The following is a 56,245-nucleotide window of genomic DNA, read 5'->3' on the forward strand; positions in this document are numbered from 1 at the left end:
ATGCCCCAGATCAAGGCGCTGGCCGACCTCGTCAGCACCGGCGACTGCGACCACGACGGCGTCGCCGAGCTGTTTGAGCGGCTTGGTCTGTGATGCTTCGGCATTTTTGTGCAATGTATACAAGCTCCTATGCAAAACATTGTGCTTGTTGAGCATTACCAAATGTCGTTTCGTCGTTTATACTAATAGTACGAACGTATGGTGGGGCGGGGTGTGCCCAAATGGCGGCAAGCCCCACTCCCATGAGTTAAAATAAAAGGAGAATGCGTTATGAATCCCATTGTCGAAAAGGTCTATCAGATCGGCATTATCCCTGTTATCGCTTTCAACAGCGTTGATGAAGCCCTGCCCCTGTGCAAGGCACTGGCAGACGGTGGTCTGCCCGCAGCTGAGGTCACCTTCCGCACCGCATGTGCTGAGGAGTGCATCCGCAAGATCCACGACGAGATGCCCGAAATGCTGCTGGGCGCCGGCACTGTCCTGACCACCGAGCAGGCTGACCGCGCAATGGCAGCCGGTGCTTCCTTCATCGTTGCTCCCGGCTTCGACCCCGAGGTCTGCAAGCACGTCATCGACAAGGGCGGCATCATGATGCCCGGCACTGCTTCCGCCGGTGAGATGCAGCAGGCCATGAACATGGGCTGCGAGGCTCTGAAGTTCTTCCCCGCTGAGGCAAACGGCGGTGTTGGTATGCTGAAGAACATCGGCGCTGCCCTGAAGGGTGCCCGCTGGATGTGCACCGGCGGCGTCAACGCCAAGAATGTCAACGATTATCTGGGCTATGACCAGATCTTTGCTGTCGGCGGCACTTGGATGTGCAAGAGCGACGTCATCAAGGCTGGCGACTGGGCAAAGATTACCGCTCAGAGCAAGGAAGCCGTTGACACCATGCTGGGTCTGCACCTGCACCATGTCGGCATCAACACCGGCAACGAGGAGGAGGCCATGAAGATCGCCAACTTCATCGGTGCAATGCTGAATATGAAGGTCGCTCCCGGCAACTCCAGCATTTTCGTCGGCAACAAGGAATTCGAGATCATGAAGAAGCCGGGCCGCGGCACCAATGGCCACATCGCCATCGGCTGCAACAATGTGGACCGCGCCATCTATCACCTGTCTCAGCGCGGCGTGAAGTTCGATCTGGACTCCAAGAACGTCAAGAACGGCAAGACTGTCGCCTGCTACTTCGCAGACGAGATCGGCGGCTTCGCCTTCCACCTCGTTCAGGCCTAAACCCTGACGCCATCCCACCTGCCATGCTCCGCCGCACCGGTCTTCCCTGCGGCGGGCTTATATAGGAAACAACAAAAAGGAGAATACCACAATGAAAGTCGTTACTTTTGGCGAACTGATGGTTCGTCTGCAGCCGTTCAACTATGAGCGCTTCGTTCAGGCAAACAATCTGGAGTTTAGCTTCGGCGGCGGCGAGGCGAATGTCGCAGTTTCTCTGGCCAACTACGGTCTGGACGCTGCTTTCGTCACCAAGCTCCCCGCACACGCCATCGGTCAGGCAGCCGTCAACAGCCTGCGCCGTTACGGTGTTGACACCAGCATGATCACCCGCGGCGGCGATCGCGTTGGCATCTACTACAACGAGAAGGGCGCTTCTCAGCGCGGTTCCGTCTGCATCTACGACCGTGCCAACAGCGCCATCCAGCTGGCTCAGCCCTCCGACTTCGATTGGGACAAGATCTTCGAGGGTGTCGATTGGTTCCACTTCACCGGCATCACCCCGGCTCTGGGCCAGAACGTCGTCGAGATCTGCCTCGAAGCCTGCAAGGCTGCTAAGGCACACGGCGTGAAGATCAGCTGCGACCTGAACTACCGCGGCAAGCTGTGGACCCGTGAGCAGGCTCGTGCCGCTATGACCGAGCTGTGCCAGTACGTTGACGTCTGCATCTCCAACGAGGAGGATGCAAAGGACGTCTTCGGCATCGAGGCTGAGGCTACCGACATCTACGGCGGCAAGCTGAACGCTGAGGGCTACAAGAGCGTTGCAAAGCAGCTGGCTGACAAGTTCCACTTCGAGAAGGTCGCCATCACCCTGCGCGAGTCCCACAACGCTTCCGAGAACGGCTGGAGCGCTATGCTGTACGATGTCGCTTCCGACGAGTACTGCTTCTCCAAGAAGTACGAGCTGAAGATCATCGACCGCGTTGGCGGCGGCGACTCCTTCGGCGGCGGCCTGATCTACGCCCTGCTGACCGGCAAGAGCACGCAGGAGGCTGTTGAGTTCGCTGTGGCTGCTTCCGCTCTGAAGCACTCCATCGAGGGCGACTACAACATGATGACCGTTGCTGAGGTCGAGAAGCTGGCTGGCGGCGACGGTTCCGGCCGTATCCAGCGCTAAGAGCAGGAGGGGATCCGAAATGGATATCCGTTACTCCTGCAACCAGAAGGACTTCAAGCGCTATACCACCGAGGAAATGCGCGACGAGATGCTGATCACCGGCCTGTACAAGGCCGATGAGGTCGTGGCCGTTTACAGCCATGTGGACCGTATGGTCACGCTGGGCTGTATGCCGGTGCACGAGACCGTCTCCATCGACAAGGGCATCGACGTCTGGGCCAATTTCGGCACCCACTATTTCCTCGAACGCCGCGAGATCGGCATGTTCAACATCGGCAAGGATTCCACCGGCATCGTGGTGGCCGACGGTGTGGAGTACAAGCTGGGCTATAAGGACTGCCTGTACATCACCAAGGGCACCAAGGAAGTGACCTTCGCTTCCGCCGATCCGGAGCACCCCGCCAAGTTCTACATGGTGTCCGCTCCGGCACACTGCTCGTACGAGACCCGCCTGATCAAGATGGCCGATGCAAACCATCGTCCTCTGGGCAGCGTCGAGACCTGCAACAAGCGCACCATCAATCAGTTCATCCACCCGGATGTCCTGAAGACCTGCCAGCTCAGCATGGGGATGACCGAACTGGAGCCGGGTTCCAACTGGAACACCATGCCCAGCCACACCCACGAGCGGCGGATGGAGATCTATACCTACTTTGAACTGCCGGAGGGGCAGGTGGTGTTCCATATGTGCGGCGAGCCTACTCAGACCCGCCACATCGTGATGCACAACGAGGATGCTGTCATCAGCCCCTCTTGGAGCATCCACAGCGGCGTAGGCACCTCGAACTATACGTTTATCTGGGCAATGGGCGGCGAGAACATGGAGTTTGACGACATGGACAACATCGCTACCACTGACCTGCGCTAAAAAGCACCCTGCACAAGCCCCGTACCGGCTGCCCGGTATGGGGCTTTTTGCTAAAAATTTAACTTGAGGAGGAAATTATGAATCTTTCTGCATTCGATCTGAAGGGCAAAGTCGCCCTCGTCACCGGCGGTGCCCACGGCATCGGTTTTTCCATCGCTGCGGGCATGGCCCAGTGCGGCGCGACGGTCTGCTTCAACTGCTCCAACGAGGGCAGCCTTGAAAAAGGCATCGCCGCCTACAAGGAAGCGGGCATCGACGCCCACGGCTACGTCGCTGACGTCACCGACGAAGCCGCCGTCAACGCTATGATCGCCAAGATCAAGGCAGAGGTGGGCCCCGTGGACATCCTCGTGAACAACGCAGGCCTGATGAAGCGGGTGCCCATGATTGAAATGAGCCACGCCGACTTCCTGCGGGTCATCGACGTCCACGTCGGCGGTGCGTTCAACTGCTCCAAGGCCGTCCTGCCCGATATGATCGCCAAGCGCGAGGGCAAGATCATCAACATCTGCTCCATGATGAGCGAGCTGGGCCGCGAGACCGTCTCCGCTTACGCTGCTGCCAAGGGCGGCCTGAAGATGCTGACCAAGAACATCGCCTCCGAGTACGGTGAGTACAACATCCAGTGCAACGGCATGGGCCCCGGCTACATCGCCACCGCCCAGACCGCGCCCCTGCGCGAGATCCAGCCGGACGGCAGCCGCCACCCCTTCGATCAGTTCATCACCGCCAAGACCCCTGCCGGCCGCTGGGGCGAGCCGGAGGACATGGTCGGCCCCTGCGTCTTCCTCGCCTCCCACGCTTCCGACTTCGTGAACGGCCAGATCCTCTACGCCGACGGCGGCATCCTCGCTTACATCGGCAAGCAGCCCAAGTAAGTTTTCCACTGAAAACGCTGATAACGTGAAAAACAGCCCGTACAGTCTTGCACTGTACGGGCTGTTTTTGTGGTTTAGGTTTTATCCATCAGATATTCAACTTTAGGTTTTGCGCCGGACTTCGCGGCTTCTGTGTACGAGATGTCCAGATACTTCAGCTCCTTGTTGCTGTCCAGAATGGCACCGCAGAGCGCCGAATCCACCCGTGCCTGATGGGTCAGGTTCAGCCACACCAGACTCTTCATCTGGGCCAGCGGGGTATAATCCAGCGTTTCATACGCCTTCTCGTCGCCCATGCTGGCACCCATATTCAGATAACGGATGTTCGTCTGTACCAGCGGTTCCAAGCCGGGATATGTCGTCCCACTCGTCAGCCCCAGATAAGACAGCTGTTCCATCTGCGCCAGCGGTTCCAGCGAAACAAGCGTATCCACTGACAGACTCACCGAAGTCAAGGCCGGAAGCTTTCCCAGCGGCGTGAGATCCAACGTACCGCAGTTGCTCAGGGTCAGCGTCTGCAATGCCTGTAACTCTTCCAGCGGCGCAAGCGTCTCCGGTCTTGCATTGCCAATCGACAACATCTTCAAACCCTTACAGGCGCTCAGACCGGAAAGGTCGGTCAGCTCATCATACGGCTGCGAAGCGCTGTACGAAAAATACTGTAAGCTGTCGAAATGCTTCAGGTCGTTCAGTACGGACAGGCTCTGAAAGGCGGTTCCATTGTACAAATGCCGTACTTCCGGGTCCGTCTCCACCATCTCAAAGGTGAATGTATCCCCGCTGGTAGGCTGTTCCAATGCTACATCAAAGCCATCTGCGTTGCTTGCCCGCAAGACAAGCACTTGAATGTTCCACACATCGCTGTGCAGGATATCACCTTCCGGTTTATCCAGAACAAAGCGGACGTGGGCTTCCATAGCAGGGTCTTCCCACTGGATGACATAATCTTCACCATGCTCGACGGTCTGTGAAGAGATTGCACTGTATCTTGCATCGACACCAGCTAAGGCCATTTCGTCCCGGCTGTCCGGCAGGGACGATGCCGAATTACTTGTTTTCGCTGCACAGGAGCAGAGGAGCAATAAACCCATGAACACAGCCAACAACGTTCCGAGTAGCTTTTTCATAGGATACCCCTCCAATTTTTGCTACTTTAGCTTAAGTATACAGAGGATTTGTATATTGTCAATATATTATTTCAACATTTCGCATTTTATTATAGTCTATTGTTGCATCAGAAACAAAAATTATTTTACTTTTCATACTTTTGTAAAGTATTACTTCTTGCTTTTCCGGTCGAACTGTGTATAATAGTTACTCGTGGGCAACTTTTCACACGAAGGTCTGCCCACGAAGGAATTTTTCACGAACAAGGAGAATACATCACTATGAAACTGAAACATGCTGCTGTCGTGGCTGCTGCTCTGGCACTGGCCATCGGCATGACCGCTTGCGGTTCTTCTTCCTCTACCGCTTCTTCTGCTGCCTCTTCTGTGGCTTCCTCTGTGGCTTCCTCTGCTGCCGCTTCTTCCGAGGCTGCAAGCTCTGAGGCTGCTGTGGAGCCCGCTGAGTACACCGTGTACAACACCACCGGCACCAACGTCGCCGAGCTGTACCTGTACGCTGTCGGTTCTGAGGACAAGGGCGAGAATCTGGCCGGTGAGGGTCTGGCAGACGGCGAGAGCGTCGTTCTGACCCTGCCGGAGGACGCAGACACCTCCGCTAAGTACGTTCTGGAGTTCACCACCGATGACGGCGCCACCCAGAGCTTCGAAACCCTGAGCTACGAGGTCACCCCCATCTCCCTGCTGAGCGTTGACGCTGCTGCAGGTGCTACCCCCATTGCTTTCGCTGCACCGGAGAAGTAATTTCTGCGGCAGAGCCGCAAATTAAAAATCCCCCGAAATCGGAAAAGCGTTTGTGCCGAATGGCACACCGCCCGATTTCGGGGGATTTTGTTCTACTTTGGGTTTATCAAGGGCGAGCAGCCCTTGATTCGTGCCCGCGCCTCGAAAAAGCGGCGCTTTTCTGGTTCTCTTTTGGCGCGCAAAAGAGAACCATCCATCAGATCTTCTCGATGGTAATGGTCCACTCGCTCGTGAGGGCCTCATCGGGCTCCAGCACCTCGTGCTTGCCTTCCTCATTGACGCTGTTGGCCCAGCCGTTCCAAGGCTCCATGCAGACGAAGCTCTCGGCGTCCTGCTGCCAGAGCACGCCGTTGGTGAAGCTCTCGTCGGCGTCCACGGTCACCTTGTGGCCGTTGCCCTTGTCGGTGAAGGTCATGGGGAACTCCACGCCGGTCATCAGGCGGATGGAGTTGTCCGCGCCCTCCTTGCGGGTCAGGGTGATCTTTTCCGGGGCGGCGGGCTGCTCGCCCTTGGCGTTCTCGGAGCAGGTGGCGCACTTGATGTCAAAATCCACATTCTCCAGCGCGGAAGCGGTGAAGTAGGGGTGGTAGCCGAAGCTGAAGGGCATCGGGACATCACCCTCGTTGATGACGGTCATACTGATGGAAGCGGTGGTGCCGTTCAGGTCGTAGTTCACCAGCAGGGTGAAGTCGAAGGGGTAGAGGAACTTGGTCAGCGGGGTGGACTCCAGAATAAGGGTCACGCCGTCGGGGCCGACACTCTCCACCTCCCATGCGCAGAGGTCCGCGAAGCCGTGGCACTCCATGGGGTAGGCCTTGCCGTCAAACAGGTGGACGCCGCCGTCCGGGTTGCCGCAGCTGGGGAAGAGCACCGGCACACCGAACCGGGGGCGGTTGCACTCGCTGAAGTTGGGGCGGCGGGTCCAGATGTACTCGTCGCCGTCGAGGGTGAAGCCGGTGATCATACCGCCGCGCTCCGGGGTGATGGTCAGGGCCGTCTTGGCAGCCGGGTCGGTGATGACGTACTGCTCGTAGCAGGCGCCGCCTTCGGTAACGTACTGGGTGGTGATCTGATTCATTTTAAGTCCTCCCTATTTTTCTGGCTTTCTGCCAGTTTTTTGAAATAGTAATCAACGCCATACCGGATGAAGTATTTTACAAGCCAAACTGCGCCATAGATGATCGCTGCATAAACCAGCAGTGTGATCAAGAGCATTCCTGTTGTATTTACTGCCATAATAAAACTTCCTTCCTGTATTTTACAAAAAGGCCGCCGTGCGCAAAACAAACGCACAGCAGCCTTTTTTATTTATAACACGACGCCGTCCTTGAAGATGGAGATCTCACGGAAGCCGTGCTTCTCGGCCTTGGTCTGCTCGCCGCTGGCCACGCGGATGACCAGTTCCAACAGACCCTGTGCGGTCTCGTCGATGGTCTTCTCGCCGTCGGCGATGACGCCGGTGTTGTAATCGATCCAGCCGGACTTCTTGGTGGCCAGCGGGGTGTTGGTGGCGATCTTCAGGGTGGGAGCCGGGGCCGAGAACGGGGTGCCGCGGCCGGTGGAGAAGAGGATCATGTGGGCACCGGCAGCGGTCATGGCCGTAGCGGACACAAGGTCATTGCCGGGGCCGTAGAGCATGTTCAGGCCCTTGGTCACCACCGGGTCGCCGTAGCCGATGACGTCCATGATGGGGGCGGTGCCGCCCTTCTGGACGCAGCCGCAGCTCTTGTCCTCCAGCGTGGTGATGCCGCCCTGCTTGTTGCCCGGAGAGGGATTGTCGTAGACGACCTCATTGTGGCTGATGAAGTACTCCTTGAAGCCGTTGATCATCTTCTCCGCCTTCACAAAGACGTCGTGGTTGATGCAGCGGTCCATCAGGAAGCCCTCGGCACCGAACATCTCCGGCACCTCGGTCAGGACGGTGGAGCCGCCGCGCTGGCCCAGCATATCGGAGAAGCGACCGATGGTGGGATTGGCGGTGATGCCGGACAGGCCGTCCGAGCCGCCGCACTTCATGCCGACCACCAGCTCGCTCACGGGGATAGGCTCACGCTTGAACTGGCCCGCGTAGGCGGCCAGCTCCTTCAGGATGTCGCGGGCGGCGGCGAACTCGTCGTCCACGTCCTGACAGGTCAGGAACTTCACGCGGTCGTGGTCGTACTCGCCCAGCTCTTCCACGAACTGATCGTGCTGCAGGTTCTCGCAGCCCAGATGGAGCACGAGGACGGCAGCGGCGTTGGGGTGGCGGACCAGTGCGGCCAGCAGCTTGCGGGTCTGGGCGTGGTCATGGCCGGTCTGGCTGCAGCCGAAGGGGTGGGTGAAGGTGTACAGACCCTCGATGCTGCCGGTGACGAGGTCCTGATTGTCCGCCACGATCTTCTTGGCGATGTCGTTGACACAGCCGACGGTGGGGATGATCCAGATCTCGTTGCGGATGGCGGCGCGGCCGTCCTTGCGGCGGAAGCCCATAAAGGTCTCCGGGGCCGCCTTGGGCAGCGGAGCCAGATCGGGGGCGGGGTTGTAGCTGTACTCCACCTCACCGGAAAGGTTGGTGTGGACGTTGTGGGTGTGCATCCAAGTGCCCGGCTGGGCGTCGGCGGTGGCGTGGCCGATGGGGAAGCCGTACTTGATGACGTTCTCGCCCTGCTTGATGGGGGCGACTGCCATCTTATGACCCTGCGGGATGTCTTCCAGTGCGGTGACGGACAGACCGTCCACCTCCACGAGGGTGCCCTTGGCGATGGGGTGCAGCGCGACCACAACGTTGTCGATGGGGCTGATATGAATTGCCTGCGGCATAGTGTATCTCCTCAAAAACTCTCTTTGCAAAAAAGGGGGCTGCTGCCCTCAGCAGCAGCCCCTCGGTTCCCATGGAACAGTGTTCGGCTTACAGGCAGCTCTTATAAGCAGCCTCGGCACCCTCGGTGCGGATCTTTTCGAGGTCGGCCAGAACGGCAGCCTCCAGACCCTCGATCTTGGTCAGGTCCTGATCCCACATCTGGGTGTTGCTCAGCACGGCGTGCACCAGCTCAGCGGCGGTGTCGTCCTTGTGGGCATAGTAGAAGTCCAGTGCCCATGCGTCGTCCTGAATCTTATAGGTGTTGCCGGCCGGGCGCTTGCAGATCAGGCCGTCGGCGGTGCGCTCCTGAATGTCGTTGGAGTAGAAGGCGATGTAAGCGGCCAGAGACATGGTCAGGCACTGGGGCAGCTTCTTCTGCTCCTCGATGTAAGCGAGGAAGGAAGGCATGTTGCGGGCCTTCCACTTGGAGGTGGAGTTCAGGGAGATGCTCATCAGCTCGTGGTTGACGAAGGGGTTGTTGAAGCGATCCTCCACAGCGGATGCGAAGTCCTCCAGATCCTTCTTGTCCAGCGGCAGGGTGGGGATGATCTCCTCGTGCAGCATCTTGTTCATGAAGCCGCGGACGGTGTCGTTGTGCATGCAGTCACGCACGATGTCAAAACCGGCCAGATATGCGCCCAGAACGAAGCCGGTGTGGGCACCGTTCAGGATGCGGACCTTGCGCTTCTTGTAGGGGGTAACGTCCGGCACGACCATGACGTTGACGCCAGCCTTCTTGAACGGGAGCTTGTCCTCCAGACCGGCAGGGCCCTCGATGACCCAGACGCCGAAGACTTCGCCGACGTCCAGAACAGCATCATGGTAGCCGTTGGCCTCTTCCAGAGCAGCCAGCTCCTTCGGGTCACGGATGCGGCCCGGAACGATGCGGTCCACCAGAGTGGAGCAGAAGGTGTTGGCGTTGTTCATCCAATCGATGAAGGTAGCGTCGAGGTTCCAGTCCTTTGCGTAGTTGTTGCAGCACTTCTTCAGCTCTTTGCCGTTGTTGTCGATCAGTTCGCAGGACAGGATGACCAGACCCTTATCGGCAGCGCCGTTGAAGGCCTTGTAGCGCTCATACAGCACACGGGTCAGCTTTGCGGGGAAGCTGTTGGGGGGCACCTGATCGAACTCGCTGTCGCCCTTGTTGTAAGCGATGCCAGCCTCGGTGGTGTTGGATACAACGGTCTCCAGCTCCTCAGAGCGGGCCAGCGCCAGCACGTCGTCCCACTTGTTGTCCACGTAGGGGCAGACGCAGTCGGACACGCAGGAGATCACCCGCTTTGCATCGACCTTCTGGCCCTTCTCGCTGCCGCGCAGATACAGGGTGTACAGGCCCTCCTGCTCGTTGATCCAGTCGGCCATCTGGGGGAAGTTGCCGATGGGCTGCACCAGCTTGACTTTGCCGTTGTAGCCAGCTTTTTCGTTGGCGATATCATAGAAGTAGTCCACGAAAGCGCGCAGGAAGTTGCCCTCGCCGAACTGCATGACCTTGATGGGAGCATCCTTCAGGATGTAGCCGTTGTAGCCAGTCTGTTCCAGAACCTTGTAGTTCAAAGTTTCCATTTTGGTGTTCTCCTTTTAAGTTTGCTTTGCTTCGCTTGGGAGAGCTCGTGTACTCTCCCCTCTTGCTCCTATTGTATGCTGTTGTATACAAATAAGTCAAGTGTTTTTTGCTAGATTTTTAGGCCAAAACAGGCCATTTTTATAAATTCCAGCGGTTTTCACAAGGAAATGCCTGAAAATTTGTCAGTTTTTCAGTTGTATACATCGGCTTTTTTCGGTATACTATGGTTAGGTACAGCCCGCCCGCGCGGACGGGCAGCCCCGACTTTTTACCACTCGATGAATGAATCAGAAAAGGAGTTCGACCCATGAAAGCATTTATGGATAAGGAATTCATGCTCCAGTCTGCTACGGCTCAGCATCTGTATCACGATTATGCAGAGGATATGCCCATCTGCGACTATCATTGCCACATTCCTCCCCGCGAGATCTACGAGAACCGCCGCTTTGAAAACATTGCTCAGGTCTGGCTGGGCGGCCGCAACCCGGACGGCAGCTACTTCGGCGACCACTACAAGTGGCGCGTGATGCGCTCCAACGGCGTGCCCGAAGAGTACATCACCGGCGACAAGCCCGATCGCGAGCGCTTCCAGAAGTTCGCTGAGGCTCTGCCCATGGCCATCGGCAACCCGATGTACCACTGGACCAATCTGGAGCTGCACCACTTCTTCGGCTACGAGGGCGTCCTGAACGGCGACACCGCAGAGGAAGTCTGGAACCTGTGCAACGACAAGCTGCAGCACGATCCCAAGCTGACCGTCCGCGGCCTGATCGAGCAGTCCAACGTTGCTTTCATCGGCACCACCGATGACCCCATCGACGATCTGGAGTGGCACAAGAAGATCAAGGAAGACCCCACCATCAAGTTCACCGTGGCCCCCTCCTTCCGCCCCGATAAGGCCATCAACATCCAGAAGCCCGGCTTCGCAGAGTACATGGGCAAGCTGGCCAAGGTCGTCGGCAAGGAGAAGCTGGCTTGCATCAACTGCGTCTGCGATGCACTGACCAAGCGGATCGAGTTCTTCGTCGAGATGGGCTGCCGCGCTTCCGATCACGGTCTGGACTATGTGCCCTACCGCGAGGCCACCAAGGAAGAGGTCAACGCCATCTACCAGAAGGCCATGGCTGGCGAGGCTGTCACCGCGGAAGAGGCTGAGAAGTATCAGACCTACATCCTCATCCATCTGGGCAAACAGTATCACCGCCTGAACGTCGCTATGCAGATCCACTACAACTGCCTGCGCGGCGTCAACCGCAAGATGAACACCCTGCTGGGACCCGATACCGGCTTCGACATGATCAACACCGCCACCTGCGGCGGCGAGATCGCAAGCCTCCTGAGCGCTCTGAACGACACCGACGAGTGCCCCAAGACCATCATCTACAGCCTGAACCCCGGCGACGACGCACAGATCGGCACCATTCTGGGCTGCTTCCAGAACAACGAGGTCCCCGGCAAGATCCAGCACGGTTCCGCATGGTGGTTCAATGACCACAAGATCGGCATGGAAGAGCAGATGACTCGTCTGGCAAGCCTCGGTCTGCTGGGCAACTTTGTCGGTATGCTGACCGACAGCCGCAGCTTCCTGAGCTACACCCGCCACGACTACTTCCGCCGCATCCTGTGCAACATCATCGGCCAGTGGGTCGAGGACGGCGAGTATCCCAACGACGAGAAGGCTCTGGAGAAGATCGTCAAGGGCATCTGCTTCGACAACGCAAAGCGTTACTTCGCCCTGTAATCATCTCCCCTTCTGATTGATCCCAGCGCATCTGCCCGGCTCGGAGCCGCTGTCCCGTACAGCGCCCCGGCCGGGCTTTTTGTTGGATTTTTGCCCGTTCAGCATTGACGAACGCCCCGAAACGCGATATACTAGTGTGGTATCTTTCCGGGGTGTTGCGCAGTTGGTAGCGCGCCTGCTTTGGGAGCAGGAGGCCGCGAGTTCGAGTCTCGCCACTCCGACCAGAATGGCAACATGGCGATCCTATCAAGGGTCGCCATGTCTTTTTATAGAGAAAACATCTCAGTTGATCCAATATCCTTATTGGTTCCATTTTTACCAGCTAAAAAAGCCCGCCTGTGGAAAGCATAAATGCTATACCACAGGCGGGCTTCTCTTTTTATTTATTCTTTTACTGCTTCTTCCAGCGCCGCATAATGCCCATTCCCAGCGCATAGGGGCCGGTGTGGACGGCGATGGTGCAGCCGATCTGCAGCAAGCCGACCTCGCACTGGCTGGCGGGGTACTTGGCGCGGAGGGCGGCACGGGTCTGCATCCAAAGGCGCCTGCCCTCTTCCTCGTCGTAGCCGTAGCCCACGGTAATGCAGTAATCGTCGGGGGTCCCGTTCCGCTCGGACAGGTACGCCATCAGCTGTTCCAGCGCTTTCTCGAAGCTCTTCTGGCGGCCGCGGGCCACGCCGGCGGAGAAGATCTCCCCCTCCTTGAAGAGGATCATCGGCTTGATGCCCAGAATGTTGGCCGCGCGGCCGGTCACCTTGCCGATACGGCCGCCCTTGATGAGGTAATCGAGGTTGCCGACCGTGAAGAAGATCTGGTTGGTGGCGCGCTCAGCGCTCAGCCAATCCACGGCTTCGTCCAGTGAGCAGCCCGCGTCGCGCATGGCGACGGCGTTTTCCACCACGATGGACTCGGTGACAGTGGCCGCCGTCGAATCCATCACCTCGATCTTAGCGTCCGGGTAGTCCTCCAGCACCAGCTCGCGGGCGTTGCGGGCACTGCCCACACAGCCGCTCATCTTGCTGGTGAAGCAGAGGCAGAGCACCGGGCGGCCGGCCTCAGCATGGGCACGGAAGGCCGTCTCAAAGTCCTCCAGCGAGGGCAGACTGGTCTTGGGGTAGGCCGAGGGGTTATCTACCATGAACTGATAGAAGTCCCGCACCGCGATTTCCTTGCCCTCTTTGCGGTAGTGCTCGCCGTCCAGCGAGACATAGAACGGAACGATCTCGATGTTCAGCTTCGCCGCCGTTTCCGGGGTCAGATCACAGGCACTGTCGGTAATGATATCAAACATATGTGACGCTTCCTTTTCGATTGCGGTCCGGGAAAGCAGAGCGGATCAGACGCGATGGATATAAGCCTCGCGCTCTGCGCCGACCGAGATATAGGTGATCTTGCAGCCGACCGCCTTTTCGAGGTGCTCAACGTAAGCCTGAGCCTCCTTGGGCAGATCCTCCCACTTGCGGGCAGCGGTGATGTCGCAGTGCCAGCCGGGCAGGTACTCGACCACAGGCTGCGCGGTATCCAGCGCCTCGCCCATGGGGAAGCGGGTGGTGGTGGTGCCGTCTTCCAGCTTGTAAGCGGTGACCATGGGGATCTTCTCCATGTAGTCCAGCACGTCCAGCAGGGTCAGGGCGACCTCATCGCAGCCTTGGCAGAAGACGCCGTAGCGGCTTGCCACCAAGTCGATGGGGCCGACGCGGCGAGGACGGCCGGTGGCTGCGCCGTACTCGTGGCCAGCCTCACGCAGTGCGTGCTTCTCTTCCTCGGTCATAGCCAGCTCGGTGACAAAGGGGCCGTCGCCGACGCAAGAGGAGTAAGCCTTCATGACGCCGATGGAGTTGTGCAGCTTGTGGCCCGGAATGCCCGCGCCGATGGGGGCATAAGCGCCGATGACGTTGGAAGAGGTGGTGTAGGGATAGATGCCGAAGTCGATGTCGCGCAGAGCGCCCAGCTGGGCCTCGAACAGGATCTTCTTGCCGGCGGCATCTGCGTCGGCCAGATACTGACCCGCGTCGCAGATGTAATCCTTGAAGATGGCGGCATACTTCTCCAGCCAAGCCCACATCTCATCCACGCTGATGGGGGCGGCGTTGTAGCTGCCCTCCATGACCAGATTCTTGGAATCGACCATGGTGACGAGGCGCTTCTTCACGGAGTTGTCCAGATGGAGCAGGTCGCCCATGCGCAGGGTCTTCTTCATGTACTTATCGCCGTAAGTGTAAGCGATGCCGCGCTTGGTGGAACCGAACTGTGCACCGGTCTTGGAGAGGCGGGCCTCTTCCAGACCATCCTGCTCCACATGGTAGGGCATGGTGATGGTTGCACGGTCGGAGATCTTCAGGTTATCGGGAGTGATGACGATGCCCTGCTCGCGCAGCTTGTTGATCTCGCCATCCAGATGGTGCGGGTCGATGACCATACCATTGCCCATCACGCAGACAACATTCGGGCGCAGGATGCCGGAGGGCAGCAGGTTCAGCACGAACTTGCCGCGCTCGTTCTTCACGGTGTGGCCCGCGTTGTTGCCGCCCTGATAGCGCGCAACGATGTCGTATTCCTGACTGATAAGGTCGACCATGCGGCCCTTGCCCTCATCGCCCCAGTTGATACCCGTAATTGCAGTAAGCATAATAAATGACCTCTTTATCATTTTCAAAAGACAGCCTTTTCCGCGCACCTTGCGCGGGATACGCCACCTTGGGAATCTTGTGCCGCCCTGCCAAGCAGCCACAACAGCACAAGTATAGTATAGCACGCTTCGGCGCACAAAAAAAGAGGGGTTTTGCAAATTCTTGCGTGTCCCTCCCCGATTTGACCTTATTTTAATCCTTTTTGGTCAGCTTATGCACCGTGCCGTCCGGCTCCTTGATGGAGGTGTTGGCCAGCTGGGCGCGGAGGCTGGCCTTGACATCGGCCACATACTCCTGCCGCAGAGCTTGCTGCTCCGCCTTTTCGGCCTCGGTCAGGCCGGTGGTCTTGCTTTTGCGCGCCAGCTCGTTGATGCGGGCGATCTTTTCGTTCGTCATGGGAAGCTCTCCTCTTTTATGCGAAAGTGTGTTATAATAAAGTTGGTTTTGGTGATTTCTCCGCGCGGACGCGCGGAGAAATCACAATGTATTTAGTATACCAAAGGATGATATCCATGTCAAAACAGTTGAATTTTGCACAGCAGATGGACGAAGTGTTGAAAACTCTGGGGGATGCCCGGCCAAAGCTGTTGCTCCATGCGTGCTGCGGGCCCTGTTCCAGCGCGGTGCTGGAGCAGCTCTGCGCCCATTTTGAGATCACCGTCCTCTACTACAACCCGAACACATGGCCCGCGGAGGAGTACCACCGCCGCGGCGAGGAGCTGGAGCGCTTCGTAGCGGCAGCACACCCGCTGGGGGTGACCGTCATTGAGGACCGCTACGACCCGCAGGAGTTCTACTCCGCCGTCGCCGGGCTGGAAAACGAGCCGGAGCGGGGCAGCCGCTGCACCGTCTGCTACCGGCTGCGGATGCGCCGGGCGGCCCAGTACGCCGCCGAGCACGGCTTCCAGTGGTTCACCACCACCCTGTCCATCAGCCCCCACAAGGACGCCAAGCGGATCAACGAGATCGGGCAGGAGCTCGAAGCCGAGTTCGGCGTGAAGCACCTGCCCTCGGATTTCAAAAAGCACAACGGCTATCTGCGCAGCTTGCAGCTGTCGGAGGAGTATGGCCTGTACCGGCAGGACTATTGCGGCTGCGAGTTCAGCGCTCGCGCGCGACAAGCACCGCAAACACACACAGGCCCACACAGGGGATGATGTTGGTCGCCATACCGGCGGCAAGGCCCGCACCCTCGGCCACGCGGCCGATGACCCACGGCATCAGGATGGCGCCGCTGGACGCCACAGGCAGCATGATGCCCATGCTGGTCACGCTGGTCATCTTGCCCGCGCTGGCCACGGCGGTGGGGTTCATGCCCGCCATCGCAAAGGCAAAGGCGAAGAGCAGCAGGATGGCCGAAAGCTGGCTGTCGGCCCGCATCAGGAAGACATAGAAGATGGTGCAGGTCACCGCCATGACCACCATCGCCTTGCGCGGGGCCTTGAAGGGGAAGACAAAGGCGATGAGGAGCCGGGCCACCAGCGTGGCCCCCCACATCACGGTGACGGTGTAGGCCGCCAACGTGCCCGCAATGATGCCGCTGCCCTTGAAGTAGGTCACCATCCAGCCGGTGACGCTCTGCTCGGCGGCGTTCTGGCAGAACAGCAGACCCGTCAGCAGCCAGAACTGATAGGAGCGCAAAAAGCTCCAGTCGATCGCGGCCTTTGCCCTCTGGACCTTGCCGCCCATCGGCGTTTTCAGGTAGACCAGCCAGAGCACCACCCCCAGCGCCGCCAGCAGGAAGACCGCCAGCGAAGTGCTGACCTTGGCCGCTGCCGCGATCAGGAAGGGGCAGAGCAGTGCGCCACAGGCGTAGCAGCTGTGCATCAGGTTCATGCCGCGGGTGCGGTCGGCGGAGTTGTCGCTGACAAGGATGGTGCACGCATTCATGGCGCTGCCCTTGGCGATGCCCACGAGGAAGAACGCCGCCGCCAGCAGCACTTCCGCGCCGGTAAAGCCCATAATGCCGTACCCCAGCGTGTAGCCGACGGTCAGCAGCAGGACGCTGGGCTTCAGCCCCAGCACCCCCGGCAGCACGCCGGCCAGAAAGCCCGCCAGCAGGTTGCCAATGCTCATCAGGGAGAGCAGGGTGCCGGTCATGCCGTAGGCAAAGCCGTACTGCTCCTGCAGCAGGCTGACCACCACGCCGCTGGAGATGGCACAGATGCCGCTGAAAAAGAAGGTCACGAAGCCCGCATTCCGCAAGCGCATTTTTTGTTCGTTCATCCGGGTTTTCCTCACTTTCTTCCTCATTATAGTAAAAAAATAGACGGACTGCAAGCAGTCCGTCTATTTTGCGTTTGGTTATTCTGCCTTGGGAGCCTCAGCGGGCTTCGCAGCAGGAGCTGCCGGTTTTGCAGCAGCGGGAGCTGCGGGCTTCACCACCGGCTTCGGGGGATACGGATCGTCCTTCAGCGGGAAGAGGATGATCTTCTTCGGGCACTTCTGGGCGCACATGCCGCAGCCCTTGCACTTGTCGTAATCGACCCGTGCAACGCCGTCCACAACGTGAATGGCGTCGAACTTACAGGTACGCTCGCACATGCCGCAAGCGATGCAGGAAGTGGTGCATGCCTTCATGGCGACGGGGCCCTTGTCCTGATTGGAGCACATGACCACCGGCTTGCGGGGGCCGGCAGCGTCGATCATGATGACCTTCTTGGGGCAGATGTTGGCACAGGCACCGCAGCCGGTGCACTTGTCCTTGTCCACCTTTGCCACGCCGTCCACGATGTGAATGGCGTCGAACTTACAGACCTTGGTGCAGTCGCCCAGACCGATGCACGCGAAGGTGCAGGTCTTGGGGCCGCCGTACAGGGCAGCGGCTGCGGCGCAGCTCTGGATGCCCTTGTAATCGTAGCTGGGCTTGCAGTGCTCGGAGTTGCCTTGGCACTGGACCACAGCCTTCTTTTCCACCGCGCTTGCCTCGCCGCCCATGATCTTGGCGATGGCAGCGGCTGCCTTGGGGCCGCCGGGGGCGCACTTATCGCAGGGCACGCCGTCCATAACGACAGCCTTTGCGTAGTCCGCACAGCCCGCGTAGCCGCAGCCGCCGCAGTTTGCGCCGGCCAGACAGGAGGCAACTTCTTCAATGCGGGGATCTTCCTCCACCGCCATGAACTTGGCAGCGGCGACCAGAACGATCGCGCCCACCGCGCCCACGATGGTACAGAGGATAACAGCTGATGCAATATTCATAGTTCTGTTTCCTCCCTTACAGCGTCACGTTGAACAGGTTCTCGACCAGACCGCCGAAGCCCATGAAGGACAGGCTGGTGATGGCCGCTGCGATCAGCGTGATGGGCAGACCCTTGAAGGGTGCCGGGGGATCGCAGGCTTCCACGCGCTTGCGCACGCCGCTGAACATGACCATGGCCAGCATGAAGCCGACGCCCGCGCCCACAGCGCAGACCAGAGCCTCGATGTAAGCGGCGGCAAAGCCCAGCGTGGCAACGTCGGCACCGTAGTCGTCAACGACCAGAATGGTGACGGCCAGCACGCAGCAGTTGGTGGTGATCAGGGGCAGATAAACGCCCAGAGAGTTGTACAGGGCAACGACATACTTCTTCAGGAAGATCTCAATGAACTGGACCAGAACGGCGATGACCAGAATGAAGACGATGGTCTGCAGATAGCTCAGGCCAGCCGGGTCCAGAATGAAGATCTGCAGCGGGAAGGTAACTGCCGTTGCGACCAGCATGACGAAGATAACAGCGCCGGACATACCGAGGGAGGAGTCCAGCTTTTTGGAAACGCCCAAGAACGGGCAGATGCCATAGAACTTCACCAGCACGTAGTTGTTGACAAGGATCATGCTGAAGAAGATAGCAGCGAGTTTAACGAGCATCTTATTCCGCCTCCTTCTTCAGATTGTCAAGGTCGCAGCAGCTCTTGCGCTCGATGCGGGCGTCCAGCTTGCCTTCCAGCCAGATGCAGCCGGCCATCAGGCAGCCAAAGCAGAAGAATGCGCCGGGAGCTTGGGTCATGATGCCCATCTTGGCCATGCTCTCCGGCAGGACCTGAAAGCCCAGCCAAGTGCCGCTGCCGAGGATCTCACGGATGGTGGCCATCAGGGTAACGGTCAGGGTGTAGCCGACGCCCATGCCGATGCCATCCAGAGCGGAATCCACGACATTGTTCTTGCATGCGAACATCTCGGCGCGGCCGAGGATGATGCAGTTGACGACGATCAGGGGCAGGAAGACGCCCAGTGCGGTGTACAGGCTCTCCATGTAGGCGTGCATCACCATCTGCACGATGGTAACGAAGCCCGCGATGATGACGATGTAGCAGGGCAGATGGACCTTTGCGGGGATCACGTTGCGCAGCAGCGAGATCAGGATGTTGGAGCAGACCAGCACGAATGTGAAGGCCGCACCCATGCCCAGTGCGCTGGAAACAGCCGTGGTAACGGCAAGGCAGGAACAGGTGCCCAGAACCAGACGCAGGACGGGGTTTTCTTTGATGATGCCGTTGGTAAGGATGCTTACCTTGGACTTCTTTTCATTTGCCATTTCTTACCAACCTCCTTTATGCCAACTCATTGTAGCAGTTGATGCAGTCGTTGATGGCGGCAAACAGAGCCTTGGAAGAAATCGTTGCGCCGCTGTACGCATCGTAGCCCTGACCCAGCGTGATGTTCTGGGTGCCGTCCATGCCGTCGAACTGGGCGAGGAAGCTGTCGTTCGCGACATTGGAGCCGATGCCCTTGGTCTGGGTGGAAGCGTCTACCCAGATGCCGGTGACAGTGCCGTTGGTATCAAAGCCCATGATGACGGACAGGATGCCGCCGTCGAAGCCCTTCTCCTCGGCCTTGATGGCGATGCTGCCATCGGTGGCCTTGACCACGCCCGCCACGTTCTCGGTGGTGAAGTCGGTCACTTCGTCCAGATCGGATGCGCTGGCGACGGTGGGCATAACGTCCACATAAGCGGCCAGCGTGGCAGCCTTCTGGTGCTCTTCGATGATGGGAGCCGTAAAGGAGTTGACCAGTGCAAGCAGGAAGCTGACGATCAGAGCGATGACGCTCAGAACGACCACCGGCTTGACGGTGCTTTCCCATGTAGAATTCTTACTCATTTGCCAGCACCCTCCTTTGCTTTCTTTGCGGGCTTGACATAGCCATAAGGAGTCTGACGGGTCCAATCGTTGATGAAGGGGACCCACAGGTTCATGAACAGCAGCGCGAAGGAAACGCCCTCGGCGTAGCTGCCCCACTCACGGATGGCGAAGGTCACGATGCCCAGCGCCACGCCGTAGATCAGCTTGCCCTTCAGGGTGAAGGGGCTGGTGACGTAGTCGGTCGCCATATACACAGCGCCGAACATCAGGCCGCCGGACAGGATGCCGACCAGCGCGCCGTGGAGGCTGTGGGTGGAGATGAGGTAGAAGATGAAGACGCTGCCGATGTAAGAGGCCGGGATCGCGATGCTGATGGTCTTGGTGGCCACCAGATAGATCAGGCCCAGCACGCAAGCCAGTGCGCAGGTCTCGCCCAGCACACCGCCATGGATGCCCATGAACAGATCCAGCAAGCTCAGCTTGGAGGTATCCGCGACCTTCAGCGGGGTAGCGCTGGAGAGCTGATCCACGGCTGCGTCGGGGTAAACGAAGGTGTTCATGGAGTTTGCGAAGCTGACGAACAGCACGATACGGCCGACCAGTGCGGGGTTTGCAAAGTTCATGCCGATGCCGCCGAACAGCTGCTTGACCACCACGATGGCCACCAGATCACCGACGATGAGCTGGCCCAGAGGCATCCCCACAGGCACATTCATGGCCAGAATGATGCCGGTGACGACGGCGGACAGGTCGCCGATGGGGTTGGGCTTCTTGAGCAGCTTGCAGTACAGCCACTCAAAGCCGACACAGGCGATGACGGAGACGGCGGTCACCAGCAGTGCACGCCAGCCAAAAATGATTGCAGAGGCGACCACGCAGGGGGTCAGGGCGACGATCACGTTTGCCATCAGGCTGGTGGTCGACTCCTCCGAGCGCAGGTGCGGGGAGGCCGAAACAATAAGCCGAGTATCCATTACTTATTGCCTCCTTTTTTGATTTCACCAAGGTAGAACGCCTTTGCCAGACCCATCATCTGAGTGCAGGGGCGCTTTGCCGGGCAGACGAACGAGCAGGAGCCGCAGTTGAAGCAGTAGTCCACATGCAGCTTGCCCAGTTCCTGAACATCACGGGCGGCGTAAGCCTGATTGACTTCCACCGGCTCCAGACCCATCGGGCAGTACTCGACGCAGCGGCCGCAGCGGATGCAGGGAGAGACGGGGGCGGGCTGTGCCGCAGTGTCGCTCAGCATGATGAGGCCGGAGGTGGTCTTGGTGGTGGGATAGCTCAGGTTCTCGACAGCGGGGCCCATCATGGCACCGCCGGCGACCACCTTGCCCAGCGTGACGCCGCCCTTGATGCCGGCAGCGTTGATGACATCCTCATAGGCGGTGCCCACGGGGACGATCAGGTTCTGGGGCTTGGCGCAAGCGTCGCCGTCCACGGTGATGCAGCGGCTGACCACCGGCATACCGGTCGCCAGATACTTGCCCAGCGTGGAAACGCTGGTCACGTTCATGACGATGGCACCGGCATCGGCGGGCAGACCGCCGTGGGGCACTTCGCGGCCGAGGCACTTCTCGATCAGGATCAGCTCTGCGCCAGTGCCGTAAACGCTGGGCAGAGGCTTGACCTCGATAGCGGGCTTGTCCTTGGTCTTCTGGCACAGCAGGTCGATGCACTCCGGCTTGTTGTTCTCAATGCCGATGACGCACTTCGGGATGCCGACATACTTCAGGACGGCCTCGATGCCGCGGATGATATCATCGCTGCAATTCAGCATTTCCTGCGTGTCGCTGGTCAGCCACACTTCGCACTCGGAAGCGTTGATCAGCAGGGTATCCACCGGCGGCTTCGGCTGGAGCTTGACGTCGGTCGGGAAACCTGCGCCGCCCAGACCGACCAGACCACACTCCCGCACAGCAGCGAGGAAGCTGGCCTTATCGGTCACTTCCGGGGCCTTGACGGCAGGGTCAACGGTCTGCTTGCCATCGGTCTTGATGACGACGGAGTCGCACATCCGGCCATTGGACAGACGGAAGGGTTCCACGGCAGCAACGGTGCCGGAAACGCTGGAGTGGATATTGGCAGAGACGAAACCGCCAGCTTCGCCGATCTTGGTGCCGACGAAGACCTCGTCGCCCTTTTTGACCAAGGCTTTCGCCGGGGCGCCGATGTGCTGGCTCATCAGGATGCGTACCTGCGCGGGCAGAGGCATCGGAACTGGTTTGCTTGCAGCAGTTGCTTTGTCATGCGGCGTATGCGCGCCAAGCGCCGCACGTTTCAGCTTGTTCAACATGGACTTAAATCCCCCATTCTGACTTGAATTGCCGCCCCCGGCCCTCGTACAGGCGCACGGGTGCCCAAGACGGCAGCTGCTTAACACGCTTATTGTATCATTTTGTACCCGGAAGTTCAACGACAACTGAGCGAAAATGATGCAATTTCCTGAATTTTATTTGCTATTTTTGATGATTAGGCATAACTAACCATTGATATTTTTGTAACGTTTCCCAAAAAATACGGATGTTTGCCTTTCGGCGCAGAATATGTTATACTGGGTATCATAACTCAGGGGGAGCCCCCCGTGCACCCTTTTTACCCCGGTTTGCAATCACCCGCCAAGGAGGATAAAACGATGAAAATTCTCAAAGCTCTGCTTGCTGTGTTCACGTTCTTAGCTGCCGCGCTGACCTGCGCTCTGCTCTTTGTGCAGGACAAGCACGCCCCCCGCTATATCCAGATCTACACCGGCGAGCACGATTGAGCTTCCGCTTCCCGCCAGAATTTGCAGACAAATACAAAAGCCGCCGTGCAGCGTTCAAAACTGCACGGCGGCTCGTGTTTTATTTCAGAACGACCTCGTCGTTCTCGGCGTCCACGGTCAGGGTGGAGCCGGAGGCGAGGGTGCCGTCGATGATCTTTTCAGCAGCGGGGTCTTCCACCGCCTTGCGGATAACGCGGCGCAGGTCGCGGGCACCGAACTTGCCGCCTTGGCTCTTGACCACGAGGGCGTGGAGCGCGGCGGGGGTGTAGCTGTAGCGGATGCCCTTGGCCTCCATGCTGGGCTTGTACTCGTCCAGCATCAGGGCGGCGATGCCCTCCAGCGTCTGCTGATCCAGCGGCTTGAAGGTGATGACCTCGTCCACGCGGCCAAGGAACTCCGGCCGCAGGAACTGGGCCAGCGCCTTGCGGGTCTTGTCCTCGCTGAGCTGGCTCTCGCTCTTGTTGAAGCCAAGCCCGCCGGTGGACTGGTCGCTGCTGCCCGCGTTGGAGGTCATGCAGATGACGGTGTTGGAGAAATCCACCGTCCGGCCCTGCGCGTCGTTGATCTTGCCTTCATCGAGGATCTGCAGCAGGATGTTCATGACGTCGGGGTGAGCCTTTTCGATCTCGTCGAAGAGCACGACGCTGTAGGGGCGGCGGCGGACTTTTTCGGTCAACTGACCGGCCTCCTCGTAGCCCACGTAGCCCGGAGGCGAACCGATCATGCGGGAGACCGCATATTTTTCCATATACTCACTCATATCGAGGCGGATGAGGGGGTCCGGGCCGTCGAAGAGCTGAGCGGCCAGCTGCTTGACCAGCTCGGTCTTGCCGACGCCGGTGGGGCCGACGAAGATGAAGCTGGCGGGGCGGCGGCGGCCGGACAGGTCGGCCCGGCTGCGCTTGACGGCCTGTGCCACCAGATGCACGGCCTCATCCTGCCCGATGATCTTCTTTTTCAGCTCGGACTCAAGGCCCGCCAGCTTCGCGTACTCGGTCTCGCGGATCTTCACCGCCGGGATGCCGGTCCACAGCTCGATGACCTTGGCCACATCGTCCATGGTCACCTTGATCTCGCTGGCAGCGGCCTGTTTGGCGGGCAGCTCGCTTTCAAGCTGGGCCATCCGGGTCTTCCGCTCGGCCATCTGCTCGTAGTCGATGGGCTCGTTGACGTCGGTGTTCTCCATCTCGGCCTCTTCCTGCTTCAGAGCGTCCAGCTCCTTCTGCATGGTCAGGTACTCCGAGATAGCCGGGTGGGCCAGATTGCAGCACGCACAGGCCTCGTCCAGCAGGTCGATGGCCTTATCGGGCAGGTAGCGGTCGGTGATATACCGTTCACTCAGGGTGACGGCGGCGCTGAGCACATCGGCGGGCACCTGCACATGGTGGTGCTCCTCGTAGTAGTGCTTGATGCCGTTCATCACGGCCAGCGTATCGGAGACACTGGGCTCCTCGACCCGGACGGGCTGGAAACGGCGTTCCAGCGCCTGATCCTTCTCGATATACTTGCGGTACTCGTTGAAGGTGGTGGCGCCGATGACTTGGATCTCCCCGCGGGAGAGGGCGGGCTTCAGGATGTTGCCCGCGTTCATGGCACCTTCGCTCTCACCGGCGGAGGTGATGGTGTGGATCTCGTCGATGAACAGGATGACGTTGCCCGCCGCCTTGACCTCACTCAGCAGACCCTTGACCCGCTGCTCGAACTGGCCGCGGAACTGAGTGCCCGCCACAAGGCTGGTCAGGTCCAGCAGGTAGATCTCCTTCTCCTTCAGGCCCGCCGGGACGTCGCCCTTGGCGATCCGCTCCGCAATGCCCTCGGCGATGGCCGTCTTGCCGACACCGGCTTCGCCGATGAGGCAGGGGTTGTTCTTCTGGCGGCGGCTCAAGATCTGGATGGTGCGGTAAATTTCCCGGTCCCGCCCGATGATGTCATCCAGCTTGCCCTCCTTCGCCTTGCGGGTCAGGTTCTCGCAATAGGTATCCAGAAATTTGCGGCGGGGCGGCTTTTTGCCGTTCCTGCCGGGCTTTTTCTCTCCCTTGGGGGCCTCCTGCGTGCCGCCGTTCATGCTCAGCGGGAAGGTCGCGCTGGAGCCGGGCATCAGGTCCTCGTCCCCGTCGTCGTCCTCCTGCGGCTGGCCCATGTTCATCATCATCGAGAACGGATTCATGGAGCCGGAGCCGTCGCCCAGCTCCTGCATCATGTTTTCCATCCGGTCCTCCATGTTGTCCATGTCCTCGTCCGACATGCCGAACTGCTTCATCAGGTCCTCCACGGGCTTGATGTGCAGTTCGCGGGCACAGTGTAAGCAGTACCCCTCATTTTTCATCTGGCCGTTCTCCATGCGCTGCACGAAGATGATGGCCGGACGCTTTTGGCATCGAATGCAGACCATAGTTCCTCCTTCAGTTCCGCCCCGTTACAGGAACGGGTTGAACAAATTGAATGCTTTATAGTAAAGGCTGCCGCTCATCACCGTATCGTTGAGAACGGTGAGATTGCCGCCGGTGATAACGATGAGTGCCCAGACCACGCAGAGCACCAGATAGATGTCCACGAGGCTGGCCAGTGCGCCGATGCTCCAGCCAAGCCCGTGGTTGACGGCCCCGATGACCGGGAGCTTGTTCACCAGCCCCAGCACCGTGACCAGCAGACTGACGAGCATCCGCAGCAGGGCGAATGCCACGAAGAACAGCACCAGCGAGATGACGGGCGTCAGCAGCGGGGCCAGCACTTTCTGGACGATGACATCCGCCAGCACCACGGCGTTGTCGTTGAGCACCGCCGAGATGGAGCGCTCACAGGCCTCTACGATGGATGCGCGGAAGCTCTCCGGCAGAAAGCCCGCGTACTTGGCCGCGATGCCGGAAAGGCTGACCGCCCCTTCGGCGGAGATGCTGGCCGCGATCTGGTCGCGGAAACTGTTCGCAAAAACCTGCTCGAACACCTGCCCGGCTGCCCAGCCGGAAAACTGCCGGGCCCCGAACAGGCTGACAAGGTTGCCCGTCAGCTGCACGACCGCCGCCAGAAACCCCTTGCGGGCATAGCGGACCGCCAGCAGCAGCCAGACCACCGTACAGATGATATCAAAAATAAATGACGGATTCTTGAACATACAATATTATCCTTGTTATTTCTGCGGCACTTCCAGTACCTGCGCGGTGTTGCCGCTGAAGAGCAGCAGCTCCTTGGTATCGGCCAGCAGCGCTTGGGGCTTGGCTGCGAGGGTCTGGCTCCACTGCTGCTCGCCGGAGATGTTGTAACACTCCACCCCGCTGTCGCTGAGCAGGTAGAACAGGCTCCCCGCCCGGACGATGGAATTGGCCGAGGACACCGTGCCGCTGAACTGGACATTCAGGCTCTTATCCAGCAGCACCGCCTGATGCAGCTGGCCGGAACCCAGCAGCAGGGCCACATTCCCCGCCGCGTCCACCGAAATATCCTTCAGGGTGTTTCCCGCAAATTCGTAGGCTGCGCGCTCGCCGCCGCCCGCATTGTAAAGGACAGCGCGGGAGTCGTAGACCGCCAAGATCGTGGAGGACGAGGTCCACCCCAGCCACTGCGGCACGCCGCTCTGGTTGGCAAGGCTCACGGGGTCGCCCGACGCCAGATTGACGAGGTAGAGGTTCGTCATCATCTGTCCGCCGCCCGCCGTGACCGCTGCCGCCGCCAGCTTCCGCCCGTCGGGGGAAAAAGCCATCCGCAGCGGGGTGCCGTCGTTGGAGCTCATGCTCCAGCTCAGCACCTGCTCCATGTTGGAATTGTAGATGAGCAGCTCTGCCATGGCGCTGACGTCCTCGGTGACCACGGCCAGATTGCCGTTGTCCGCCATGGCGCAGAGGAAGATGCTGTTCTCCAGCTGCTTCGTGTAAAGGTTCTGGGTGCGGCTCTCCACCCGCAGCTCATTGCCGGAACGGTTGTAGAGCACAAAGCGATTCTTCCCCGCTGCCAGCGCCGGGCGGGCGTAGCCGCTCTGGATGCTATTCAGCTTTTTGCCGCTGCGGGAGTAGACGACGCAGCCCTCCTTGCCCAGCTCGACGAAGCTGCCGGTCAGCGATTCCACCTGCGTCACTTCCGAGACACCGGTCTGCTGCGGCCAGCCCGCGCCGGGTAAAAGGGCGATGCGGGCCGTGTCGATGAAATCTTTCGCCATCGCCACCGAGCTGCCCACAAGGCCGGTGGCGAACAGCACGATGCCCGTCAGCAGCACCAGCAGCACCGCCGTGCGGCGGATGCGCTTATTGCGCGCCCTCTGCCGTGCCTGTTCGAGGTATTCGACGCGCCCCGCCGAAAGCGGTTCGTCGTTTTCCGCACGACTGCGAGTAAATTTTCCCATCAGTTTCGCCTCTCAGTTATAATTCACGCACTTCAAAAACAGCCCCTGTGCGGGCAGAGTAGGCCCCGCCTTGCTGCGGTCGCGGCTGGCGAGGATGGCGGGCACCGTTTCGGGGTCCAGCCGCCCGGCCCCGGCCTCGCACAAGGTCCCGGCAAGGATACGCACCATATTGTAAAGGTAGCCGTCCGCCGTCACAGTGATCTCCAATTCGTCACCTTTCCGCACAACATTACAATCTGTAATGGTGCGGACGGTGTCGCCGTGGGCCGCAGCCGAGCTGCCCGCCGCGCAGAGGGCCAGAAAATCGTGCTTCCCGACGAAGCGCCGGGCCGCTTGCTGCATCTTTGCCTCATCCAGCCGCCGGGGCACGCGGGTGTAGTACTTCGCGTCGAAGGGCGAATCGATGGGGCTGTTGTGGATGCGGTAGAGGTAGGTCTTGGTGTGGGCCGCGTACCGGGCGTGAAAATCCTCCGGCACGATGCGGGCCGACAGCACCCGGATATCCGGCGGCAGATGCTGGTTGAGGGCCAGCGGCAGCTTTTCCGGCGGGATGCGGGTGTCGGCGTGGAAGTTCAGCGCGAACCCCAGCGCGTGCACCCCGGCGTCGGTGCGGCTGCAGCCCTTGATGTCGGGCCGGGTGCCCAGCACGGCTTCCAGCCCATCCTGAAAGGTCTGGGCTACGCTCCGCCCGTTGGGCTGGACCTGAAAACCGCAGTAATTGGTGCCGTCGTAGGATAGAATGAGTAGGTAGTTCATGGATACTCCTTCCGTCATCGCTGCGCGATGCCACCTCCCTCTAGGAGGGAGGCTTCACAGCTTTCCGGTACGCTAAGGCTCTCTCGCCGAGGGAGCTGTCTGCGAAGCAGACTGAGGGAGTTCTTAAAAATTCGGGAACACCAGCCGGGAGGACAGGATCACCACAAAGCAGACGATGCAGACGGCAAGGTCGATGTAATCCTGCTTGGTGCAGCGCAGCACCTTCAGGCGGGTGCGGCCGTCGCCGCCGCGGTAGCAGCGGCACTCCATGGCCATGGCCAGCTCGTCGGCGCGGCGGAAAGCCGAGATGAACAGCGGGATCAGCACCGGAACCAGCGCCTTGACCCGCTCGGTCATGGTGCCGCTGTCCAGCATGGCGCCGCGGGCCTTCTGGGCGTTCATGATCTTGTCGGTCTCCTCGATCAGGGTCGGGATGAACCGCAGGGCGATGCTCATCATCATGGCCAGCTCATGCACCGGGAAGTGGAGCTTGCCCAAGGGCTTGAGCAGCTGCTCGATGGCATCGGTCAGCACAATGGGGCTGGTGGTGTAGGTCAGCAGACTGGTGCCCGCGATCAGTGCCATGACGCGCACCGCCATCAGCACGGCGTAACGCACGCCCTCGGCGTAGATGTTCAGGACCCAGAAATGCACCAGCGGCTCCCCTTCGCCGGAGACGAAGAAGAGGTTGAGCACCGCTGTAAAAATGATGATGGGCAGAATGGGCTTCAGGCTCTTCAGGATCATCTTGAAGGGGATCTTCGCCACGGCGTACATCGCCGCGAGGAAGAGGATGGACAGCGTCAGGCCCAAGGGGTTGGACGCCGCGAAGAGCAGGATGATATAAACGATGGTCAAAACCAGCTTGAGCCGGGGGTCAAACCGGTGCACAAGGCTGCTGCCCGGAAAGTGCTGGCCGATGGTGATATCTCTCAGCATTCGGACACGCCCCCTTTCACGCCCTCTTTACGGGGCAGGATGAGGCTCTCCCCCGCGTCCCGCCGCTTCTTGGCCTCCAAGATCATCTTGACGGCGTAGGGCACGGTGTACACGTCCGCCGGGACGTCCACGCCCATCTCCCGCAGCTTGAGGAAAATTTTCGTCACCTGCGGCACACTCAGGCCCAGCTCCAGCAGCTCCGGAGCACGGGCAAAGACGTTCTCCACGGTGTCGTACATCGCGATCTTCTTATTGGACATGACCAGCACCCGGTTGGCGTACTTGGCAATGTCCTCCATGCTGTGCGAGACCAGCAGCACGGTGGTGCCGGTCTTTTTGTGGTAGTCCTTCACTTCGGACAAAATTTCATCCCGGCCTTCGGGGTCGAGGCCGGCAGCGGGCTCGTCCAGCACAAGGATGCGGGGCTTCATCGCCATGACGCCCGCCACGGCGACGCGGCGCTTCTGGCCGCCGGACAGCTCAAAGGGGCTGCGCTCCAGCAGCGCTTCGTCCAAGCCGACGAACTCCGCCGCCTCATGCACGCGGTGGTCGATCTCGGCGTCATCCAGCCCCATATTCTTAGGGCCGAAGGCGATATCTTTATAACAGGTCTCCTCAAAGAGCTGGTATTCCGGATACTGGAACACCAGCCCCGTCAGGAAACGGAAATCGCGGATCTTTTCCGGCTCGGCCCACAGGTCGCGGCCATCAATGAAAATTTTGCCGCTGGTGGGCTTGTTCAGGCCGTTCATGTGGGTGATGAGGGTGCTCTTGCCGGAGCCGGTGGCCCCGATGATGCCCACGAAATCGCCCTCTTCCACCTCGAAGCTCACATCGTCCAGTGCAGTGACGGCGTTGGGCATACCGGGGTTATAGACATAGCTCAGGTGCTCTACTTTGATGATGCTTCCCATTTCGTCCGCCCTCCTCACTGCAGCAGCTCATACAGAGCCTGTGCGCATTCGCCGGTGTCGATGATGCCTTCGGGCATGGGGATGCCGGCCTTGACCAGCTCATCCCGCAGCTCAGCCGCTTGGGGCACATCCAGCCGCAGGGCGCGGACCTTCTCGGTCTGGCTGAACACCTCTTTCGGGGTGCCCTCCATGACCACATTGCCCTTGCTCATCACCAACACCCGGTCGGCCTGTGCAGCCTCTTCCATGTAGTGCGTGATGGCGACCACCGTGATGCCCATATCCTGATTCAGGTGGTGGATGGTCTGCATTACCTGCTCGCGGCCCCGCGGGTCCAGCATGGCGGTGGCCTCGTCCAAGATCAGGCAGTCGGGCCGCATGGCGACCACGCCCGCAATGGCGACGCGCTGCTTCTGGCCGCCGGAAAGGTTGTGAGGAGCGCGCTCCCGGTACTCGTAGATGCCCGCCATCTTCATGGCGTCGTCCACGCGGCGGCGCATCTCTTCGGGCGGGACGCCGAGGTTTTCCAGCGCAAAGGCCACATCTTCCTCCACCACGGTGGCGACGATCTGGTTGTCCGGGCTCTGGAACACCATACCGACCTTCTGGCGGATATCGTAAATTTTGTCCTCGTCCTTGGTGTCCATCCCCTCCACCATCACGGTGCCGCTTTCGGGCAGAAGGATGGCGTTGAAGTGCTTGGCCAAGGTGGATTTGCCGCAGCCGTTCGCGCCCAGAACGGCCACGAACTCGCCGCGCCGGACCCCCACCGATACGCCGTTCAGGGCGTAGACCGGCTTTTCCGGGTCGTAGCGAAATTTCAAATCATTCGCTGTCAGGATCGTTTCTTTCATTTGTGTTTTCTCTTTCCGGTGGTGCGCCTTCCCAAAAGGCTGTACCCCTTACTATAAGATGATAATTTTCACCAAAACTCTCGTCTTTGTACAACCTCTCAGTCTCGCTGCCGCTCGCCAGCTCCCCTAGTAGGGGAGCCTCTGGCGAAACCGGGAACTTTGCGAGGACTGCCAAGGCCTCCCCTACAAGGGGAGGTGGCAATGCGAAGCATTGACGGAGAGGTTGTACAGAGGAGAGCCTTGAAAATGCCTTTACTCTTCCCAGATCGCGGTCGCGCCGCAGGGCACGACGCCGCCGGTGGCGGAGACGGGCAGACCGATCTCGTCGCAGCTGGTCTTGCCGCCGAAGCGGGGCACCAGCGTCGTTTTGAGCATATACTCCATGACGGCGGGCGACAGGCCGGTGGTGTAGCTGTTGACCGCGAAGAAGAGGGGCGTGTCGCTCAGCACCTCTTCGCACTGGCTGATGAGGTCGTAGATGCAGTCTTCCAGCTTCCAGATCTCGCCGCCGGGGCCGCGGCCATAGCTCGGCGGGTCCATGATGATGCCGTCGTAGGTGTTGCCGCGCCGCTTTTCGCGGGCGACGAACTTGGCGCAGTCGTCCACCAGCCAGCGGATCGGCCGGTCTGCAAGGCCGCTGGCGGCGGCGTTGTCCTTGCCCCACGCCACGATGCCCTTGGAGGCGTCCACATGGCAGACGGTGGCCCCCGCCGCGGCACAGGCCAGCGTTGCGCCGCCGGTGTAGCCGAAGAGGTTCAGCACCTTGACGGGACGGCCCGCCGCGCGGATCTTCTGAGCGTACCACGCCCAGTTGACGGCCTGTTCCGGGAACACGCCGGTGTGCTTGAAGCCGGTGGGGCTGACGATGAGGGTCAGCTTGTCCTCCTCTTCGCCGCAGGAAATTTTCCATTTTTCGGGCAGACGGCGGCGGTACTCCCACTCGCCGCCGCCCTGATTGGAGCGGTGGTAGATGGCGTCCGCCTTGGCCCAGAGCGGGCTCTGCTGGGGCGTCTTCCAGACCACCTGCGGGTCGGGCCGGACCAGCAGCGTCTCGCCCCAGCGCTCCAAACGGTTGCCGCCGGTGGCATCCAGCAGCTCATAATCCTTCCATGTATCTGCGGGGCGCATAAGCGTCCTCCTTTCTCGTCAAAACAGGCTCTGCTGGCCGTTGTCCTCCGGCGAGGCGGACTCCGGAGCCTTCAGGCCAAGGTGTTCGTAAGCAAGCCGGGTGGCGCAGCGGCCCCGCGGCGTGCGGGTCAAAAAGCCCATCTGCATCAGGTAAGGCTCGCAGAGGTCTTCCAGCGTGACGGCTTCCTCGCCGAGGGCCGCCGCCAGCGTTTCCAGACCCACCGGGCCGCCGTTGTACATCTCGATGATGGCGCGGAGAAGGCTGCGGTCCAGCTCGTCCAGACCCAGCGCGTCCACGTCCATCCGCTTCAGGCTCATCAGGGAAACGTCCCGGTCGATGACGCCGTCGCCCAGCACGGTGGCAAAATCGCGCACCCGCTTGAGGAAGCGGTTGGCCACGCGGGGGGTGCCGCGGCTGCACTTGGCCAGCTCGTAAGCGCCCTCCGGGGTAATGGGCTGATCGAGGATGCCCGCCGACCGCTGGATGATGCGGGACAGCTCATCGGGGCTGTAGAGTTCCAGCTTGAGCAGCACACCGAAGCGGTCGCGCAGGGGGCCGGTGATCTGGCCCGCGCGGGTGGTGGCACCCACGAGGGTGAAGCGCGGCAGGTTGATGCGGATGCTCTGGGCGCTGGGGCCCTTGCCGATCATGATGTCCAGCGCGTAGTCTTCCAGCGCCGGGTAGAGCACCTCTTCCACCTGCCGGGACAGGCGGTGGATCTCGTCGATGAAGAGCACATCGCCCTCCTGCAGATTGGTCAGCAGGGCGGCAAGGTCGCCGGGCTTCTCGATGGCGGGGCCGCTGGTGATGCGAATCTGGACTCCCATCTCGTTGGCGATGATGCCCGCCAGCGTCGTTTTGCCAAGGCCCGGCGGGCCGTAGAGCAGGATGTGGTCCATGGGCTCGCCGCGGCGCTTGGCCGCTTCCAAGTAGATCTTCAGGTTCTGCTTGACCTTTTCCTGCCCGATGTAGTCTTCCAAATGCTGCGGGCGGAGGCTGTTTTCCTCGTTGTCGGCCGTTGTCAGGCCCGGCTGCATCATTTTTGCGCCATAGAGCGCGGTTTCGTCCTGCATGGATTACCTCCTGCCCGCCATGCCCCGCAGGGCCAGCTTGATGATCTCTTCCACCGGAAGGGTGTTGTCGATTTTCGAAACGGCCAGCGCGGCCTCGCTCTGGCTGTAGCCCAGCGAGACGAGGGCTGCAATGGCCTGCCCGGCCCCCTGCGCGGCGGGGGCATCCGATGCGGCACCGGCCACATCCTCCAAGTTGATGCCCTCCACAAAGCCCTTGGCGACCTTGTCCTTCAGCTCCAGCACGATGCGCTGGGCCAGTTTCGGCCCCACGCCGGAGGCCGCCTTGAACGCCTTGTGATCCCCCGCCGAGATGGCCAGCGCCACCCGGTCCGGCTCCATGACGCTCAGGATCGCAAGGCCCACCTTCGGCCCCACGCCCGAAACTGCCGTCAGCATCTCAAAGCACGCTTGCTGCTCTTCCGTCGCAAAACCGTACAGACTGACGTCGTTTTCGGTCACGCTCATCACGGTGTAGAGGGTCGCTTCCTTCCCCACGCCGGGCAGCGCACCGGCCACGCTGGCCGGGCACTGGGCGTAATAGCCCACCCCGCCGCAGCTGAGCACCACGGCGTTCAGGGTCTTTTTGATGATTTTTCCAGTTAAACAGTAGATCATAGAAACCTCTCAGTCTCGCCTTCGGCTCGCCAGTCGTCCACCCTTTGTCGCTTACGCGACATCCCCCTCCGGCCGGAGGGAGTCTTTCCCAAAGGGGGAGCTTATTTAGATCGGCCCCACAACCTGACGGCGGAAGCGGTTGAGCTGGTTGCCGTTGGTGTGGCAGAACGTGATGGCCATGGCCAGCGCGTCGGCGGTGTCGTCGGGTTTAGGGACGGCGGGCAGATGCAGCAGGATGCGGGTCATCTCCTGCACCTGCTTCTTCACGGCCTTGCCGTAGCCGGTCACGGCCTGTTTCACCTGCATGGGGGTGTATTCGTAGATGGGCAGCCCCGCCTGTGCCGCCGCCAGCAAAATGACGCCGCGCGCCTCGGCCACGCCGATGACGGTGGTCTGGTTGTGCTGGTAGAACAGTTTCTCGATGGCCAGCACCTCCGGCTTGGTCCGCTGGATGACTTCCTTGACGCCGGTGTACACCTCGTCGAGCCGCCGCTCGAACGGCACCCCCGCGTCGGTGCAGACCGCGCCGAAATCCACCGGTGTGAACCGGTTTCCCGCATAGTCCAAAACGCCCCATCCCACGATGGCATAACCGGGGTCGATGCCCAAAACTCTCATTCTGCGATACCTTTCCTATTATAATCAATGTATTATACCACAATCTGTCCCCCAGAGCAACGGAGAACCCCGCCCGCAGTTGACAAAATCCCGCGCCCTGCGGCCAAAATCCGCTCTTCTTCCCGCTGCCGCCAAAAAAGTTTTCAAAAAATTTCAAAAAATGCTTGCTTTTTGCCGCAGAGTGTGGTAACATAATCAAGCCGATTGCGGCACAAGCAAAATATGGACGGTTAGCTCAGCTGGTAGAGCATCTGCTTGACGTGCAGGAGGTCACAGGTTCGAGTCCTGTACCGTCCACCATACAGTTCGTACTCGAACCCGATTCTTTATGAAAAAGGGTTCGGGTACGTTTTTTGTTTATCGGAAGTTCTGCGGAAGGACTACACAGAGCGTTAAACGAGCAAAGGCAGGGTATCACTATGACGGTGGTATCCTGCCTTTTGCTTTGAGGAATCAAGTTCGCTTTGTGCGAACTTGGTCGTCACCCTATATGACGCATTGGGGGCAATCGCTGTGTACGTGCGTACCGGGAGAGCGTGTACACCTCTGGCAAGGTGTAACACACTAGACTTTGTTCCAAAGTCTGTGTGCCAAGGGGCATAGCCCCTTTGGAATTCCTGTGGAGTGTGTACGCACGTACGCAGGAAAACGGCAAAATTTCACTATATCGTGGGTGTTCTTTCATTGGAGAGTATGGTATACTCGGCTTAGTTCAACAAATAAGAATTTAACGGAGGAAAAATAAAATGAGTAAAGCATATGAATTTTTGAAGGAATGTGGTGCATTTTTTGTATTGTCTATAAATGGTGACTATCCAGCAGGTAGACCTTTCGGTGCAGTAATGGAAGTTGGAGATGATTTATACTTATCTACAAATGACATGAACGATGCTCACAAACAGATGCGAGAAAATGAGCATATTCAGATTGTCGCAAAGAAAGCAGAATCAAGGGAATGGATTAGAATTACTGGTATAGCAACAGAATGTGATAATCAAGCGTTAAAGCAAAGAATGCTTGAAGAATGTCCTATTTTACAACAGAGATTTGGTGCGGTAGGAATGGAACATTTTATTATGTTCAAAGTAAAAGTAGAGAATGTAGAAATAAAGTAAAATTCCAGTTTGCTGTACTCGTTCCTAGCAGGGTTTGGGGCAGGCACGCCCCAACAAGAAGCTGTCCCAAAGGGGGCAAGAATTTTCAAGAATTGAAAATTTGTGGCCACGGGACGATTCTTGCTCTCAGCTTTTTCGCTGCGTTTCGCAATTTTCACATTTCAATCTGCTCGCAGATTGTTGACAAGCTGCGCTTGACCCGATACTATAAAGGCAAGTCGAATACACGCCAAGGAGGTGCAACCATGACCGCCGTGATCTACGCCCGCTATTCATCTGACAGCCAGCGAGAAGCGTCCATTGAAGGACAACTGCGCGACTGCAAGGACTACGCCGAGAAGAACGGCATCACCGTGGTCGGCACCTACATTGACCGTGCCTACTCTGCCAAAACGGATGACCGCCCGGACTTCCAGCGGATGATTAAGGACAGCGCAAAGAAAATCTTCGATGTGGTTCTGGTCTGGAAACTCGACCGCTTTGCCCGGAATCGGTTCGATGCCGTGAACTACAAGTACCAGCTGGAAAAGAACGGTGTCCATCTGGTGTCCACTATGGAACCCATTTCGCAGGGGCCTGAAGGCATTATGGTGGAGAGTATGCTGATTGGCATGGCGGAATACTATTCCGCCGAACTCGCCCTGAAAGTGGCGCGCGGTGAGCGCGAAAACGCCCTCCAGTGCAAGTACAACGGCGGTGTGGTGCCGCTGGGCTTCACCATTGGCAAGGAGGACAGGCTGTACCATATCGACCCGGAGACGGCTCCCATCGTGCAGGAGATCTTCACCCGGTATGCCGACGGTGAACCTGCTGAGAAGATTGCAGCATCCCTGAACGAGCGCGGCCTGCGTACCCGCACCGGGAAGCCGTTCGTGAAGAACAGCTTCTTCCAGATCTTCCGCAACCGCCGCTACATCGGCGAATACCGCTACAAGGACATTGTGACGCCGGGCGGCATTCCGGCCATTGTTGACCAAGACCTGTTTGACAGGGTGCAGCAGCGTTTCGAACAGAACAGGATCGCCCACGGTCGGCCTGCAAAAGAGGATGTGAGCTATCTGCTGACCACCAAGCTGTTCTGTGGCAAGTGCGGCACCCTGATGGGTGGCGAAAGCGGCACCAGCCACATGGGAAACACCTACTATTACTACAAGTGCGGCAACGCCAAACGCCACGGCAAGGCGCACTGCGACCTGAAAGCCATCCGCAAGGAGCCTCTGGAGCGGTTCGTGGTGGACACTGCCATTAAGGTGATTTTCAGTGATGAAATCATCGAACAGCTAATAGATTTGGTCATGGAAGCCCAGCAGAAGGAGAACACCCGGCTGCCTGTCCTGAAAGACCAGCTCAGGGACACAGAGAAGCGGCTGGCAAACCTTCTGGAAGCCATTGAACAGGGCATCCTGACCCCGACCACCAAGCAGCGGTTGGACGAACTGGAAGCCCGGAAGGAAGCCCTGAACACCAGCATTCTGGAAGAAAAGCTGAAAAAGCCAGTCCTGACCCGCGAATGGATGCGGTTCTGGTTTGAAAAATTCCGCAAGGGTGACATGAGGGACATGGAACACCAGCGGCAGATCATTGATACCTTTGTCAACTCGGTCTACGTCTTTGATGACCGGGTCGTACTCAATTTCAACTTCACGGATGATGCCAAAACGGTCACCCGTGAGGAAGTGTTGGGTTCGAGTGCTGTGGACAATGCTCCACCACAAAAATCCTCAGACATTCGTCTGGGGTTTTTTTGTTAGTGGCGGTACAGGACTCGAAAAGCACGTGCCGAAGCGCAGCGAAGGCAATCAAAGCCCCAGTGGGGCTTTGATTCGTGCGCGGTTCCTAGACCCCTAGGAATGTCTACCAAGAAAGATGCCGCTGCCGGAGCACCTTTCCAACCGACACCAGTCAGAGCGTCGAACCTGAATAGCAACGACCAAGGGCAGGGTATCATCATGGCGATGGTATCCTGCCTTTTGCTATTTTTAACCGCATATGGTATACTCGGCTTAGCTCAACAAATCGGAATTTATATATAAAGGAGAATATTGATGAAACTGTTTTATGTTCGCACTTTTCAAGTGTAGGAAGTCTGATAAAGGAAGAAATTGAAAATAAAAAAGTCGCATTTATTCCAACAGCTTCGCTGCGTGAAGGCTACACCGGTTATGTCGGCTCGGCTCGAAAATTATTCAAAAAGTTGGGAGCAATCGTAACTGAAATTGATATTTCAACGGAGGCTTATTCAACGATACAGTCTGTTTTTGAAGATGCGGATGTGATATATTTCACCGGCGGAAATTCTTTTTTCCTTATAGACCAGCTCCGTAAAACGGGAACGGATGAGCTGTTGAAGAAAGAATTGGCAAAGGGAAAACTGATAATTGGTGAATCGGCAGGTGCGATTATATGCGCTCCAAGCATCCAATATATCGAGCAAATGGATGAAAAGCCGGAGGACTACTCACAAGAAGATGATGCAGGGCTTGATTTGATTGATTTCTATGTTCTTCCGCATTATCTTACAGCACCATTTAAGAAAGTTACCGAGAAAATAATGACTGAGTTTTCGGATTTGAATCTATGCCCAATTAACAACCGTCAGGGAATTGTAATTGATGGTGAAGGTTCAAAGGTTATTTGCAAAGACTAATTTGAAAATTCCCGTTTGCCCTACTCGCTCCCAGCAGGGTTTGGGGCTCCACACGCCCCAACAAGAGCACTTATGTAATAGAAACTTCTACCGGGAAGCATATCAATATTGAAGTCGATGCAGCATCAAAAGTCCTGCCTTGCTATGCCGGACTTGACAGCACAAAGCCCCTCTCCGTTTTTGCGCGGAGAGGGGCTTATTTTATACTCTATGCTTATTTGCACCACTGGGCAAACTCGTCGTCAGTGCACTTGACGTAATGGCTGCCCTCGACATGGTGGCTGGTGCCCTTGGTGTAGTCGATGCCGGAGGTGGCGTAGTCGTAGGTCTCGGCCACGCGGCGCTTTTCCACCACCGGGTTCGGCAGAGGGATGGCCGACAGCAGACTCCGGGTGTAGGGGTGGATGGGATGCTCGAAGATCTCCTCGGTGGTGCCGGTCTCCAGCAGGTGCCCCAGATGGAGCACGCCGATGCGGTCCGAGATGTACTTGACCATGGACAGGTCGTGGGCAATGAACAGGTAGGCCGTGCCGGTCTCCTGCTGGATGTCCTTCATCAGGTTGACCACCTGTGCCTGAATGGACACGTCCAGCGCCGAGATGCACTCGTCGGCGATGATGAGCTTCGGGTTCATGATGAGGGCGCGGGCAATGCCGACGCGCTGGCGCTGGCCGCCGGAGAACTGGTGGGGGTAGCGCTCGGCGTGCTCCGGCGCAAGGCCGACCTTTGCGAGGATCTTCTCCACCTTTTCGCGGCGCTCGCCCTGCGTTTTGTACATGTGGTGGATGTCCAGCCCTTCGCCGATGATGTCCTCCACCTTTTTGCGGGGGTTCAGAGAGGCCATCGGGTCTTGGAAGATCATCTGCATCTGGGTGCGCAGGGTGCTGTTCTGGGTGTGGGAGAGGTGTCCGCTGATGTCCTGCCCGTCGAAGGTGATCTTGCCCGCAGTGGGGTCGTACAGGCGGATGATGCTGCGGCCGATGGTGGACTTGCCCGAACCGGACTCGCCCACCAGACCGTAGGTCTCGCCGGGGTAAATTTCAAAGCTGACGTCGTCCACGGCCTTGACCGTGAAGTTCTTGTTGACGCGGAAATACTGCTTCAGCCCCTCGACCTTCAGCAGCGGGGCCGTTGTATGCTCTGCCATTTATTCCGCCTCCTCGATCTTTTTTGCTTCCGTGCGCATCCGGGCGATCCGCTCCTTGAGTTCCGGCGGCATCTCCACCTTGGGTGCGCGGGGGTCCAGCAGCCATGTGGCCGCGTAGTGGGTATCGCTGAGCTTGAACATGGGAGGCTCGGCCTTGTCGTCGATGTTCAGCGCGAAGCGGTTGCGGGGCGCAAAGGCGTCGCCGGGCTTCTCATGCAGCAGGTTCGGCGGCGAGCCGGGAATGGTGTACAGGCGGTCGTCGGCGGTATCGAGGTCGGGCATGGCCGACAGCAGACCCCACGTGTAGGGGTGCTTGGGGTCGTAGAAAATTTCATCAATGGTGCCGGTCTCCACGATCTTGCCCGCGTACATGACATCCACGTAATCGGCCACCTTGGCCACAACACCGAGGTCGTGGGTGATGTAGATGACCGAAATGCCGCGCTCCTTCTGGATGCTGCGGATCAGCTCCAGAATCTTGGCTTGGATGGTGACATCCAGCGCGGTAGTAGGCTCATCGCAGATGAGCAGGTCGGGGTCGCAGGAAAGGGCGATGGCGATGACCACACGCTGCCGCATACCGCCGGACAGCTGGTGGGGGTAGTTCTTCATCCGCTTTTCGGCGTCGGTGATGCCGACCTCCTCCAGCAGCTCCAGCGCCTTTTTGTAGGCTTCGGCCTTGGGCATCTTGAAGTGCCAGAGCATTCCTTCCATGATCTGCTTGCCGATGGTCATGGTCGGGTCGAGGCTGGTCATGGGGTCTTGGAAGACCATGGCGATCCGCTTGCCGTTGATGTGGCGGCGGATCCACTTTTTATCCTTTTGCAGCAGATCCACGGTCTCCGGGCTGCCGTCGGCGTGGTGGTAGCTGAACTGGATGGAGCCGCTGTTGACGGTGGCATTCTTGGCCAGAATGCCCATGGCGGCCTTCATGGTGACCGACTTGCCGGAGCCGGACTCGCCCACCAGCGCCACCGTCTCGCCCTTGTACAGGTCGATGTTCACGCCGCGGATGGCGTGGACCGGGCCCGCCGTAGTCTTAAAGGTGATATCAAGGTCTCGCACCGACAAGACCTGTTCTTTTGTATTCTCAGGCATGAGGTGTTCCTCCTTACATACTCTTCATCTTGGGGTCCAGCGCCTCGCGCAGACCGTCGGCCACGAGGTTGAAGCTGAGCATCAGCAGACTCATGACCACGATGGGCGGGATGATCTGGTACGGATGGGTGGTAAAGCTGTTGTACAGCTCACTGATCAACGAACCCAGCGAGCACTGCGGCACCGGGATGCCCAGACCGACGAACGAAAGGAAGGCCTCGGTGAAGATGGCGGTGGGGATGCTGAACATGACCTGCGTGATGATGGGTCCGATGATGTTGGGTAACACTTCCTTGAAAATGATGAAGAAGCTGCCCGCGCCCAGCGTGCGGGACGCCAGAACAAATTCCTGATCCTTCAGCTTGAGCATCTCGGCGCGGGCGATGCGGCTCATGCCCACCCACTCGGTCAGCATCAAAGCGAAGATGATGGTTACCATGCCGGGCTGCAGCACCAGCAGCAGCAGTGTGACGATGACCAGACGGGGGATGCCGTTGGCCACTTCCAAAAAGCGCTGCATCACCATATCGACCTTGCCGCCGAAGTAGCCGGAGATCAGGCCATAGCTCATGCCGATGACCATATCGATGACGGCGGCGGCCACGGCGATGATGAGGGAAACGCGGGCGCCCTCCCATGTACGGGTCCAGATGTCGCGGCCGTAGAGGTCGCTGCCGAACCAGTAGTAGACGTCCAGTTTCTCCTTTTCCTGATAAGCGTTGGTCACCTTGGTGCCGGTGGTAGTGCTCATCTTCTCGCTGCCGTCCAGAATGCCGAACTGCTCAATGCCGGGCACACGGGGCGCAAAGTTCTTCTGGCTCAGGTCTTGGCCGGAGTAGGTGTAGCTGTTCATGCCGGGGCCGAAGACGGCCAGCAGCACGATGAAGACGATGAGCACGAGGCCCAGCACCGCGCTCTTTTTATGGAAGAAGCGGATGAGCGCATCCTTCCAGAAGCTCTGGGCTGCAAAGTTGGTATCCACTGCGATCTCGGCCTCGTTGTGCTTGAGCTCGAAATCGGCGGCGGTGAAGGTTTCGTTCGGGGAGGCCGCCTCGCCCACGCGGATCGCTTTTGCTGCCATTTAGTCGTCCCCCTTTGCCAAACGAATGCGCGGATCGATGACGCCGTACAGCAGGTCAACGACCAGCATGATGCCAATGTACATAGCGCTGTAGATGAAGCTCAGGCCGATGACCACATTGTAGTCGTTGGACTGGATGGCCGTCACCAGCAGGCTGCCCACACCGGGGATGGCGAAGATCTTCTCCACCACCAGCGAGCCGGTCATCAGATCCACGATCAGCGGTGCCAGCACCGTGATGATGGGGATGAGGGCGTTGCGCAGGGCGTGGCGGAAGATCAGCGCCGGGCCGGAGATGCCCTTGCTCTCGGCCAGCAGCATATAATCGGAGTCGAGGACTTCGATCATCTCGCTGCGGGTGAAGCGGGCGATGGACGCCATGGTGAACATGGACAGCGACACGCTGGGCAATACGCTGGACCCGAAGATGTCCTTCGCGGAGAAGAGCATCGGAAACCAACGGAGCTTGAAGCCGAAGGTGTAGCTCAGCGCCAGCGCAAAGACGTAGGACGGCACCGACACGCCGATGACCGAGATGATGGTAGCGACGGTGTCAAAGACGGTGTCCCGCTTGAGGGCGGCAATGATGCCCAGCACAAGGCCCACCACGGCACCCAGCATGACCGCCATGCCGCCGATCTGGATGGAGATGGGCAGACGGGACTGGATGAGCTGGGAGATGGGCGTATTCTTGGAGATATTGTAGCTGACGCCGAAATCGCCGCGAAGCATATTGCCCACATAGCGGAAGAATTGGATGTAGATGGGCTGGTCGAGGCCGTACTTTGCGTACAGGGCCGCGCGCATGTCAGCCGTCAGCTTTTCATCGTTGAAGGGCGAACCGGGCATCAGCTGCATCAGGATGAACAGGACCAGCAGAATGGCCAGCAAAGTGAACAGCGAGGTCAGGATTCGCTTGAGCGTATATTTTTTCACGTCGGGTGGACCCCCTTTGTCCGGGTGTATTTTTGCGGTCAGCCGTTCGTCTGCCGCGGACAGGTGCAATGCCAAAAAGGCGCACAGTGGCTTTTGCGGGCCACTGTGCGGCCTTATTCAGCGATTCAGTTGTTTACTCGCTCTTGGTGGTGTTCTTGTACACACGGTTCAGAGCGCAGGGGTGATGCTCGACACCCTTGACGGCAGAGGAGATCATCTCGGCGTTGCACTGGCCGTACAGCGGGAAGATGACGGCCTGTTCGAGGACGATCTGCTCGGCCTCATACAGGGCTGCCCAGCGGCCTTCGGGGTCGGTGCACAGGTCACCGGTGGTGCACTCGTCGATGACGGCGTCATAGTCGGCGTCGCTCCACAGACCGTAGTTGTTGGAGTTGCCGGTGACCCACATACCGAGGTAGGTCATGGGGTCGGCGTAGTCGGGACCCCAGCGGGTCAGGCCGATCTCAAAGTTGCCGTCCTGCATATCCTGCACGCGCTGCTTCTTGGGCTCGACGGTCAGGTTCAGGGTAAAGCCCTCCAGCGTGGTCTCCAGCTGCTCCTTGACGACCTGTGCGACCTTCTGGGGTGCATCGTCGGCGTCAACGACCATATCGAAGGTGAAGGAGTCCTTGCCCAGCTCGCTCTTGGCCTGTTCGTAATACTCCTTGGCCTTGTCGGCGTTGTAGGCGCAGAAATCGGCGAACTTGGTCTGGTCGGCGCTGAAGTCGCTGCCGTCGGGGCCGGTAGCGAACTGCGGAGGAACGGCGGTGTAGCAGGGAGCGGAGCCGTCCTTCAGGACATCGTCCGTGATGGAATCACGATTCAGCGCGAAGGTGATGGCCTTGCGCAGGTTCTCGTTGGCCAGTTCGGGCACACCCGCCATGTTGGGGCTGAGGTACCACAGGTAACCGGCACCCACGCTGGTGAATTCGGGGTCGTCCTTGACCTGATCGACCTGTTCACCGTTCAGCAGGGTCATATCCAGTGCGCCGGTCTGATAGCTCATCAGAGCCTGCTGGCTGTCCTTGATGACCTGATAGGCCAGACTGTCCAGCGCGATCTTGTCGGCGTCGTAGTAGTCGGGGTTCTTTTCCAGCGTGAAGGCGGTAGCAGCGGGCTGGTAATCGGTCAGCTTGAAGGCACCGTTGGAAAGCACGGTGTCGGGGCTGGTGCCGAAGGTGTCTGCGCAGCTGTTGTAGAACGCCTCGTTCACGGGGTAGAAGGTGGGGAAGTACATCAGGCTCAGGAAGTAGCTGACGGGAACGTTCAGCTGGACTTCCAGCGTCTTATCGTCCACTGCGCTCACGCCCAGATCGGTGACGGGCTTCTCGCCGGCAATGATCTCTGCGGCGTTGACGATCTGACCGATATCGGACAGCATGTAGGAATACTCGGAAGCAGTAGCGGGGTCAACCGCACGATGCCAGCCGAAGACGAAGTCAGCGGCGGTCACAGCATCCCCGTTGGACCACTTGGCATCGCGCAGGTGGAAGGTATACGTCTTGCCGTCCTCGCTGATGTCGTAGGTCTCCGCCAGCGCCGGGATGGCTGCGCCGTCGGCGTCCATCTGCATCAGGCCGTCGGTGTAGTCCGCAATGACCTCGAAGGAGGTGCCGTCGGTGGCCACCTGCGGGTCGAGGGACTGAACCTCGGTCTCCAGCATGATGTTCAGGGTGCCGCCCTGTGCAGTGCCAGCTGCAGAGGACGCCGTAGAACCGGCAGCGGAAGAAGCTGCCACGGAGCTGGAAGAGCCGCCGCAAGCCGTCAGAGCCAGTGCAGCCGTGGTGACACCCGCAGCAGACAGGAAGCTGCGGCGCGAAATACGACGATCGAATTTCATATCTATTTTTTCCCCTCTCTTGACCGCTTCAAGGCTATACCCTGCTAAAGCGGCACGTTCTAAAAATACACAAGGGTCTCCGTTCCCCCTCTGGAACTTTGCACCCCCTTGTGCCTTGGCCGCATTATACATCGACCTTTTGCGAAAGAAAAGCCTTTTTTCAAAATTTGTCTCCAGTAAAAGCACATTTCTGCGGTTTGTCCAACACTTTGCCGAAGAAAGCGCTTATTTTTTGTACAAGTTTTACCCATGAGCACATTTCACTTGTAAACAGTTCCGGTTGAAAGAGTATGATTTATTCTTTTTGACCGACTATTTCGCACGCCATTCTTTCTTTTATAAAGTGTTTCGTCTACTTTACTTTTTGTGAGCAAATTGCACCCTTCGCTTGGGTTTCATTGCATAACCGTTCTTGTGCCACGGACAGTTTTTGAAAAACCGCGCAAAAAAGGAGTCCGCTGCCAAATGCAGCGGACTCCCAAAAATGTTCTGCTTATTTTGCGTAATCGACGGCGCGGCTCTCGCGGATGACATTGACCTTGATCTGGCCGGGGTAATCCAGCGTGTCCTCGATCTTCTTCGCGATCTGGCGGGCCAGCAGGATGACCTGATCGTCGCTGATAACGTCGGGCTTGACCATGATACGCACTTCACGGCCAGCCTGAACGGCAAAGGCCTGTTCCACGCCCTCGAAGCTGGAAGAGATCTCCTCCAGATTTTCCAGACGCTTGACGTAACTCTCGACATTCTCGCGGCGGGCACCGGGGCGTGCGGCGCTGATGGCGTCACAAGCCTGAATGATGAAGGCCAGCGGGGTCTTGGGTTCCACGTCGCCGTGGTGGGCCTCGATGGCGTGGATGATCTGGGTGTTCTCCTTGTACTTGCGGCAGATGTCCACACCGATCTGGACATGGCTGCCCTCAATCTCATGGTCAAGGGCCTTGCCGATGTCATGCAGCAGACCGGCACGACGGGCCAGCGTGACGTTCACGCCCATCTCGCCCGCCAGCAGACCGGCCAGCCAAGCCACTTCCATGCTGTGCGTCAGCGCGTTCTGGCCAAAGCTGGTGCGGTACTTCAAACGGCCGATCAGCTTGATCAGGTCGGGATGCAGACCGTGGATGCCCAGCTCCATAACGGCCTTCTCGCCCTCCCGCTTCATCTGCAGTTCGAGGTCGTGGCGGCACTTCTCCACCGTCTCCTCGATGCGGGCGGGGTGGATGCGGCCATCGCCGATCAGGCGCTCCAGCGTCATGCGGGCCACCTCGCGGCGGGTCTGGTCGAAGGAGGACAGGGTGATGGCCTCCGGGGTGTCATCAATGATGAGGTCCACACCGGTGGCGGTCTCAAGGGCGCGGATGTTGCGGCCCTCACGGCCGATGATGCGGCCCTTCATCTCGTCGCTGGGCAGCGGCACGACGCTGACGGTGGTCTCGCTGCAATGGTCGGCAGCGCAGCGGGCAATGGCCTGACCGATCAGGTTCCGGGCCAGATTGTCGCAGTTCTCCTTCAGGTCGGTCTCATAGGCAGCCACACGGACGGCCTTTTCATGGGTCAGCTCCTCGTCCACCTTGTGCAGCAGCACTTCGCGGGCGTCTTCCTGACTCAGGCCGGCCAGTGTCTCAAGCCGCTCCATCTCCTTGGCGCGGATGGCGTCCACCTCGGCCAGATGGGCTTCGGCTTCTTCCTTCTTTTTCTTGAGCTCTTCTTCGCGTTTTTCCAGCGCCTCGGTCTTGCGGTCGAGGGCGGTCTCTTTCTGGTCGATGCGGTTCTCCTGCCGGGTGATCTCAGCGCGGCGCTGCTTGATCTCCTTGTCGGCTTCGGCCTTCTGGGCGTCCACTTCCGCTTTCAGGCGGAAGGCTTCGTCCTTGGCCTCCAGAACGGCTTCTTTGCGTTTTTGGTCTGCGGTCTTGATCGCTTCGTTCACCAGCCGGGTCGCCTCGGCTTCGGCGCTGCCGATCTGAGCCTCAGCGGTCTTTTTACGGTTGTTGTAACCAATAAAATAACCCCCGCCGATGCCAGCAGCAATTGCGACGATCACGACCACGATCCATCCGATCGTGGGCATTGTGTTCACTCTCCTCAAAGTTAAAGTTTCAAAATTCAACTCATGCTGGAGACGCTGCCGGGCAAGGCGTGGGTCAACAATACAAAAATCAAGCTCGCAATACAAAACAGGCCGCAAAAACGAGACACCACGGCCCAAGGCCGAGGCTGCTTTTCGGTACAGTCCTGTTATTTCGAAGGTTTTGTTATAAAAACGGGCAGATGAAGCCCCATTGAACTTTGGTTGCGGATATCCCCTGCACGCAGCGTCATGGAATCCATACTACCTCTTATATTACGAAACATTTGAATCAATGTCAAGATATTTTACAAATTAAACTCTTACTCCAGATACATTCTTCTCAATCTCATCAGGCGGGCGGGGGTCAGGCCGTATTCGGCTTCAAGGTAGGCATCGGCGCTGCCGCAGCGGCTGCGGATGGTGGAGAGCACCAGTTCCACCGATTCGGGGTGGACGCCCGCGATGCCCTGATAGAACTTCTTCTGCTCCGGCCGGGCGGCGATTTCCTCGGCGTGCTCGGCCCAGATCTTTTCCAGCTCCGGGCGGCGGCACTCGTTCGTTTGGACGAAATCGGCGTAGATCGTCTCGTCCGAAGCGCCCAGCGCCAGCAAAATCAGCATGGCCGCCACGCCGGTGCGGTCTTTGCCGCCGGAGCAATGGAAGAGCACCGGCGTCTCGCCCGCTTCCAGCGCCCGGAACAGCTCCTTGTACGCCTTATTTCCGAAGAGCATCTGCTTGTACATGGCGTCGGCCATCCGGCGGCCCTCATCGGGCTTGCCCTCCAGCAGCTTTTCCCGATCCTCCGGCGAGAAGTCCACCTCTTTGCCGCCGTCAAGGCAAAGCCCGCAGATGCGGACCAGCCGTGCACCGTCCGGCACATAGTCCGGCATCTTCTCGGCCTCCTGCTCGCTGCGCAGATCGAGGATGAGCCGCAGCCCAAGGGAATCCAGCAGTTTCCGGTCTGCGTCGCTCGTCAACAGACCGGTGGGGATGCCGCGATAGATCTGACCCCAGCGGACATGCTTGCCCTCGTCGGCTTCGTAGCCGCCCAGCTCCCGGAAGTTGCTGCCGCCCGCAAAGGGCAGCTGGGTGCCCGGCGCGGGGTGGGGCACCGGCTTTTCCACCGCCGTGCTGGAAAGCACGGGCATATTATAAAACGGCTTGGCCGGCCGGCCCCGCCGGGGCGGCAGCGACGCCGTGCCCCCCAGCACCTCCATCAGGTAGCCGCGCAGCAGGTCGAGGTAGGCGGAATTGTGATCCCGCCGCTGCACCATGGAAACGCAGAGCGGCGGCATATCCTCAATGAGAACGTCCCGCACCCGGTCCAGCTCCCGCCGGGCCCCCGGCTCGTAGCGGGTCAGGCAGGTGCATAGCTGCTCCTGCACCAGATAGTACGCCTGATAGAAGCTGGGGCCGATCTCGGCGTCGGGGGCAAAGCCCGCCTTGGCGCACGCATCCCACAGCGGCGCAAAGAGATCCTGCCGCAGACTGGGCAGCAGCACCCGCTGCCCCCGCAGCGCCGCCAGCGGCACCCGCTCCTTTTCCCAGAAGGGATGCCCCCGCGGCACCAGCAGACAGGCCGGGTCCGCCCGCAGGGTGGTGCGGGCCAGCACCGGGGCCACACAGCCGAGGTCCATCACAAGGCCCGCATCCAGCTCCCCCTGCTCCACGCCGTCGGCCACGGCGTCGTTGTTCAGCAGCCGGAACCGCATCTCGATGTGGGGGTACTGCTGGCGGAACTTGTCCAACTGCGTTTCCAGCCCCGGCAGGTAATCCGGCACCAGCGAGACGCTGATGCCGATCCGCACCGGCTGGGCCGACTGGATCTCAGCGTGGAGAGCCGCCTGCATCTGCTGGAACTGTTCCACCACCGGGGCCGCATGGCGCTGCAAGCTCAGCCCCCGCTCGGTGAGCGAGAGCTTGTGGTGGGCGCTGACGAACAGCGGCCCGCAGAGTTCGGCCTCCAGCGCGGTGATGCTCTGCCGCAGCGCTTGGCGCGACAAAAACAGCCGCTGGGCTGCGCGGGTGTAGTTCATCTCCTCGCACAAAACCAGAAAATAATGCAGCTGGCGGATATCCATGGGGTCCCTCCTGAAACAGTCGTGGGGTACATTCAGAATAGATAAAGAATACCGCCTTTTGCCCGAATTGTAAAGGCGGCAGAGGAAAAAACGCAGGCGAAGATTGACAGCCCCGCCCGCCGGGTGTAGACTTTCCTCAGCATCTCTATTATAAACGAAAGAAGGTCCTCTTATGAAAGTCATCGCTACGGAAAAAGCCCCCGGTGCCATCGGCCCCTATTCGCAGGGCTTCGTCACCAACGGTTTCGTCTATACTTCCGGCCAGATCCCGGTAAACCCTGCCGACGGCACGATCCCTGCCGGCATCGCCGCTCAGGCCCAGCAGAGCTGCAGGAACGTGGGTGCCATCCTCGAAGCGGGCGGCAGCAGCTTTGAAAAGGTGGTCAAGACCACCTGCTTCCTCGCCGATATCGCGGATTTTGCGGCCTTCAACGAGGTCTACGCCAAGTTCTTCACCTCCAAGCCCGCCCGCAGCTGCGTGGCCGTCAAGGACCTACCCAAGGGCGTCCTGTGCGAGATCGAGGCCATCGCCGAGGCGTAAGCGCCCGGCTGATTTTTCCCTATATTGCCGCAAAAAAGACCAGAACCGCCCCGCCGCACCGGCAGGAGGTTCTGGTCTTTGCTTTTTATTCGGGAACCGGACGCGCTGCCCTGACGTTGCGCGCGGCGGTTACTTCAGGAACTTGTGCACCGCACGGGCGACGATGCCGCCCAGAATGCCGGAGACGAGGAACTCGGCCACGCCCTGCACGCCGACCAGCAGGACGACGAACATGAGGGGGTTGGCCGCGCCCTTGACGGACACGAGGTTCTGGACATAGTCGCAATTGTAGAAGGCCAGCACGATGTAGCCCATGAAGAACAGAGTGTTCAGGGCCGGGGCACACATGGCGCTGAGGATGTAGCTCCACGTACCGGGCTTATCGAACTTTTTCAGGCCGCTGAAGATCAGGCCGACACACAGGCCCATCAGCACGCGCATCCCCACGCAGAGGATGAAGGTGTTGACGGGGCTGACCTGAAACAGCGCACCGGTCATGGCCGAAGCGCCGGTGACGGCGTCATAGAAGCTCACCACGCCGAACACGCCGCCCAGAACGGCACCCGCTGCCGGGCCCATGGTGATCGCGCCCACGGCGATGGGAAGGGTCAAAAAGCTCATGTAAAGCGGGCCCATGGGCACACTGCCCAGACCGATGGCCTTCATGACCAGCTCGATGGCGACCAGCAGTGCCAGCCGGGTGAGAGTACGAAGATCGTTGTTTTTCATAATTCAGTTTTTCCTCCTGCTGCCGTTCCGCCCTTAGCGTCGGATACGGCGCAAACCTGCCCGCTCTGTGCGGGATGTTTTTCTTTTTATGCGAACGTTGGGAAACGCTTGTCAGGGCATACTCCGAACGTAGATGTCAAAATTTCAGTCCTGCCGACCGCCGGGCCACCGTCAGCACCTTGCTGACCGCCACCGATGTGTCCAGCATCCGGCTGCACAGCTCCTGATCGCCGCCTGCAATGGCGCGGGCAAAGGCGTGGAACTCCGCCGCCTGACGGGGCTTGCCGCCGTTGAGGTTGAAATGCTCCTCCCGCCCCTCGTTCGGGTGGAAAGTGACGCCGCCGCACCAGTTGGCGGTGGATTTCTGCAAAATATAGCCCTTCGTGCCTTGGATGACGTACCGGGCGGGAGCACTGCAGTCCTTAGCCGCCATGCAGACGGCCCGGAAGCTGTTGTAATCCATGGTCAGGATGCCGCTGGTGTCGATTCCGCGCTCAATGTTGGCGGTGTAGTGCACCTGATTCGGCTCCCCGAACAGGCCCACCACGTAGCTGATGTTGTACACGTTCAGGTCCATCAGCGCGCCGCCCGCGCGGGCCGGGTCAAAGGAAGTGGGGGTCTCCCCGGCGCAGAATGCGTCGTACCGACTGGAATACTGGCTGAAGTTGCACTGCACCAGCTTCACCGTGCCGATGCGGGGCAGCAGCTCCCGGATCTTGTTGTAATTTTCAAGGTATTGGGTGGTCATGGCTTCGAACAAAAAGACCTTTTTCCGCCGGGCCAGATTGGCCAGCTCCTCGGCCTGTAAGGCGTTCACGGCCATCGGCTTTTCCACGATGACGTGCTTGCCCGCCTCAAGGGCCACCTTGGCGTAGCGGGCGTGCTGGTTGTTCGGCACCGCCAGATAGACCACATCGACCCACTGCAGCAGCTCAAAGTAATTGGTGGTGTGCTGCGGGATATGGTACTGCTCACACAGCTCGGCGGCCGCGGGCGCACTGCGCTGGGTGCTGCAAAGGGCCTGTACCGTGAACGGCGAGTCCTCCCCCGCCAGCCACGGCAAAAATTCCCCCACGATCATGCCCGTGCCCAGAATTCCTAATTTCATTCTCTTCTCCCTATCCTGTTGTTCGTCAGCCGGCCTTGGCTCCCTCTTCGCGGCGGTCCCGGCGCTGGGGATGCGGGCGGCGGGCGCGGCGGAAGTTCTGGTTCCGCTTTTTGCCGCCTCCGGCGTGGTGCTGCGGTGCATTCATCTGGTACAGCAGCGCCAGACCCTTGAGCAGCAGCTCCGGGTCATAGGTCAGCGGATGGCGGCACAGGGGCGTGACGTATTTTGCAAGCCCGCCGGTGACGACCAAGGTCGCCGGGCGGCCCAGCTCCTCTTCGATCCGCTGGGTGATGCCGTCCAGCAGGACAGCGGTGCCCAGCACCGAGCCGGAGAGCATACAGCTCTCAGTGTTGGTGCCGATGGCGTTTTTCGGGGAGGCCAAATGCACCTGCGGCAGCTGGGCGCAGCGCTCTCCCAGCGCCCGCAGCCCAGTGGACAGGCCGGGGCAGATGACGCCGCCCCGGAACACCCGGTTCTCGTCCACAACGTTGAAGGTGGTAGCCGTGCCGAGGTCCACCGTGATGACCGGCAGCGGGAACTTGGCCGCCGCGTAGGCCGCATCCACAAGGCGGTCCTTGCCGACGGCGGCGGGGTTGGGCACGCCCATGGTCAGCCCGGTGCGGATCTCCGGCGAAACGATGACCGGCTTTTTGCCGGTGTAATAACGGGCGCACTCGGCCAGCGCCCCGGTGATGGAGGGGACCACGCTGGTCAGCACAGCACCCTCGAACCGGATGGGCTTTTCGGGGTGGCGGCGGTGCGCAAACACCTTTTCCATCTCGGCGCGGTATTCCGCCGCCGTCCGGGTGCGCACCGTATCCATGTGGGCCACAAAGCATACACGTCCGTCCTTGATGCCGCCGAGGGCGACGGTGGTGTTGCCTATATCAATGGCTAAGATCATATTTGAGGAAACCTTTCCTGTTTGAACCTCTCCGTCAATGCTTCGTATTGTCCCCTCCCCTACCGGGAAAGGCTCCCTCCGGCCGGAGGGAGATGCCGCGTAAGCGACAAAGGGTGGACGACTGGCGAGCCGTAGGCTCGACCGAGAGGTTTATTCCTATAAGTCAAGGGTTATTTTACCGCATTTTCCCGCCGGTTACAAGGCCTCCAAAAAGATTTTATTGTGCTGGCGGCAATTTTGCATTATACTAGGGGGAGCAAACCGAAGATTTGGGAGGTTTTTGGATGGATCTGAAAGGAAAATGCGTCCTGTTGGGCGTTACCGGCGGCATCGCCGCCTATAAAATGGCGAACGTCGCCAGCGCACTGCGCAAGCTGGGGGCCGATGTGGAGGTCATCATGACCCAAAACGCCACCCAGTTCATCACGCCCATCACATTTGAGACCCTCACCGGCCACAAGTGCATGGTGGACACCTTCGACCGCGATTTCAAGTTCGAGGTCACCCACATTTCGCTGGCGAAAAAGGCCGATATCATCCTTGTGGCCCCGGCCACGGCCAACGTCATCGCCAAGATGGCCCACGGCATCGCCGACGACATGCTGACCACCACCATCCTCGCGGCCAAGTGCCCGAAGCTGGTCTCCCCCGCCATGAACACCGGGATGCTGGAAAATCCCATCACGCAGGACAACATCGCCACGCTGGAGAAGTACGGCTTCACCGTCATCCCCTCCGAGAGCGGCGTGCTGGCCTGTAAGGACGTGGGCAGCGGCCGTCTGCCGAAGGAGGACGTCCTCATGGAGTACATCCTCCACGCCATCGCCCGCCCGAAGGACCTTGCCGGGCTGCACATCGCCGTGACCGCCGGGCCCACGCAGGAGCCGCTGGACCCTGTGCGCTACCTGACCAACCACTCCACCGGCAAGATGGGCTATGCCGTGGCCCGTGCCGCCGCCATGCGGGGGGCTGACGTCACCCTCATCCACGGCCCCACGGCTCTGCCACCGGTCAAGTTCGTGGAGGATGTGCCCATCACCACCGCGCAGGACATGTACGACGCCGTGACCAGCCGCTTTGACGGCATGGACGTCCTCGTGATGGCCGCCGCCGTGGCCGACTACCGCCCCGCCACCGTGGCCGATGACAAGATCAAGAAAAAGGACGGTGACCTGTCCATTCCCGTGGAGCGCACCGCCGACATCCTTGGCACCATCGGCCCGAAGAAAACGAAGCAGTTCCTCTGCGGCTTCTCGATGGAAACCCGCGACATGCTTGAAAATTCCTCCGCCAAGCTGACCAAGAAGAACCTCGACATGGTGGTCGCCAACAACCTAAAAGTGGCCGGTGCCGGTTTCGGCGTGGACACCAATGTGGTCACCTTCATCACCCCGGACGGCTCCCGCGAGCTGCCCCTCATGAGCAAGTCCGACGTCGCCGACGCGATCCTCGACGAGATCCTGAAACGGCGGAAGTGACCGCCCAGACAAAAAGAAACCCCGCTGACGCGGGGTTTCTTTTTGTCTGGCTGTTTTATTTCACCATCATCTTGCTGGCTTTATAGATATCGCCGCAGCCGAGGGTGATGACGAGGTCGCCTTCGCGGGCGTTCTCCTTGACCCACTGAGCCGCTGCTTCAAGGCTGTCCACCAGCACCGAGTTCGGGATCTGGGCGGCCAGCTTCGCGCTGGTGATGGAGGGGTCGTTGGGCTCGCGGCTGCCCATGATGGGGGTGATGACCGTGATATCGGGGATCTTGAAGACGTCCACAAAGTCGTTGAACAGCATCTTGGTCCGGCTGTATGTAAACGGCTGGTGGACGGCGATGAGGCGCTTGTAGCCCATCTCGCGGGCGGTGGTGAGGGTAGCACGGATCTCGGTGGGGTGGTGGGCGTAGTCGTCCACGACGACCGCACCGTTGCACTCGCCGTAGAGCTCAAAGCGGCGGCCCGCGCCCTTGAAGTTCAGGGCAGCCTCGGCGCACTGCTCCACGGTCAGGCCCACAAAGCGGCAGACGGCACACATGGCCAGCGCATTATAAACGTTGTGGCGGCCGGGCACGGACAGGCGGATGTGGCCGGTGATTTTGCCCCACTCCTTGAGGTCGAACTCAAAGAAGCCGGGCTTGTACTCCTGCACATTGATGGCGCGGTAGTCGCCGTCGTTCTCGATGCCAAAGGTGCGGACGCGGCGGTCCAGCGTGTACATGACATCCATGGTGTTCTTGTCGTCGGCGTTGGCGAAGATCATGAACTGGGTCATCAGGGCGAAGCGCTTGAAGGCGAACTTCAGCTCACCCATGCTGCCGTAGTAGTCCAGATGATCGTTGTCGATGTTCAGCACAACGGACAGGTAGGGGGTCAGTTTGAGGAAGGTCTCGGAATACTCACAGGCCTCGATGACGATGTCATCGCCCTTACCGGCCTTGCCGTAGCCGTTGATGAGGGGCAGCTTGCCGCCGATGACGGCAGAGGGGTCGCGGCCCGCCAGCTCCAGCGCGGTGGTGATCATGGACGTGGTGGTCGTCTTGCCGTGGGTGCCGGAGACGCAGATGCTGTCCTTGTACAGGCGGCTGACATAGCCCAGCAGGACGCTGCGCTCCACGGTGGGGATGCCATAGGAATCGGCGGCGTTCAGCTCCACGTTGTCCTTCGCGATGGCGGCAGAGTAGACCACGAGGTCGGTGCCGATGACGTTGTCGGCGCTATGGCCCAGCGAGACCTTCACGCCCATCTCCCGCTCGTAGCGGATGATGCTGCCATCCAGCACATCACTGCCGGAGATGATATATCCCTTGGCGTGCAGGATCTGGATCAGCGGGTACATGCCGCTGCCGCCGCAGCCGATGAAGTGGATCTTCTTCACATTATCAAGCAAGTGCTTGGTATAGTCAGTAACAAACATATTCAGGCAACCTCCAAATAGACACAAACGGCCGCAGCGCAGACCGATCTCATTTTAATTCACCATGTGGTACTACTTATTATATAATTTTTGGCGGACAAAATAAACAGTTCCGAGCGAATTTTCGGAAAGAACCATAAAAAACCGGTTTATTTTGTGACAACTGTACACAAATGCCAGCCTTTTTCCGCCAGAATCAGCGATTCACAAAAGATTCACATTTCATTTTTGTGATTGCCTAACAAACTTTAAACTTTTGTGCTATGATAATTCAGGATTTTGAAGAAACCAACGCGCTGCGGCCTGGCCCGGCGAACAGAAGAGGAGTATCGAACATGAAGATCAAGATCACTGCGGACAGCACCTGTGACCTGTCCGAAACGCTGCTGCGGCAGTGGAATATCTCGCTCATCCCCATGCACATCCTGATGGGCGAGGAAAGCCTGCTGGACGGCGTTACCGTCCGCCCCGCCGATGTGTTCACCCATGTGCAGAACGGCGGCAAGATGCCGAAATCCGCTGCCCCGAACCTCGTGGAGTACACGGATTTCTTTGCGCCCTTTGCTAAAGACTACGATGCCGTCATCCACATCTGTGTCGGGTCCAAGTTCTCGTCCTGCTGCCAGAACGCAAAACTCGCCGCGCAGGAGTTCGGGAACGTCTCAGTCGTGGATAGCGAGAACATCTGCACCGGGCAGGGCTATCTCGTCCTGCGGGCAGCCAAGCTCGCGGCGGACGGCCTGCCGCCCCGGAACATCTGTATGCGGCTGCAAGCCCTTGCCAAGAAGGTCGATCTCAGCTTCGTGCTCAACCAGTTGGACTACATGGCCAAGAGTGGCCGCTGCTCCGGCGTGCTGGCCTTCGGGGCCAACATTCTGGGCATCAAGCCCAGTCTGGCCGTCATCGACGGCGAGCTGAAGGTGGTCAAGAAGTACCGCGGTCAGCTTCCCATCTGCGTGGGCAAATACATCACCGAGAAGCTGGCTGACCGAGACGACATCGATACCAGTGTCGTCTTCCTCTCCTCCTGCCAGCCCAAACCCGGCTGTTTGGAGGCCGTCAAGGCCGGGCTTGCACAGTACGGCAAGTTCGAGCAGATCATCGAGACGGACATCGGTACCACCATCGGCGGCTACTCCGGCCCCGGCACCATCGGTATCGTTTTTGCCACAAAGTAAATCGCACCGCACAAAAGCACCCCACCGGCAGCAGACGCTGCGGATGGGGTGCTGTTTGCTGTTACGGGTGGATGGAGGTGCGGACGAGGGCGCGTTTCAGGCGGGCCTGTGCCAGCTCATAGTCGCGCTTATCAAGGTTCTTCTGAGCCAAGATCTCCTCCGCGCGCTTCTTCGAAGCTTCGGCGCGGGCCTGATCGATCTGCTCGGCCCACTCCCAAGTGGTCGCGACCAGCCGGACGTCGCCGTCCAGCACGGTGAGCATCCCGCCCATACAGGCGGCGCGGCGGCGGGTTCCCTCCGCGTCCACGATGTGCGCCTCGCCCATGCCCAGCGCGGTGCAGTAATCGCCGTGCTTGGCCAGAATGGCAAGGTCGCCGTCGATGGCGCGGCAGACCACCCGCTCGGCCTGACCGTCAAAGGCGCAGCCGTCCGGTGTGACCACCGTCAGATGAAAGGTCGTCATGGTTTACCCCTTCTTCGCCTTGGCGAACACGTCGTCGATGGTGCCCGCGAACAGGAAGGCGCTCTCCGGCAGGTCGTCGCACTCGCCGTCGAGGATCATCTTGAAGCCGCGCAGCGTCTCCTTCAGCGGCACATACTGGCCGGGCATACCGGTGAACTGCTCTGCCACATGGAAGCTCTGGGACAGGAAGCGCTGCACCTTGCGGGCGCGGCTGACAGTCCGCTTGTCTTCCTCGCTCAGCTCGTCCATGCCCATGATGGCGATGATGTCCTGCAGCTCCTTATAGCGCTGCAGAACCTTCTGGACGGCGCGGGCGACCTCGTAATGCTCCTGACCCACGACTTCGGGGCTGAGGATGCGGCTGGTGGAATCCAGCGGATCCACGGCCGGGTAAATGCCCTGCGAGGCAATATCACGGCTCAGGACCGTGGTGGCATCCAGATGGGTGAAGGTGGTGGCGGGAGCCGGGTCGGTCAGGTCGTCGGCGGGAACGTAGACGGCCTGAACCGAGGTGATGGAGCCCTTGCGGGTGGAGGTGATGCGCTCCTGCAGAGCGCCCATCTCGGTGGCCAGCGTGGGCTGATAGCCGACGGCGGAAGGCATACGGCCCA

The 56,245-nt window shown here is 59.5% G+C and carries 54 protein-coding genes and 2 tRNA genes (2 of these 56 only partly in view); 17 read left to right on the plus strand and 39 right to left on the minus strand.

The genetic code is table 11. The annotated features are described in order from the left end of the window. The 5 genes from C4N23_RS04720 to C4N23_RS04740 all read left to right on the plus strand — a co-directional run. Positions 1-93: the 3' portion of a Cof-type HAD-IIB family hydrolase gene (locus tag C4N23_RS04720; RefSeq protein WP_112144435.1), read on the plus strand. Its footprint begins 816 nt before the window's first position; only the last 93 of its 909 coding nucleotides appear in the window; its start codon lies off the left edge, out of view; it ends in the stop codon at positions 91-93. Positions 94-270: 177 nt separating this feature from the next. Beyond that, positions 271-1,233 (plus strand): bifunctional 4-hydroxy-2-oxoglutarate aldolase/2-dehydro-3-deoxy-phosphogluconate aldolase, encoded by a 963-nt coding sequence (eda, locus tag C4N23_RS04725; protein ID WP_112144437.1) that lies wholly within the window; start codon positions 271-273, stop codon positions 1,231-1,233. 91 nt (positions 1,234-1,324) lie between these two features. Further along, positions 1,325-2,350: a sugar kinase gene (locus C4N23_RS04730; protein ID WP_055190107.1), complete on the plus strand. Its 1,026-nt coding sequence runs from the start codon at positions 1,325-1,327 to the stop codon at positions 2,348-2,350. A gap of 19 nt (positions 2,351-2,369) precedes the next feature. Beyond that, complete coding sequence (kduI, locus tag C4N23_RS04735; RefSeq protein ID WP_055190109.1) at positions 2,370-3,218, plus strand: 5-dehydro-4-deoxy-D-glucuronate isomerase; 849 nt, start codon at positions 2,370-2,372, stop codon at positions 3,216-3,218. Between the two features lie 77 nt (positions 3,219-3,295). After that, entirely contained in the window at positions 3,296-4,096 is an 801-nt protein-coding gene (locus C4N23_RS04740) for a gluconate 5-dehydrogenase (RefSeq protein WP_112144439.1), read from the plus strand. A gap of 74 nt (positions 4,097-4,170) precedes the next feature. Here the strand turns inward: C4N23_RS04740 and C4N23_RS04745 are convergent, their stop codons facing one another. Continuing rightward, positions 4,171-5,223, minus strand: a complete 1,053-nt coding sequence (locus C4N23_RS04745) for a leucine-rich repeat domain-containing protein (RefSeq protein WP_146746467.1) — start codon at positions 5,221-5,223, stop codon at positions 4,171-4,173. Between the two features lie 261 nt (positions 5,224-5,484). Between C4N23_RS04745 and C4N23_RS04750 the strand changes: the two genes are divergently transcribed. Continuing rightward, positions 5,485-5,964, plus strand: coding sequence for a cytochrome C (locus C4N23_RS04750; protein WP_112144443.1), 480 nt, complete (start codon positions 5,485-5,487; stop codon positions 5,962-5,964). Positions 5,965-6,160: 196 nt separating this feature from the next. Here C4N23_RS04750 and C4N23_RS04755 read toward each other — a convergent pair whose 3' ends face one another. The 4 genes from C4N23_RS04755 to C4N23_RS04765 form a co-directional block, all read right to left on the minus strand. Then, entirely contained in the window at positions 6,161-7,042 is an 882-nt protein-coding gene (locus C4N23_RS04755) for an aldose epimerase family protein (RefSeq protein ID WP_112144445.1), read from the minus strand. After that, positions 7,039-7,200, minus strand: a complete 162-nt coding sequence (locus tag C4N23_RS13975) for a hypothetical protein (protein ID WP_172678628.1) — start codon at positions 7,198-7,200, stop codon at positions 7,039-7,041. Before C4N23_RS13975 ends, C4N23_RS04755 begins: the two co-directional genes overlap by 4 nt. Before the next feature lie 72 nt (positions 7,201-7,272). Next, the gene (locus tag C4N23_RS04760; protein WP_112144447.1) at positions 7,273-8,763 is read right to left on the minus strand and encodes a UxaA family hydrolase; all 1,491 of its coding nucleotides are present in this window, start codon (positions 8,761-8,763) and stop codon (positions 7,273-7,275) included. A gap of 88 nt (positions 8,764-8,851) precedes the next feature. Then, positions 8,852-10,366 (minus strand): tagaturonate reductase, encoded by a 1,515-nt coding sequence (locus C4N23_RS04765; protein WP_112144449.1) that lies wholly within the window; start codon positions 10,364-10,366, stop codon positions 8,852-8,854. A gap of 308 nt (positions 10,367-10,674) precedes the next feature. Between C4N23_RS04765 and uxaC the strand changes: the two genes are divergently transcribed. After that, entirely contained in the window at positions 10,675-12,108 is a 1,434-nt protein-coding gene (gene uxaC / locus C4N23_RS04770; RefSeq protein WP_112144451.1) for a glucuronate isomerase, read from the plus strand. Positions 12,109-12,256: 148 nt separating this feature from the next. After that, positions 12,257-12,332 (plus strand) — tRNA-Pro (locus C4N23_RS04775). Positions 12,333-12,499: 167 nt separating this feature from the next. Here C4N23_RS04775 and C4N23_RS04780 read toward each other — a convergent pair. The 3 genes from C4N23_RS04780 to C4N23_RS04790 form a co-directional block, all read right to left on the minus strand. Further along, complete coding sequence (locus C4N23_RS04780) at positions 12,500-13,399, minus strand: DegV family protein (protein WP_055190126.1); 900 nt, start codon at positions 13,397-13,399, stop codon at positions 12,500-12,502. A gap of 45 nt (positions 13,400-13,444) precedes the next feature. Then, complete coding sequence (locus tag C4N23_RS04785) at positions 13,445-14,737, minus strand: adenylosuccinate synthase (protein ID WP_112144453.1); 1,293 nt, start codon at positions 14,735-14,737, stop codon at positions 13,445-13,447. 193 nt (positions 14,738-14,930) lie between these two features. Then, entirely contained in the window at positions 14,931-15,134 is a 204-nt protein-coding gene (locus C4N23_RS04790; protein WP_055190130.1) for a DUF896 domain-containing protein, read from the minus strand. Positions 15,135-15,241: 107 nt separating this feature from the next. Between C4N23_RS04790 and C4N23_RS04795 the strand changes: the two genes are divergently transcribed. Beyond that, positions 15,242-15,895 carry an epoxyqueuosine reductase QueH gene (locus C4N23_RS04795; protein WP_112144455.1) on the plus strand — a complete coding sequence of 218 codons (654 nt, stop codon included), beginning with the start codon at positions 15,242-15,244 and terminating at the stop codon, positions 15,893-15,895. Here C4N23_RS04795 and C4N23_RS04800 read toward each other — a convergent pair. The 7 genes from C4N23_RS04800 to C4N23_RS04830 all read right to left on the minus strand — a co-directional run bounded on the left by C4N23_RS04800 (position 15,840) and on the right by C4N23_RS04830 (position 22,014). After that, the gene (locus C4N23_RS04800; protein WP_112144457.1) at positions 15,840-16,964 is read right to left on the minus strand and encodes an MFS transporter; all 1,125 of its coding nucleotides are present in this window, start codon (positions 16,962-16,964) and stop codon (positions 15,840-15,842) included. The genes C4N23_RS04795 and C4N23_RS04800 overlap by 56 nt on opposite strands. 78 nt (positions 16,965-17,042) lie before the next feature. Next, complete coding sequence (locus C4N23_RS04805; protein ID WP_097839825.1) at positions 17,043-17,936, minus strand: RnfABCDGE type electron transport complex subunit B; 894 nt, start codon at positions 17,934-17,936, stop codon at positions 17,043-17,045. A 16-nt stretch (positions 17,937-17,952) separates the two neighbouring features. Beyond that, positions 17,953-18,585 (minus strand): electron transport complex protein RnfA, encoded by a 633-nt coding sequence (locus C4N23_RS04810; protein ID WP_112144459.1) that lies wholly within the window; start codon positions 18,583-18,585, stop codon positions 17,953-17,955. A gap of 1 nt (position 18,586) precedes the next feature. Beyond that, a complete protein-coding gene (rsxE, locus tag C4N23_RS04815) occupies positions 18,587-19,252 on the minus strand; it encodes an electron transport complex subunit RsxE (RefSeq protein WP_097839826.1) in 666 nt (221 codons plus the stop codon). Between the two features lie 16 nt (positions 19,253-19,268). Further along, positions 19,269-19,817: an RnfABCDGE type electron transport complex subunit G gene (locus tag C4N23_RS04820; protein WP_112144461.1), complete on the minus strand. Its 549-nt coding sequence runs from the start codon at positions 19,815-19,817 to the stop codon at positions 19,269-19,271. After that, positions 19,814-20,773 carry an RnfABCDGE type electron transport complex subunit D gene (locus C4N23_RS04825; protein WP_055190144.1) on the minus strand — a complete coding sequence of 320 codons (960 nt, stop codon included), beginning with the start codon at positions 20,771-20,773 and terminating at the stop codon, positions 19,814-19,816. The genes C4N23_RS04820 and C4N23_RS04825 overlap by 4 nt, the downstream gene beginning before the upstream one ends. Continuing rightward, positions 20,773-22,014 carry an RnfABCDGE type electron transport complex subunit C gene (locus C4N23_RS04830; protein ID WP_425349581.1) on the minus strand — a complete coding sequence of 414 codons (1,242 nt, stop codon included), beginning with the start codon at positions 22,012-22,014 and terminating at the stop codon, positions 20,773-20,775. Before C4N23_RS04830 ends, C4N23_RS04825 begins: the two co-directional genes overlap by 1 nt. Before the next feature lie 420 nt (positions 22,015-22,434). Between C4N23_RS04830 and C4N23_RS14300 the strand changes: the two genes are divergently transcribed. After that, entirely contained in the window at positions 22,435-22,563 is a 129-nt protein-coding gene (locus tag C4N23_RS14300) for a hypothetical protein (protein ID WP_275539591.1), read from the plus strand. A gap of 79 nt (positions 22,564-22,642) precedes the next feature. Here C4N23_RS14300 and C4N23_RS04835 read toward each other — a convergent pair whose 3' ends face one another. The 11 genes from C4N23_RS04835 to ruvC form a co-directional block, all read right to left on the minus strand. Further along, positions 22,643-24,955: an ATP-dependent Clp protease ATP-binding subunit gene (locus C4N23_RS04835; protein WP_112144463.1), complete on the minus strand. Its 2,313-nt coding sequence runs from the start codon at positions 24,953-24,955 to the stop codon at positions 22,643-22,645. A 24-nt stretch (positions 24,956-24,979) separates the two neighbouring features. Next, positions 24,980-25,675, minus strand: coding sequence for a hypothetical protein (locus tag C4N23_RS04840; RefSeq protein ID WP_112144465.1), 696 nt, complete (start codon positions 25,673-25,675; stop codon positions 24,980-24,982). A 15-nt stretch (positions 25,676-25,690) separates the two neighbouring features. After that, on the minus strand, positions 25,691-26,896 hold the full coding sequence (locus C4N23_RS04845) for a DUF5711 family protein (RefSeq protein WP_112144467.1): 1,206 nt from the start codon (positions 26,894-26,896) through the stop codon (positions 25,691-25,693). Positions 26,897-26,908: 12 nt separating this feature from the next. After that, complete coding sequence (gene truA / locus C4N23_RS04850) at positions 26,909-27,652, minus strand: tRNA pseudouridine(38-40) synthase TruA (protein WP_112144469.1); 744 nt, start codon at positions 27,650-27,652, stop codon at positions 26,909-26,911. Between the two features lie 123 nt (positions 27,653-27,775). Then, a complete protein-coding gene (locus tag C4N23_RS04855) occupies positions 27,776-28,591 on the minus strand; it encodes an energy-coupling factor transporter transmembrane component T family protein (RefSeq protein WP_055190155.1) in 816 nt (271 codons plus the stop codon). Then, complete coding sequence (locus tag C4N23_RS04860) at positions 28,585-29,505, minus strand: energy-coupling factor transporter ATPase (RefSeq protein ID WP_112144471.1); 921 nt, start codon at positions 29,503-29,505, stop codon at positions 28,585-28,587. The genes C4N23_RS04855 and C4N23_RS04860 overlap by 7 nt, the downstream gene beginning before the upstream one ends. 14 nt (positions 29,506-29,519) lie before the next feature. Further along, on the minus strand, positions 29,520-30,359 hold the full coding sequence (locus C4N23_RS04865; protein WP_097839833.1) for an energy-coupling factor transporter ATPase: 840 nt from the start codon (positions 30,357-30,359) through the stop codon (positions 29,520-29,522). Positions 30,360-30,611: 252 nt separating this feature from the next. Then, positions 30,612-31,487, minus strand: a complete 876-nt coding sequence (locus C4N23_RS04870; protein ID WP_112144473.1) for a class I SAM-dependent methyltransferase — start codon at positions 31,485-31,487, stop codon at positions 30,612-30,614. A gap of 18 nt (positions 31,488-31,505) precedes the next feature. Next, a complete protein-coding gene (gene ruvB, locus C4N23_RS04875; protein ID WP_097839834.1) occupies positions 31,506-32,561 on the minus strand; it encodes a Holliday junction branch migration DNA helicase RuvB in 1,056 nt (351 codons plus the stop codon). A 3-nt stretch (positions 32,562-32,564) separates the two neighbouring features. After that, positions 32,565-33,176, minus strand: a complete 612-nt coding sequence (ruvA, locus tag C4N23_RS04880; protein ID WP_097839835.1) for a Holliday junction branch migration protein RuvA — start codon at positions 33,174-33,176, stop codon at positions 32,565-32,567. 105 nt (positions 33,177-33,281) lie between these two features. Then, positions 33,282-33,794 (minus strand): crossover junction endodeoxyribonuclease RuvC, encoded by a 513-nt coding sequence (gene ruvC, locus C4N23_RS04885; protein WP_055190174.1) that lies wholly within the window; start codon positions 33,792-33,794, stop codon positions 33,282-33,284. Between the two features lie 224 nt (positions 33,795-34,018). Here ruvC and C4N23_RS04890 point away from each other — a divergent pair. The 4 genes from C4N23_RS04890 (at position 34,019) to C4N23_RS04905 (ending at position 37,556) form a co-directional block, all read left to right on the plus strand. Further along, a tRNA-Val gene (locus C4N23_RS04890) sits at positions 34,019-34,094 on the plus strand. A 446-nt stretch (positions 34,095-34,540) separates the two neighbouring features. Continuing rightward, the gene (locus C4N23_RS04895; RefSeq protein WP_112144476.1) at positions 34,541-34,909 is read left to right on the plus strand and encodes a pyridoxamine 5'-phosphate oxidase family protein; all 369 of its coding nucleotides are present in this window, start codon (positions 34,541-34,543) and stop codon (positions 34,907-34,909) included. Positions 34,910-35,154: 245 nt separating this feature from the next. Then, positions 35,155-36,660 carry a recombinase family protein gene (locus C4N23_RS04900; protein WP_112144478.1) on the plus strand — a complete coding sequence of 502 codons (1,506 nt, stop codon included), beginning with the start codon at positions 35,155-35,157 and terminating at the stop codon, positions 36,658-36,660. Between the two features lie 290 nt (positions 36,661-36,950). Next, positions 36,951-37,556 carry a Type 1 glutamine amidotransferase-like domain-containing protein gene (locus C4N23_RS04905; RefSeq protein WP_112144480.1) on the plus strand — a complete coding sequence of 202 codons (606 nt, stop codon included), beginning with the start codon at positions 36,951-36,953 and terminating at the stop codon, positions 37,554-37,556. A gap of 214 nt (positions 37,557-37,770) precedes the next feature. Here C4N23_RS04905 and C4N23_RS04910 read toward each other — a convergent pair whose 3' ends face one another. The 7 genes from C4N23_RS04910 to C4N23_RS04940 form a co-directional block, all read right to left on the minus strand. Then, positions 37,771-38,703 (minus strand): ABC transporter ATP-binding protein, encoded by a 933-nt coding sequence (locus tag C4N23_RS04910; protein WP_112144483.1) that lies wholly within the window; start codon positions 38,701-38,703, stop codon positions 37,771-37,773. Next, on the minus strand, positions 38,704-39,801 hold the full coding sequence (locus C4N23_RS04915; RefSeq protein WP_112144485.1) for an ABC transporter ATP-binding protein: 1,098 nt from the start codon (positions 39,799-39,801) through the stop codon (positions 38,704-38,706). A gap of 13 nt (positions 39,802-39,814) precedes the next feature. After that, a complete protein-coding gene (locus C4N23_RS04920; protein ID WP_112144488.1) occupies positions 39,815-40,882 on the minus strand; it encodes an ABC transporter permease in 1,068 nt (355 codons plus the stop codon). Beyond that, positions 40,883-41,818 carry an ABC transporter permease gene (locus tag C4N23_RS04925; RefSeq protein WP_112144490.1) on the minus strand — a complete coding sequence of 312 codons (936 nt, stop codon included), beginning with the start codon at positions 41,816-41,818 and terminating at the stop codon, positions 40,883-40,885. It lies immediately after the preceding gene. A 133-nt stretch (positions 41,819-41,951) separates the two neighbouring features. After that, a complete protein-coding gene (locus tag C4N23_RS04930) occupies positions 41,952-43,658 on the minus strand; it encodes an ABC transporter substrate-binding protein (RefSeq protein ID WP_112144493.1) in 1,707 nt (568 codons plus the stop codon). Between the two features lie 493 nt (positions 43,659-44,151). After that, positions 44,152-45,726 (minus strand): ribonuclease Y, encoded by a 1,575-nt coding sequence (rny, locus tag C4N23_RS04935; protein ID WP_055187623.1) that lies wholly within the window; start codon positions 45,724-45,726, stop codon positions 44,152-44,154. 320 nt (positions 45,727-46,046) lie between these two features. After that, a complete protein-coding gene (locus C4N23_RS04940) occupies positions 46,047-47,807 on the minus strand; it encodes a tyrosine-protein phosphatase (protein ID WP_112144495.1) in 1,761 nt (586 codons plus the stop codon). 172 nt (positions 47,808-47,979) lie between these two features. Between C4N23_RS04940 and C4N23_RS04945 the strand changes: the two genes are divergently transcribed. Continuing rightward, the gene (locus tag C4N23_RS04945) at positions 47,980-48,348 is read left to right on the plus strand and encodes a RidA family protein (protein WP_112144497.1); all 369 of its coding nucleotides are present in this window, start codon (positions 47,980-47,982) and stop codon (positions 48,346-48,348) included. Positions 48,349-48,477: 129 nt separating this feature from the next. Here C4N23_RS04945 and C4N23_RS04950 read toward each other — a convergent pair whose 3' ends face one another. From C4N23_RS04950 to C4N23_RS04960, 3 genes are all read right to left on the minus strand, one after another. Beyond that, on the minus strand, positions 48,478-49,077 hold the full coding sequence (locus C4N23_RS04950) for an ECF transporter S component (protein WP_112144499.1): 600 nt from the start codon (positions 49,075-49,077) through the stop codon (positions 48,478-48,480). Positions 49,078-49,213: 136 nt separating this feature from the next. Beyond that, positions 49,214-50,185, minus strand: coding sequence for a Gfo/Idh/MocA family protein (locus C4N23_RS04955; protein WP_112144501.1), 972 nt, complete (start codon positions 50,183-50,185; stop codon positions 49,214-49,216). Positions 50,186-50,210: 25 nt separating this feature from the next. Further along, positions 50,211-51,089, minus strand: coding sequence for a type III pantothenate kinase (locus C4N23_RS04960; protein WP_112144503.1), 879 nt, complete (start codon positions 51,087-51,089; stop codon positions 50,211-50,213). A gap of 284 nt (positions 51,090-51,373) precedes the next feature. Between C4N23_RS04960 and coaBC the strand changes: the two genes are divergently transcribed. Next, the gene (coaBC, locus tag C4N23_RS04965) at positions 51,374-52,567 is read left to right on the plus strand and encodes a bifunctional phosphopantothenoylcysteine decarboxylase/phosphopantothenate--cysteine ligase CoaBC (protein WP_112144505.1); all 1,194 of its coding nucleotides are present in this window, start codon (positions 51,374-51,376) and stop codon (positions 52,565-52,567) included. Positions 52,568-52,622: 55 nt separating this feature from the next. Here coaBC and murC read toward each other — a convergent pair whose 3' ends face one another. Then, the gene (murC, locus tag C4N23_RS04970; protein ID WP_112144507.1) at positions 52,623-53,993 is read right to left on the minus strand and encodes a UDP-N-acetylmuramate--L-alanine ligase; all 1,371 of its coding nucleotides are present in this window, start codon (positions 53,991-53,993) and stop codon (positions 52,623-52,625) included. A 335-nt stretch (positions 53,994-54,328) separates the two neighbouring features. Between murC and C4N23_RS04975 the strand changes: the two genes are divergently transcribed. Continuing rightward, entirely contained in the window at positions 54,329-55,171 is an 843-nt protein-coding gene (locus tag C4N23_RS04975) for a DegV family protein (RefSeq protein ID WP_097791605.1), read from the plus strand. A gap of 61 nt (positions 55,172-55,232) precedes the next feature. On the opposite strand, the gene atpC is transcribed toward C4N23_RS04975, so the two are convergent. Beyond that, positions 55,233-55,634: an ATP synthase F1 subunit epsilon gene (gene atpC, locus C4N23_RS04980; RefSeq protein ID WP_112144509.1), complete on the minus strand. Its 402-nt coding sequence runs from the start codon at positions 55,632-55,634 to the stop codon at positions 55,233-55,235. 3 nt (positions 55,635-55,637) lie between these two features. Further along, on the minus strand, positions 55,638-56,245 hold the 3' portion of the coding sequence (gene atpD / locus C4N23_RS04985; RefSeq protein WP_055187642.1) for a F0F1 ATP synthase subunit beta. The gene runs 787 nt beyond the window's last position; 608 of the gene's 1,395 nt are visible here — the last part of the coding sequence; its start codon lies beyond the right edge, outside the window; its stop codon occupies positions 55,638-55,640.

The organism is Faecalibacterium hattorii, from assembly GCF_003287455.1.
Lineage (GTDB): Bacteria > Bacillota > Clostridia > Oscillospirales > Ruminococcaceae > Faecalibacterium > Faecalibacterium hattorii.

Excerpts from the sequence above, each read along its gene's own strand:
- coaBC (WP_112144505.1), top strand. The coding sequence starts at position 51,374 with ATGGATCTGAAAGGAAAATGCGTCCTGTTGGGCGTTACCGGCGGCATC.
- C4N23_RS04835 (WP_112144463.1), bottom strand. The coding sequence starts at position 24,955 with ATGGTCTGCATTCGATGCCAAAAGCGTCCGGCCATCATCTTCGTGCAG.
- C4N23_RS04785 (WP_112144453.1), bottom strand. The coding sequence starts at position 14,737 with ATGCTTACTGCAATTACGGGTATCAACTGGGGCGATGAGGGCAAGGGC.
- uxaC (WP_112144451.1), top strand. The coding sequence starts at position 10,675 with ATGAAAGCATTTATGGATAAGGAATTCATGCTCCAGTCTGCTACGGCT.
- C4N23_RS04955 (WP_112144501.1), bottom strand. The coding sequence starts at position 50,185 with ATGAAATTAGGAATTCTGGGCACGGGCATGATCGTGGGGGAATTTTTG.
- C4N23_RS04795 (WP_112144455.1), top strand. The coding sequence starts at position 15,242 with ATGATATCCATGTCAAAACAGTTGAATTTTGCACAGCAGATGGACGAA.
- C4N23_RS04895 (WP_112144476.1), top strand. The coding sequence starts at position 34,541 with ATGAGTAAAGCATATGAATTTTTGAAGGAATGTGGTGCATTTTTTGTA.
- kduI (WP_055190109.1), top strand. The coding sequence starts at position 2,370 with ATGGATATCCGTTACTCCTGCAACCAGAAGGACTTCAAGCGCTATACC.
- C4N23_RS04930 (WP_112144493.1), bottom strand. The coding sequence starts at position 43,658 with ATGAAATTCGATCGTCGTATTTCGCGCCGCAGCTTCCTGTCTGCTGCG.
- C4N23_RS04800 (WP_112144457.1), bottom strand. The coding sequence starts at position 16,964 with ATGAACGAACAAAAAATGCGCTTGCGGAATGCGGGCTTCGTGACCTTC.
- murC (WP_112144507.1), bottom strand. The coding sequence starts at position 53,993 with ATGTTTGTTACTGACTATACCAAGCACTTGCTTGATAATGTGAAGAAG.
- C4N23_RS04920 (WP_112144488.1), bottom strand. The coding sequence starts at position 40,882 with ATGGCAGCAAAAGCGATCCGCGTGGGCGAGGCGGCCTCCCCGAACGAA.
- C4N23_RS13975 (WP_172678628.1), bottom strand. The coding sequence starts at position 7,200 with ATGGCAGTAAATACAACAGGAATGCTCTTGATCACACTGCTGGTTTAT.
- C4N23_RS04730 (WP_055190107.1), top strand. The coding sequence starts at position 1,325 with ATGAAAGTCGTTACTTTTGGCGAACTGATGGTTCGTCTGCAGCCGTTC.
- C4N23_RS04940 (WP_112144495.1), bottom strand. The coding sequence starts at position 47,807 with ATGGATATCCGCCAGCTGCATTATTTTCTGGTTTTGTGCGAGGAGATG.
- C4N23_RS04945 (WP_112144497.1), top strand. The coding sequence starts at position 47,980 with ATGAAAGTCATCGCTACGGAAAAAGCCCCCGGTGCCATCGGCCCCTAT.
- C4N23_RS04755 (WP_112144445.1), bottom strand. The coding sequence starts at position 7,042 with ATGAATCAGATCACCACCCAGTACGTTACCGAAGGCGGCGCCTGCTAC.
- C4N23_RS04855 (WP_055190155.1), bottom strand. The coding sequence starts at position 28,591 with ATGCTGAGAGATATCACCATCGGCCAGCACTTTCCGGGCAGCAGCCTT.
- C4N23_RS04910 (WP_112144483.1), bottom strand. The coding sequence starts at position 38,703 with ATGGCAGAGCATACAACGGCCCCGCTGCTGAAGGTCGAGGGGCTGAAG.
- C4N23_RS04950 (WP_112144499.1), bottom strand. The coding sequence starts at position 49,077 with ATGAAAAACAACGATCTTCGTACTCTCACCCGGCTGGCACTGCTGGTC.
- C4N23_RS04865 (WP_097839833.1), bottom strand. The coding sequence starts at position 30,359 with ATGAAAGAAACGATCCTGACAGCGAATGATTTGAAATTTCGCTACGAC.
- C4N23_RS04900 (WP_112144478.1), top strand. The coding sequence starts at position 35,155 with ATGACCGCCGTGATCTACGCCCGCTATTCATCTGACAGCCAGCGAGAA.
- C4N23_RS04740 (WP_112144439.1), top strand. The coding sequence starts at position 3,296 with ATGAATCTTTCTGCATTCGATCTGAAGGGCAAAGTCGCCCTCGTCACC.
- C4N23_RS04780 (WP_055190126.1), bottom strand. The coding sequence starts at position 13,399 with ATGTTTGATATCATTACCGACAGTGCCTGTGATCTGACCCCGGAAACG.
- ruvC (WP_055190174.1), bottom strand. The coding sequence starts at position 33,794 with ATGAGAGTTTTGGGCATCGACCCCGGTTATGCCATCGTGGGATGGGGC.
- ruvA (WP_097839835.1), bottom strand. The coding sequence starts at position 33,176 with ATGATCTACTGTTTAACTGGAAAAATCATCAAAAAGACCCTGAACGCC.
- C4N23_RS04810 (WP_112144459.1), bottom strand. The coding sequence starts at position 18,585 with ATGCTCGTTAAACTCGCTGCTATCTTCTTCAGCATGATCCTTGTCAAC.
- C4N23_RS04830 (WP_425349581.1), bottom strand. The coding sequence starts at position 22,014 with ATGCCTCTGCCCGCGCAGGTACGCATCCTGATGAGCCAGCACATCGGC.
- C4N23_RS04860 (WP_112144471.1), bottom strand. The coding sequence starts at position 29,505 with ATGGGAAGCATCATCAAAGTAGAGCACCTGAGCTATGTCTATAACCCC.
- truA (WP_112144469.1), bottom strand. The coding sequence starts at position 27,652 with ATGAACTACCTACTCATTCTATCCTACGACGGCACCAATTACTGCGGT.
- C4N23_RS04960 (WP_112144503.1), bottom strand. The coding sequence starts at position 51,089 with ATGATCTTAGCCATTGATATAGGCAACACCACCGTCGCCCTCGGCGGC.
- ruvB (WP_097839834.1), bottom strand. The coding sequence starts at position 32,561 with ATGCAGGACGAAACCGCGCTCTATGGCGCAAAAATGATGCAGCCGGGC.
- C4N23_RS04840 (WP_112144465.1), bottom strand. The coding sequence starts at position 25,675 with ATGTTCAAGAATCCGTCATTTATTTTTGATATCATCTGTACGGTGGTC.
- C4N23_RS04915 (WP_112144485.1), bottom strand. The coding sequence starts at position 39,801 with ATGCCTGAGAATACAAAAGAACAGGTCTTGTCGGTGCGAGACCTTGAT.
- rsxE (WP_097839826.1), bottom strand. The coding sequence starts at position 19,252 with ATGGCAAATGAAAAGAAGTCCAAGGTAAGCATCCTTACCAACGGCATC.
- C4N23_RS04975 (WP_097791605.1), top strand. The coding sequence starts at position 54,329 with ATGAAGATCAAGATCACTGCGGACAGCACCTGTGACCTGTCCGAAACG.
- C4N23_RS04820 (WP_112144461.1), bottom strand. The coding sequence starts at position 19,817 with ATGAGTAAGAATTCTACATGGGAAAGCACCGTCAAGCCGGTGGTCGTT.
- C4N23_RS14300 (WP_275539591.1), top strand. The coding sequence starts at position 22,435 with ATGAAAATTCTCAAAGCTCTGCTTGCTGTGTTCACGTTCTTAGCTGCC.
- C4N23_RS04745 (WP_146746467.1), bottom strand. The coding sequence starts at position 5,223 with ATGAAAAAGCTACTCGGAACGTTGTTGGCTGTGTTCATGGGTTTATTG.
- atpC (WP_112144509.1), bottom strand. The coding sequence starts at position 55,634 with ATGACGACCTTTCATCTGACGGTGGTCACACCGGACGGCTGCGCCTTT.
- C4N23_RS04870 (WP_112144473.1), bottom strand. The coding sequence starts at position 31,487 with ATGCGCCCCGCAGATACATGGAAGGATTATGAGCTGCTGGATGCCACC.
- C4N23_RS04765 (WP_112144449.1), bottom strand. The coding sequence starts at position 10,366 with ATGGAAACTTTGAACTACAAGGTTCTGGAACAGACTGGCTACAACGGC.
- C4N23_RS04825 (WP_055190144.1), bottom strand. The coding sequence starts at position 20,773 with ATGGATACTCGGCTTATTGTTTCGGCCTCCCCGCACCTGCGCTCGGAG.
- C4N23_RS04790 (WP_055190130.1), bottom strand. The coding sequence starts at position 15,134 with ATGACGAACGAAAAGATCGCCCGCATCAACGAGCTGGCGCGCAAAAGC.
- rny (WP_055187623.1), bottom strand. The coding sequence starts at position 45,726 with ATGCCCACGATCGGATGGATCGTGGTCGTGATCGTCGCAATTGCTGCT.
- C4N23_RS04805 (WP_097839825.1), bottom strand. The coding sequence starts at position 17,936 with ATGAATATTGCATCAGCTGTTATCCTCTGTACCATCGTGGGCGCGGTG.
- C4N23_RS04760 (WP_112144447.1), bottom strand. The coding sequence starts at position 8,763 with ATGCCGCAGGCAATTCATATCAGCCCCATCGACAACGTTGTGGTCGCG.
- C4N23_RS04845 (WP_112144467.1), bottom strand. The coding sequence starts at position 26,896 with ATGGGAAAATTTACTCGCAGTCGTGCGGAAAACGACGAACCGCTTTCG.
- C4N23_RS04750 (WP_112144443.1), top strand. The coding sequence starts at position 5,485 with ATGAAACTGAAACATGCTGCTGTCGTGGCTGCTGCTCTGGCACTGGCC.
- eda (WP_112144437.1), top strand. The coding sequence starts at position 271 with ATGAATCCCATTGTCGAAAAGGTCTATCAGATCGGCATTATCCCTGTT.